The organism is Glycomyces sp. NPDC021274 (genome assembly GCF_040641195.1).
Classification (GTDB): Bacteria; Actinomycetota; Actinomycetes; order Mycobacteriales; family Micromonosporaceae; genus Glycomyces.
In genome coordinates, this window is record NZ_JBFADC010000017.1 from 1 (window position 1) to 55,887 (window position 55,887).

Below are 55,887 nucleotides of genomic sequence, written 5' to 3' on the forward strand. Positions count from 1 at the left end.
CCGGGGGCTGCGCCGCCAGCACCTCCAGCAGCTCCGCCCGGCTCGCCCGCCACCGCGCCAGCAGCTCGGCGGGGGCCAGCCGGGCCCCGCGCTCGGCCCCCTCGTCCACGAACGTCTCCGGCGAGGCGAGCGCCGCCGCCACCTCCCGCCCGAACCCCTCGGGATCGACCGCGGACTGCACGGCCCGCTCGTCCGTCCACAGCAGGTGTGCGATCTGGTGCGCGATGCTCCATCCGGCGGCCGGGGTCGCCCGCCCCCACTCCGCTTCCGGCAGCCCCGCCACCAGTCCGTCGACTTCCTCACCCTCGGCCCGTAGGTCCGCCAGGACCTCCCGAACCTCCCGCGGATTGGCCATCGCGCGCTCTCCTCATCCACGCCGGACGCCCATGTCCCTTACGGACAGGGCATGTTGACAGCTGCGGTGATGCGAGAACCGAGGGTGGCAGCGCGCCGAGAAACAATCAAGCACGCATGCATGATTTCTTGCCATGCCGCGCCCCCGCATACGCGAAGCGCGAGCACCCCGCGTTACGGCCGCACGGGCGCCGATGCGGCGTAACGCACGAAGGCGGCCCAGGCGGATGGGGTGAGGGTGAGGCGGGGGCCGGGCTTGTCTTTGGAGTCGCGTATGAGGACATGAGCGGTGGCCGGGCTGGTGGCAGCCTCGACACATTCGCCGCCGGCGGAGCCGCTGTAGCTCGACTTGCGCCAGACCAGTTCGCTGTTCATAGCTACCCCGCCAACTCCTCGATGAATTGCATGGATTCCCTGGTGGACAGGGCCTGCGAGCGGATCATTTCATAGCGCTTGACCAGCTCACCGACCTTCTTTCGGTCGGAGACGAGCTGACTCCTGGCGTGACCCTCCACGTAGCCCAGCGTGCGCAGGTCGGGCATCTCCAGCAAGACCAGTGCACCGTCGAGGCACGGATGCTCCTCGATGTTCGTCGGCATTACCTGAAGGGACACATTGCGCAGCTGTAGCCGCTCCAAGACCCTTACCAGCTGCTCACGGTGGACTTTCCGGCCCCCGATCGGGCGCTCCAGGGCACACTGCTCGACGACGAAATGCAGAGACGGCCGATCCACACGGGTGAGTAGCCCCTGCCGTTCGAGCCTGCCGGAAACCAGGCGCTCCACCTCGTCGTCGGCATGGACAGGGACGTGCGATTCGATCACCGCACGCGCATAGTCCTCCGTCTGGAACAGCCCGCATCCCCCGCCGCGGTCTACGCCGCCGCCGGGACCGGCGTCCGCCAAGGCTTCGTCGTCACCTGCAGTGCCGCCCCCAGCAGCAGGAGCGCCGCGATCGTCCACGCCGACAGCCGGTAGCCGTCCACGGCCGTCGCACCGAGCCCCCACGCCAGCGCCGCCAGCACCGGCCCCAGCGAAGACCCGATCGTCCGCGTCGTCGCGATGAACGCGCCCGCCGTACCCGACTGCTCCGCCGGCGCCGAAGCCAGCAGATAGGTGTTCATCGGGCTGTTGAACACCCCGAACGCCACGCCCAGCAACCCGATCCGCACCCCCAGCGCCACCAGCCCGGTCGCGGCGTCCACGAACAGCAGCGGCACCACGGCAACGATCACCAGGCCCGCACCGGCCAGCGAGACCCGCCCGGATCCGAACCGGTCCGCCAGCCAGCCCGCCACCGGGGTCATCACCGCGACCCCGCCGATGAACGCCAGCAGCACCATCGACACCAGCTCCGGCCTGGCCCCCTGCACGTCAGTGAGCAGGTACGGCAGGCTGAAGTTCAGCAGGCCCGTCACCGCCGACATCAGGGTGAGGCTCAACAGCGCCCCGCTCAGCAGGGGCGACCGCAGCAGGACCACGGTAGGTGCCGAAGTCTTCTGCCGCACCCACACCGCGCCCAGCACCACGCTCGACACCAACGCCCCCGACGCGATCAACGGGTCGGAGTCGACGTACTCGAACGCGAGCAGGAACGCCGCGATCGCCGAGCCCGAGGTCGCCACGTCGACCAGGAGCGCCCGGTCCGGCCGCGGCAGACCGGTCCCGTTGCTCGGCACCGTCACCGCCATCGCCACCAGCGCGACCGCCGACATGACCGCGAGCACCCAGAACAGCCCCCGCCAGTCGAACGCGGCCATGAGGAACCCGCCCACACCGACCATGCCCATCCCGCCCACGGTCATCAGCAGCGCGATCGCCGACATGGCCCGACCCCGCTGCGACGGCGCCGCCGAGGTGACGATGATGCGCCCGGTCATCCCGAACAGGAGCCCGCCGAGCAGGCCGGCGAACGCGCGGGCCGCCAAGAGCAGCCCGAACGAGGGCGCGAGCGCCGCGGCGACCGACCCGATCGTCAACGCCGCCATGGCGAACACGGCGACCGCCCGCAGGTCGGCGCGGTCGGCGAGCCGGCCGGCGGCGATCGCGACCGCGCCCACCGGGAGGGCGTAGGAGAGCAGGACCCAGGCGGTCGCGGCCTCGGTCACGGTGAAGTCGGTGCGGATCGCCGGGAGCGCCACCGCGAGGGTGGACATGCCGCCGGCGACGACGAGCTGCGCGAATCCGACGGCGAGGATCGCTCCCCATCGGGTGGTGGCGGCCTCCGGGGCCGCGACGTTTGCCGTAGTGGTCATGGCGGCCACGCTAAGCGGCGGCCGACCTGCCCCGCATCCGTCGCTCGACGGGCATCCTCGACCGGTCACTGTGCCGCGGGTCGCCGCACCCCGCCGGCGGCGACGTGCCCGGCCGTTCCAGTCGCCGCCCAGTCGGTCGACGGATGTGCCCCCGGTCGGTCCGTCCGTAGCTTCGTCTCCACAGCCCAGAGCTACGAAGGAGCGGAACACCATGAGCGACAGACTGCACCTCGGCGTCATCATCGGCTCGACCCGCGAGGGTCGCTGGGCCCCCGCCCCCGCCAAGTGGATCGCCGGCGTCGCCGAGCAGCACGGCGGCTTCGACGTCGACCTCATCGACCTGCTCGACGCCGACCTGCCCCAGCACCTGGTCGAGGACGACATGTGGTCCACCGAGGCCGACCCGTCCGCGCCCGTGGCGGCCCTCTCGGAGCGGCTCCACCGCGCGGACGCGTTCGTCGTCGTCTCCGGCGAGTACAACATGTCGATCCCCGCGTCCCTCAAGCACGCGATCGACTACTACATGAACGAGTGGGCCGCCAAGCCCGTCGGCATGGTCACCTACGGCGGCAAGATCACCGGCGGCCAGAACGCCGCCCAGCACCTGCGCCAGATCTTCCCCGAGCTGCGCACCATGACCATCCGCAACACCATCGCGTTCCCGCGCTTCTACCAGCACTTCGACGACCGCGGCGAGTTCACCAAGTTCGGCGAGACCGAGGCGGCGGCCAAGACCCTCCTGGACGAGCTGCACTGGTGGGCGCTGGCACTCGCCAACGCGCGCAAGGCGACCCCGCTGCCCAACCCCTATTAGCCCCAGCCGGACCGGGTCTGGGCGTTTCGTCCTAAGACCCGGTCCGGGGTCCTGACGGGGCGCGGAGGCGCAGGTACCGTTGCTGACGTGCTGTACGGACGCGATGCTGAGACCGCCGCCCTCGCCGACCGCCTCGCCGCCGCCCGCGAGGGCCGCGGTTCGGCGCTGGTGGTGCGCGGCGAAGCGGGCATCGGCAAGTCGAGCCTGGTGGCCGCGCTCGCCGAGAGCGCCGCCGACCTGACCGTGCTGCGCTGCACCGGCGTCGAATCCGAGCACGCCTGGTCCTTCGCGGGACTCCAGGCGCTCCTGCTGCCCCTGACCGGGCATCTCGAGGCGATCCCCGAGCACCACGCGTGCGTCCTCGCGCGCGTCCTCGGCCTCGCGGCCGAACCTGAGAAGGAGGCCCCGCCCGGCGACCTGCGGTTCACCGTCGGCCTCGCCGCCCTGAGCCTCCTCACCGAGGCGTCCGGGCAGCGGCCCGTGCTGTGCATCGTCGAGGACGCCCACTGGCTCGACCCCGACTCCGCGGACGTCCTGCTGTTCATCGCCAAGCGCCTCGCGGCCGAAGCGGCGCTGATGATCGTCACCGTCCGGGAGGGCTACGCCCCCGACTTCCCCGCGCCCGGCCTCGACGAGCTGCGCCTCGGCCCGCTCGACGACGACGCCGCCGCGGCGCTGCTCACCGACCGCATAGGCGCCCACGCCTCCGCTGACCGCGGCCGGCTCCTGCATGAGGCCGAAGGGAACCCGCTGGCCCTCCTGGAGCTGCCGCTGGTCGAGTCCGACGCGCGGCTCGCCGCGGACTGGACCGGCCGCCGCTCCACCACGAGCCGCCTCAAGCAGGTGTTCGGCGACCGCATCGACCGCCTTCCCGAGCCCACCCGCACGCTGCTGCTGGTGATCGCCGCCGACGACTCGGCCGACACCGGGCTCGTCTTCGACGTCGCCGGGAAGCTCGGCGCCCAGCTCACCGACCTCGAACCGGCCGAAGCGGACGAACTCGTGCACTTCCACGGCGACCGCTTCACCTTCGGCCACCCGCTCATCCGCTCCGCCGCCTACCAGGGCGCGCCGCTGTTCCGCCGCATCGAGGTCCACAACGTCTACGCCGAGGTCATGGATCCCGACGACCTGCGCCGCGTGTTCCACCTGGCCGCCGCGGCGACCGGCCCGGACGAGGAGATCGCCGCGGCCCTCGAGGCCTCCGCGGAGTGCGGCTCCTCGTGCGGCGGCCACGGCTTCGAGTACACGGTGTTCGAGCGCGCCGCCGCGTTCACCCCCGACCCGCACACGCGCGGCCGCAGGCTCCTGCGCGCGGCCGAGGCCGCCGTCGCGGCCGGCAACGGCCCCAAGGCCCGTACCCTGTCCGGACAGATCGGACGGTTCACTGAGGACCGCAAGATCCTTGCCCGCGCCACCCTGATGGCCGCGATGGTCGCTGCCTGGGACAACGACATCCGCGAGTCCTACCGGCTGTACATGGAGGCCGCCGACCACTACGTGGCCGCCGACATCACCTCGACCGGGTACCCGCTGTTCCGAGCGGTCGAACTCGCCTGGCAGTCAGGGGACTTCTCGCGCGCCGAGGTCGCGGCGGAGTACGCCGAGCGCCTCGGCATCGACCACGCGCCGTGGGTGCGCGACCTCGCGAACGCCTCGGCCGGGCTGAACCGCTCCTGCGAGGTCACCGTCGCCGAAGCGGTCGCCTCGCTGCGGCACCTCATCGACGTCCACACGAGCTTCGGCGAGGCCGTCACCCCCGAGAACCGGGGGATGGTCGCCTGGTGGCAGACGCTCATCGGCGACATCGACGCCGCCGAGCAGACCGCTTCCGGCACCGTCAGCGCCGCCCGCACCTCGGGCGCGGCCGGGGCCCTGCCGCGGGCGCTCACGCTCAACGCCCTCACCGAGTTCCACAGGGGCCGTTGGAAGGACGCCGAAGCCCTCGCTTGGAACGGGGTCGAGCTCTCGGTCGAGCTCGGCCAGCGGATCGGGCCCGTCAAGGCCCGCGCGCACGTGCTCGCCCCGATCGCGGCACTGCGCGGCGACGAGGAGCGGGTGCGCGACCTCGTGGAGGCCGCGTACGCCGGCTCCCCGGGCGACACGGTCGTCGCCATCGACAACGCGCTCGCGCTGCTCGACTTCTCCTTGGGCCGCAACGAGGAAGCCCTCGACCGACTCATGGGCCACCTCGACGGGAACGCCCCGGGGGAGGTGCTCGCGCTCGTCCCGGTCGCCGTCGAGGCGGCGGTGCGCACTGGCGAGCCGGAGCGGGTGGCGGGCGCGTTCGACTGGTTCACGCAGTGGGCCGAGGCGAGCGGGCAACCGCACCTGATGGCGCAGGTCGAACGGTGCCTAGGTCTCCTCGCAGGAGAATCGGAGGCCGGCGTGCACTACGAGCGCGCCGCCGAACTGCACAAAATGGACGACGCGTTCCCGTTCGAGAACGCCCGCACCGACCTCATCCTCGGCGAGTGGCTGCGCCGGGCCCGGCGCGTCAACGAGGCGAAGACCCGGTTGCGCACCGCCGCAGCGGTGTTCGAGCGCCTCGGCGCGGAGCCGTGGAGCGAGCGCGTGCGCCGCGAACTGCGCGCCGCCGGGGACGCGGGCCCGATCGAGGCCGCCCCCGACCTCGCCACCAAGCTCACTCCCCAAGAGCTGCAAGTAGTCCGCCTCGCCGCCGCCGGACTCAGCAACCGCGAGATCGGCGAGCAGCTCTTCCTCAGCCCGCGCACGGCCGGATACCACCTGTACAAGGCCTACCCGAAGCTCGGCGTGGCGTCCCGCAACGACCTGTCCCGCCTGGGCCTCTGAAAGCGCATAAGGTGAAGTGCGAGCGTCGGACCAACCAGGGGAGTCAGTCCTCTTAGGTGGGAGCCGGGGCGTCGTAGCGGACGGTTCCCTCTTCGGCGCCCGGACCGGACGGGGTGAAGCCGGATTTCTCCAGCACCCGGACCGAAGCGAGGTTCAACGGCTCCACGTGCGCGAAGACCGCTTGCACCGCAGGCGAGGTGAAGGCGTGCGCGGTGAGGGCCCGGACCGCTTCGGTGGCGTAGCCGCGACCGCCCCGCGATGACGCGACGCCGTAACCGAGCTCCACCGCGCCGTCCGACGGCGGCCAGAACAGGCCGAGCGAGCCGACGACCAGGCCGCTCTCGCGTTCGACGATCAACCGGTGCCCGAACGGCCCCAGCCACTGCGGTTCGGCCGCGATCAGCGGCGCGATCACCTTGTCGCCCTCGTCGGGGAACCCCTCGGCCCAGTCGTCCAGACGCCCGCCTTCGGTCACGGTCGCCGCCTCGGCGGCCGTCCACGTCCGCAGGAGCAGACGCTCGGTTCGCAGCTCGGGCACGGCCGCAGCGGAATCAGAAGATGCTGTCACAGGCCCCACCGTAGGCCGGGCGTGTCGCGACGGGCAAGTCCGTTGCGCGCGGCCGACGGCACTCTGATGACGCCGATGTGCAAGGGCGACAGGCGAGTGCGACCCGTTTCACGCCGCCGTGCCACGCGCCGAGGCCGGCCCGCCGCCTGCCTCGGACGATCCGATCCGCTCAGTGACGGTCAGCCGCGGCGGGCCCACGTGCGCGCCGCCGCCTGCTTCGCGTCGTTGATCGTCTCGACCTCCACGACCTCGATCCCGCGGTGCCGCTCGGCGACCGATCCCTTCGGGACGATCGCCGTCTTGAAGCCGAGCCGCGCCGCCTCGCCGATGCGCCGGTCCGCGTTCACCGTGCGCCGCACTTGCCCCGTGAGGCTCACCTCGCCGATCGCCACGAGGTCCGCGCTCACCGCGATCTCCTGCTCGGCGCTCACCAGCGCCAGCGCCAGCGCGAGGTCCGACGCCGGCTCGCGTACCCGGATGCCGCCGATCGTCGTCGCGTACACCTCGCGGTCGAGCAGCCGCATCCCGCCGCGGCGGGTGAGCACCGCCAGCACCATGTTCAACCGGGCCTGGTCGAGCCCCGACACCGTGTGCCGCGGGACCGCCCCGTCCTTCACCGATTTGCCCAGCAGCGCCTGCACTTCGACCGGGACCGCGCGGCGGCCTTCCATCGTCACGGTCACGCAGGTGCCGGGCGTGGGCTCGGTCGGCGCGTCGTCGAGGAACAGGCCCGAGGGGTCGGCGAGCGAGACGATGCCGTCCTCGGTCATCTCGAAGCAGCCGACCTCGTCGGCGGGGCCGAAGCGGTTCTTGACGCCGCGCAGCAGCCGCAGCATCGAGTGCTTGTCGCCCTCGAAGTGGACGACCGTGTCGACCAGGTGCTCGAGCGCGCGCGGGCCGGCGATGCCGCCGTCCTTCGTGACGTGCCCGACGAGGATCACGGCCATGTTGCGGGACTTGGCCTCCGCGGTGACGGCGGTGGCGACGGCCTTGACCTGGGTGACGCCGCCGGGGACGCCGTCCGTGTCGGGGGCGATGACGGTCTGGACCGAGTCGAGGATGAGCAGCGAGGGCTTGACGTCCTCGACGTGGCCGAGGACGGCGCTTAGGTCGGTCTCGGCGGCGAGGTAGAGCTCTTCGGAGAGGCAGCCGGTGCGGTCGGCGCGGCGGCGGACCTGCGCGGTCGACTCCTCGCCGGTGGCGACGAGCGCCTTGCCGTACCCGGCCTCACCGAAGCGGTGGGCGACCTCGAGGAGCAGTGTGGACTTGCCGACGCCGGGCTCGCCGGAGATGAGGGTGACGCCGCCGGGGACGAGGCCGCCGCCCATGACGCGGTCGAACTCGCCGATGCCGGTGGGCAGGCTCGCGGCCTGCGCGGCCGAGACGGCGCCGATGCGCATCGCGGGCTTGGCGGGCCGGCGCGCGGCCGGCAGGGTCGAGGAGCCGGTGCCGAGGCTCTGGCGGGGCGGGGCCGCGGTCTCCTCCATCGAGCCCCATTCGCCGCAGTCGGGGCACTGCCCGACCCATTTCGGGACGCGGACTCCGCACGCGCCGCACGCGTAGGCGATTCGCTGGCTCTTCGACATGGCGCCAGCCTACGTTCCGGTGCTGACACGGCCCTGTTCGAACATGCCGCCCGCCCTGAGCACCCGGTCCGGCGGTCGGCCCGGGGCCGCGACACTCGCAGGGCAGGGGGACAAGTGATCGAAACCGGGTTGTACGGCTGTTTAGACTTGCGGCATGAACGAAGCGGAGCCGAGCAACGGCTCACCGGCACTCTCGCTCGAACCGGTCGCGGCACCGGGCCGCACGCGCCCCGGCGCGGCCTTCTTCGACCTCGACAAGACGGTGATCGCCAAGGCGAGCAGCCTCGCCTTCTCACGGCCGCTCTACCAGGGCGGGCTCCTCGCCCGCCGGGACGTCCTCAAGGTCGCGTACTCGCACCTCCTCTTCCGGCTCGGCGGCTCGGCCGACGAAGTGCAGATGGCGCGCACCCGCGACCAGATCGCGGCGCTCTCGCGCGGCTGGCCCGCCGAGGAGGTCCGGTCGATCGTGAACGAGACCCTCGAAGAGCTCATCGCCCCCTCCGTGTACGCCGAGGCGGCCGCGCTCATCGAAGCGCACCGGTCCGCGGGCCGCGCCGTGGTCCTCGTGAGCGCGTCCGGCGAGGAGATGGTCGCCCCGATTGGACGGATGCTCGGTGCCACCGATGTCATCGCGTCCCGCATGAAGATCGGTGATGACGGCCGGTACACCGGCGAGATCGACTTCTACGCCGCCGGGCCTGCGAAGGCCGAGGCCGTCAAGGAGTTCGCCTCCGCGCGCGGGGTCGACCTCGACGCGTCCTTCGCCTACTCCGACTCGATCACCGACGAGCCGATGCTGCGCACCGTCGGCTTCCCGCGCGCGGTCAACCCCGACCGCGGCCTGCGCCGCCTCGCCCAGGAGGAGGGCTGGCCGCAGCTGACGTTCCGCCGCCCCGTGGCCCTGCGCCAGCCCCTGTCGGGGCCGGATCCGCTCAAGGCCGCGGCCGTCGGCGTCGGCGTTGCGGCTGTTGCGTATGTGGTCTGGCGAGTGTGGAGAGAACGGCGTTCGAGGACCGCTTGAGCAGCGCTTTCCGCAGATGGGTAGCCTCAGCGAGATGGAACGCAAACAACCGGCCCGACTGGCCGATGTCGCCCGAGCCGCCGGCGTCTCGGTGGCCACCGCCTCTCGCGTGCTCAACGGCTCGCCCCACCGGGTGAGCGATCAGCTGAGCGAGCGGGTGCGCGAGGCGGCACGCCGGTTGCGATACGCCCCCAACGTCGGCGCGCAGGTCCTCGCCCGCGCGACCTCGCAGACCGTGGCCCTGCTCCTGCACGACGTGACCGACCCGTACTTCGGGCAGATCGCCGGCGGCGTGCTCGCCGAGGCCGCCCGCCGGAACGTGCGCGTGCTCATCGCCGACACCGGCATCGACCCCGACTCCGAGGTGCAGCACCTCGACTCGCTGCGGGGCTACCGCCCGCGCGCGGTGATCGTCGCCGGTTCGCGGACCACCGACAAGGCCGCGGAGCAGCGCCTCGCCGAGCACCTGTCGGACCTCTTGGAACTGGGCGCCACCGTGGTCAGCGTGGGCCAGCCGGGCCTGCCCGGGCGCGTGGTGCGCCCGGCGAACCGCGAGGGCGCGGCGTCCCTGGCGCGGTACCTCTCCGAGCAGGGCCACCGCCGCTTCGCGGTGGTCGCCGGCCCCGAGCAGCTGCAGGTCGTGCGCGAGCGCCGCGAAGGGTTCCTCTCGGCGCTGCCCGAGGACGCCGAGGTCGTGCACGTCTCCGCCGCGTTCAGCCGCGACGGCGGCTACCAGGCCGGGCGCGAGCTCCTGGACGGCGCCCCGCTGCCCACAGCCGTGTTCGTGACGAGCGATGTGCAGGCCACGGGCCTGTGCACGGCGCTGCGCGAGGGCGGCGTGAGCATCCCCGACCAGGTCTCGGTGGCCGGGTTCGACGACATCCCGATCGTGCGCGACCTCACCCCCTCGCTCACGACGGTGGCGCTCCCGCTGCACGACATGGGCGTGAAGGCCCTGGAAGCGGCCCTGGTCGAGGACGCCGACTACCCCGACGAGTTCTCGGTCGCCGCCGAGCTCATCGAGCGCGACTCGACGGCCCGGCCGCGCCCCTGAGGCATCGGAGCGAACGCGAATGCAGGGCGGGGCCGATCGGCCCCGCCCTTCGCTTTGCGCACAGATGTGCGCTTTCTCAAGTCCATGTAACGGGCCTGAAACATAAGCGGCCTGCGCGAGTGGCGGCGTCGCGCTACGCTCGGAATCAAGATGTTCTATATGTTGGGACGTCGATCTGAAAGAATCGCGTGAACCGGATCTCAATCACGAGACGGCAACCGCTTAAATATTGGTAGATTTAGATATAACTCCAGGTAGTGCGACATTAACTGAATAACCGTCGCTGTGGCCTGCAAACTGATCTTGTGTCAGCGGTAGATCCGCTGGCGAGGCAGGCGTAATCTCGGCGGTGGATCCGGTCAGGGACTTGGTGCGGCCCGAACGAGATCCGAAGGAACCGAAACCCTTTGCGAGCCGGAAGCGTCGTCGTTACCGCCCGGCCACACCGCAAGGGCATATTTAGGGTTGGAACTGGATTAATGGCAGTGCGGCTGTATCCGGTACCGACTGGGACCAATCCGGAAGGAACACGATCATGGTGCGAGTCACCGTCGAGGCTGAGACGCCCGTCTCGCCGGTTAGCGGCGAAACGCTTTCCAAATCCGACGCCGAACGAATCGCTGGTGTCCTCAAAGCACTTGCCGATCCGAACCGGCTCCAGCTCATCAGCCTGATCCAGGCCGCTCCCGAGCAAGAGGCCTGCGTGGCCGAGCTGACCGAGCCCCTCGGGCTCTCTCAGCCCACGGTCAGCCACCACCTGCGCATCCTGGCCGAGGCCGGGGTCGTGGAGCGCGACAAGCGCGGGGTGTGGGCGTACTTCCGCCTCGTCCCCGAGACGATGCGGATCGTCGCCGATCTGCTGACCCCGCCGAAGCGCCGTCCGCGGCGCCGCTGAGGGGCATGGGCGGGCACGGCCGGCCCGCCGCCGGCACCGACCGCCGGCGGACCGGGTCGGCCGCGAGCGCCCGACCTGAGGCTCGAGGCGCCGCCCGCGCGCAATGCGCGTGCGCGGCATTGACAGTCGACAGGGAATAACCGAAAAACGCGAGCTCGACTGCGTTCGCGTCAGGCCATACACTCGTCACATGACCGGTGTGCATCGCAGACGCGGGCGCCTCTCCAAGGAGGGCCGCCGCCTCCTGGGCGGCCTCGCGCTCCTCGCCGTCTTCGCCCCGGTCACCGCGTACACCCTCAACGCCGCCATCGCCCACGTCCAGTCCTGCGGGACGGAAGTGGACCTGCACGTGGCCGCCGCCCCCGAGATGGCCGCCGCGCTCGAGGACTTCGTCGCCGCCGGCGGCGGGGCCCCGTCCCGCGGCTCGGACGTGTGCGCCCGCATCACCGTCGAGGCCGTCACCGGCAACGCCGTCGGCGGGACCGATGCCGACGTGTGGATCCCCGAGACCGCGCTCTGGCGCCACCTCCCCGACCCTGAGGGAGCAGACCTCACCGGGCAGTGGGAGGTCCTCCAGGAGTCGACCGCCAGCGCCGCCGTCGGCCTGGCCCTGCCCGCGGGCGAGAGCACCGACGGGGTGCTCGCCGACGAGGCCGACGTCGCGCTCCAGGATCCGCGCGAGCACGCCGCGAGTCTCATGTGGATCATCCTGTTCGGGGTCGACGAGCACACCCGCGAAGGCGGTGACGGCGCGGCCGTGATGTCCGCGCCCGAAGTCATGGCTCTCGGCGACCTGGAGCTGCAGCCCCCTGCGGGCGCGGCGCAGGTCGGGCAGTACGAGTACCCGATGCTGGCCCGCACCGACCTGGGCGAGGACGAGCGCGAGGCCGCGCAGAACCTGCTGCGCTCCTACAAGAGCGAGTCGTACGGCCAGGTGCTGGTCGAGCACGCGCTCGGTCCGGCGGTCTCGCAGTCCGCGCCGTCGACGACGGAGGTCGTCGCGGCGGCGCTGCGCAGCTGGGACGAGCGCGAGGGCGCTTGACCGCTCCCGCTACTCGGCGGTCTTCGACAGTGCCTGGCTGAGGACGTCGTTGAAGACGTGCCAGCCCTCCTCTTCGCGCTCGGCGGCGATGTCGGCCGTGGCCCAGGCCTGGAAGGTGCCGTTGGCGCCGGTCACGAAGACGCTCAGCGAGCCGCGCCAGCGCCCGTAGACCTCGTCGCGCTCGGCGAAGGCGATCTCGCCGGCCATCTCCTCGAGCGGCTGGTAGGGCAGGGCGTCGCGCATCATCGTGCGTGCCGCCCGCGGGCACTCGCCTTCGCAGGGGAGCCAGCCGACGGTGATCTCCGACTCGCCCGCGGCGTCGGTGCAGACGGCGGAGGGGCCGTCCTCGGTGCAGCTGAAGTCGGCGGGGAGTTTGAAGGCGAAGGGCCAGTTCGCGGCGGCGAACGTGGCGGTGTCGGCGTCCTCGGCGTAGGCACTGCCGCCCACGCGTTCGGCGGGGGCCTCCGGGTCCCATTGGGGCACTTCGTTGCCGGCGCTGCCTTCGGTGGGTTCGGCGGCGGGGGCCTGGGAGACGCCGTCGACGGCGGCGGTCGTGGGGGCTTCGGCGGTGCCGTCGGCGCCGTCGTCGCCGGGGCCGGAGAGGACGGCCCAGACGCCGATGACGAGTGCCAGGACGACCACCACGGAGCCGATGCCGATGAGGATCGGTTTGACCTGCGAGGGCTTCTTGGGGGCGGCGATCATGACGACGGGCGGCGACCAGACGGCGTTCTCCGCTCCGCGGGCGTTGGCCGGGGGCGGCGAGGACGGCGGCCCCGAGACTCCTGCGGGCGAGGCGGGGGCGGCCGAGCGCTGGGCGGCGGCCATCTGGTGGGCGGCGCGCTGGGCCGCGGCGGCGGGGCCCACGGGCAGTGGGCCGGTGGCGGGGCCGAGGGCCAGGAGCCGGTCCATGATGCGGTCGGCGCCGCGCAGGCGGGCGTCGCGCAGGACGACCACGTACGGCTGCTCGGCTTCCAGGTCGGCGACGAGGATCGGGGCGTCTTCGGGTCCGGCGGTGGCGTAGGCCCAGGCGACGGTGTCGGAGAGGAGGCCGCGGCGGGCGGGGTCCTTGGAGGAGGTGGCGCCGAGGGTGAGGATCTGCACGGGCCGCGCGTTCTCGTCGAGGCCTTCGCAGAGCTCGTAGGCGCCTTCGACGCGCGCGGTCGTGACATCGGTGTACGGCCCGACCGTGCGACTCATCGACGCCCCCCTCAACTGCGATCCGCGTGCGCTGAACGGGCCGTCACCGGGCGTGCGAGCCGTAAGAAGCGCGGAATTACCACTAAGTATGGCCCGGCTCCGCACGCCCCGCGACACCTGGCCGCGCGGAGTCCGCCGAACGGCCGTCCGGCGCGGGGAATCTCGGTCAGACGACCGAGGCGGGGCCGAAAGTGAGCCGGTTACGCTGGCGGCGTGACCAACTTCCTCAGCCAGGGCCTGGCGATGGCCACCGCTTCCAGCGAGATCCCCTCAGCCGAAGGGCAGGGGGACTTCATCAAGTGGGTGCTCGGCCTCATGACCGACCTCGGCGAGGTCGGGGTGGGCCTGGCCCTCGCGATCGAGTCGGTGTTCCCTCCGATCCCGTCCGAGCTGATCCTGCCGGTGGCGGGGTACCTCGCGTTCGACGGCAAGCTGAACTTCTGGCTGGTGATGCTCTGCGCCGCGATCGGTTCGATGCTCGGCGCGTACATCCTCTACTACGTCGGGTACGCGTTCGGGCGCGAGCGCACGCGGTGGATCTTCGAGAAGTTCCCGCTGCTGGAGCTCAAGGACTTCGAGCGCTCGGAGAAGGTGTTCGCGCGGTGGGGCGGCATCGCGGTCCTGGCGGGGCGGTGCCTGCCGCTGGTGCGCAGTGCGATCTCGGTGCCGGCGGGGATCGAGAAGATGCCGTTCTGGAAGTTCACGGGCTACACGCTCGTGGGCTCGGTGATCTGGAACTCGATCTGGATCGGGCTGGGGTTCGCGTTCGGTCCGACGATCCAGCCGATCATCGAGGAGTACTCGGGTCTGCTCAGCAAGATCGTGCTGGGCGTCATCGGGCTGCTGTTCCTGTGGTTCGTGGTGGCCCGGGTCATCAAACTCATCCGCAGGAAGCGCAGCGGGGACGGCGAGAACGGGAACGCGGGGCACTCGGACACGATGATCCTGCGCCGCGTGCAGTAGTCGGTCTTCACGCTTTCGGGTTGCGGCCCTTCACCTTTGGCAATGCCTTCGGTGGAGGGCCGTTCGCGTGCCGAGGCAGACATATGAGTCATGCACGCATTCGCGGTGCGCAACTGGCGCAATGTTTTCGAATTTCTTCGCGTCTGGGCGTAACCGCACCCGAGCCTCTCCAGTTAGTCAGTGTGGCCGCGTCACAGCGGCCGGGCCGCAGTGTCACCGGCCCAATGACAGCGAGCGCGGTCCTCGACCCGCCGGCGAACCAGCCGGCCTGGTCGCGGCTGAGGTCCGCAATCGGCAGCAGCGACGCCTCCACGGCGACCGCACTGCCTCGAGCCGCTGGTCAACCACTGACAATTCAGCGATCTTGCATCGCGCGGCGGTCGATTCGCGCTGCTTCCCCAGCCGACGACCAGTGTCCGTGCGGTACGGAGAAAGGCAACGAAGCAGATGAAAATGCGCACTGTGCGTACGGCGGGCCTCGTCGGAGGACTCGCTACGGGGGCTCTGCTGCTCGCCGGAACGGCGGCGCAGGCCGCCGACACCGAGGTTCCGGAATCGACCGGCGACCTCGTCACCGCGACTCCGGAAGCCCTCGGGGGGCTCCCGGTGTCTCCCGACGCCGTGACCGGCCTGGCCGGCGGTGTCACCAGCAATGTCACCGACAAGGTCCCGGGCCTGGGCGCGGTGGACTCGATCCCCGGCGTCAACGCCCTGCTGCCTTCCGGTCCCGACGCGGAAGCCAAGGGCGGCGACATCGCCGACCAGGTCAAAGACCAGGTGAAGGACAAGACCGACAAGGACAAGACCGACCAGGACGAGCCCGCGGGCAACCCGGTCAGCGACCTGCTCTCCAACCTCGGCGGCGGCCTTCCGGTCCCGCTGCCCTTCCCGTAAGGGTCGAGCACACCGAACACCCGCGGCGCGCGCTTTCGCCAGGTGCGCTGCGGACCACGGTTGAAAAGACACGGTCGAAGGGCCCGCCCGGGTCCGGAAGCGAACGGTTCGGCGAGTCCCGCGGCGGTGCACAGCCGCGGCTCGCGAGCGGTCCGCGCGGCACGTCACGTGCCGACCGGCCCGGGCGGCCCTACCGGCCGAGCAAGGCAGCACCACGAAGAGCAGTACCACTCAAAACCAGTAGCAAGACGACAACTCTCCCGGTCTCCGAGCACCGCGCCCCACCGCAGGACCCAGCCTGCCGGACGCGAACAAGCTCTCGAGACCACGGAGCTTCACGGGGGATACGTGATGGAACAGCAAGAACCATTTCCCTGAAAGGTGAGACTTCGTGAACAACTCATGGGCACGCAAGACCGCGCAGACCGGCCTCGTCGCAACGGGGGTCGTCCTCGTCGCCGGCGTCGGCACCGCCCAGGCCTCGGGCCCTGACGTCACCACGCAGGACCAGGTCGGCGCCGTGTCGGGCAACCAGGTCGTCGCGCCGATCCAGGCGCCCATCAACATCTGCGGCGTCGCCGCGGCCGTCCTCGGCACCGCTTCGGCGGGCTGCGAAGGCGGCGCCACCGCCGACTACGACGGTGCGGGCGACCTGACCACGCAGAACAACACCGGCCTCGGCAACGGCAACCAGGCGTTCGCCCCGGTGCAGGCCCCCACCGACATCAGCGGCATCGCCGCCGCCGTCGGCGGTGTCGCCGGCGGCTGGTCCACCGGCGGCTCGCACGCCGACGTCGAATCCGGCACCGCCGAGTCCGGCAAGGCCGAGTCCGACACGCTGACCCAGGGCAACTACGGCGCCCTGTCCGGCAACCAGCTGCTCGCGCCGATCCAGGCGCCGATCAACGCCTGCGGCAACGCCGTCGCCGTCGGCGGTGCGTCCGACGCCGGCTGCGAGGGCGGCGCCGACGCCGACTACTCCGGCGCGGGCAACCTGACCACCCAGGACAACGTGGGCCTCGGCAACGGCAACCAGCTGTTCGCCCCGATCCAGGCCCCGATCAACGTGTGCGGCAACGCCATCGCGATCCTCGGCCACGCCTCCGCCTCGTGCGAGGGCGGCTCTGACGCCGAGATCCCCGGCGGGCACGACCACCACAACAGCCACAAGGAGCTCTCGACCACCGAGTCCTCCAACGTGGACCTCAACGAAGAGGCCCTCCCGGCTGTCCCCGGTCTCGACGCGGTGAGCGGCGCGACCGGCGGTCTCCCCGTGGTCGGCGGCCTGGTCGGCAACACCACCTCCGAAGGTGTTGCGGACACGGTCGCCGGCGTCTCCGAGCTCGCCGGTGCCGGCGTTCTCTAAAGCACGACGAGCGGCCCGCTCCATGACGGCGCGGGCACGCTGAAGACATCGATCATGAACGGCGGTCCGCGTCAAGCGGGCCGCCGTTCAGGCGTCGAGCGCCTTGAGGCGCGCTTCGAGCGCGGTGTTCATCGCGTTGAAGCCCTGCTCGGTGTCGGCCAGGAGCGATTTCATGAGCGGCACGAGCACGCCGGTGAAGCGCTCGCCGTGGGTGAGGCGCGTGGTGCCGTCGGTCTGCGGTTCGAGCACGAAGTAGTGCTCGCCGTCGAAGAGCCCGCCGGGGCCGAGCTTGCCGAGCCAGCGGATCTGCCGGGCCGGCGAGACGCGCAGGACGCGCGGCCGGAACCGGTTGGCCTTGCCGTGCTGCTGCTGGAGGGTCACCTGGAGGCGGTCGTCCTCGGCGAGGACCCCGGAGATCTCGGTGATGAACGGGTTCCACTCGCCGTACGCCGGGAAGTCGGTCAGGACCGCCCACACCTGGTTCGCGCGCGCGTCGAGGTGCACCGTGGTCTCGATCCGGTGCTCCTGGCCCAGCGCCCACAGGCTGTACGCGGTGGCGGCGGCGATGATCGCGGCCGCGATGATGAAGAAGATCAATTCCCCAGACTCCAGAATCGGATGCTGCCCTGATCGTCGCCGGTGACCGCGAACTCGCGGTCGCCGTCGACGATGATGTTCTCCATCTTCGTGATCCCCCCGCTGCCCTCGTCGCCCAGTTGGAACTGTTCCTGCGTATCGAGATGCACGACCCATGCGGCCCTGCCCTGGTCGAGGTGCAGCAGCGACGGTCCGGACTCGGTCCACACGATCTCATTGTGGTAGAGGTCCCCGAGGTCGGCGTAGGAGACCGGGGCGAACGCGGAGCTGCGGGCCTCGATGTCCCAGAAGTGCAGGTTCCCGTGGTCGGAGTAGAGCATCGCGTAGGGCGAGCCGTCGTCGTAGACGATGCCGAGCGCTTCGACGAGCTCCCCGCTCTCGAGTTCCCCCTGGTCGTCGATCACCTCGAGCGTGGTGCCCGTGTTTGCATCGTCCATGTCGTCGGCGACGGCGTTGACGATCTCGAGCTGCCGGTCGGCGTCGACCGCGATGATCTCGCTCTCGCCGGTCGACGCGCCGACGAAGAAGTTCGGGAAGGCCAGGCCGTCCGGGAGTGCGCCGACCGGGTCGACGTACTGGCCCTCGATCCAGTAGACCTGGAACTCGTCCCGGGTCAGGAGCATGAGCACGGGCTGACCCGCCGCCAGGCCCACCCGCGGCCGCTCGACCTCCCGGGACAGGCCGATCTCCGGCGTGCCGAACGAAACGAAATCGCCGCTCGACGGCGTCCACATATAGGTCGCGTAGTCGTGGTCGAGCGCGACCACGGCGGGTTCGCCGTCGGAGGTGGCGGTCGTCCAGAGCGAGGCCACTCCGGTCGGGATGCTGAAGTCGGCGACGATGCCGCCCGTCTCCATCGACCATTGGCGGACGACGCCGTCCTCGCCTGCCGAGAACAGCATTTCGCCGCCATCGGTGCCGATGCTGGAGAGCGACGTGATCGCCCCTTCGTGCGCCCCGGAGAGCTCGGCCACCAGGTCACCGGTGGAGCCGGTCTCCCACGTGGGCTCGAACCAGGGCGCCAGGTCGCTGCCGCCCACGTCGTCGTAGAACGGCTCGTCGTCCCCGCCGCGGTTCGGGTTGAAGAACCAGACGAGGCCGGCGATGATGAGGACGTCGACCAGGATGAACGCGACGATCCCGCGTCGGCCGATCTTCTTGGCGCGCTGGCGCTCCTCCTCGGTGCGCGGCGGCTCGTCCTCGTCGTCGCCGTCGACCGACGCCGGCGGCGTGAACTGCGGGGAGCCCGTCTGCGGCGGCAGGTTGCGGTGGACCGGGCTCGGCTCCGGTCCCGAGGTGGCGGGTGCGGTCAGGTCCTCGGGCGGGGACGTCGTGTACTGCAGCGCGGGCTGGTACGCGGGCGCGGTCTGCGGCGGCGCCTGCATGGCAGGCGCGGTCTGCGGTGAGGGCGGCGCGAGGTTCGCGGCGGCGGGAGTGAACGGGACGGGCCTGTAATCCTGCTGCGCGGGCCGCGTGAGCGGGAACGTGGTCGAGTGCCGGTCGGCCTGCGTCCACAGGACGCTGCCCTCGGCGACGACGACCTCGGGCTGGTCGAGCACCGTCGGAGCCAGGCCGAGCGAGCGGTGGAGCATGGTGCCCACCAAGGGCATCCGGCTCGCCCCGCCCACGAGGAACACGCCCGCGCTGGCCGCCACGTCGAGCCCGGCGGCGCGGATGACGGCCTGGGTGACGCGGATGGTCTGCTCGAGGTGCGGGTGGGCGATCTGCTCGAGCTCGGTGCGGGTCAGGTGCGCCTCGACGTCGAGCAGCGGGATCGCGATGTCCGACTGCTGGTGGCGCGAGAGGCGCTCCTTGGCGCCGCGCACCTCCTCCTGGAACTCCCGGAAGTGCCGCCGTTCCTCCACAGTGGTGGGGTTGACGAGGCGCTTCCAGCCGTCGCGGTCGCCGTAGGTCGTGCCGAGGTGCTCGATGAGCGCCGCGTCGATGTCCAGGCCGCCCAAGTCGTTCCGGCCGTCCAGGGCGACGGTCTCGAAACCGTGCTCGGTGCGGCGCACCACGCTCGCGTCGAAGGTGCCCGCGCCGAGGTCGTAGACCACAATGGAGGCACCGACGGCCATGCGGTGCTTGAGGGCCTCCGCGTAGTAGGTCGCGGCGGCGACCGGCTCGGGCACGAGCCGCACCTGGCCGAGGCCGGCGCGGGCGGCGGCGTCCTCGATCACCTGGCGGCGGGCCGGTCCCCACTCGGCGGGCACGGTGAGCGTGACCTCCGAGGGCTGGCCCACCACGCGGCGGCACTCGGCGGCGACGGCGTCCAGGACCGCCGCGACGAGCGCAGCGATCGGGTACTCGCGCGCGCCCAGCAGGGTCGAGGGGCGGTCGATGAGGCGCTTGGGGTTGGGCTCGAACCGCTCGGGGTGGCGGCGGCCCGCGTGGACGGCGTCGCGGCCCACGAGGATGCCGCCGTCGGCGTCGGCGCACACCGCCGAGGGCATCAGCGGCGCGCCGTCGAACAGCAGGGGCCGGAGGCTCCCGTCGGCGCGGCGGACGACCGCAATGGTGTGCGAGGTGCCGAAATCGACGCCGAGCGAAGTTCCTTGGGGGCCGGGGCTCATGAGAGGAATCGTAACGAACGGGAGCGTGGGCGATCGGCCAGCAAGGTTTCGGGCACGGAACGGGATACCGACTTGAATTTGTCTGGTCGTCCGTCGTAATGTCGTGGGTACCGACTCCGACCGATAGGACGAGCATGACCGCTCCCGTGTACCTCGACCCGACCAGGCCTGTCGCCGAACGCGTGGAGGCGATCCTCGCCCTCATGACGGACGAGCAGAAGCTCGCGTGCCTCAACGGCGTGCCCGAGACCGTCCTCGCCGACGGCTACACCCTCCCGGCCCACCGCAACGAGTTCAACGAGGTCCTGCACTCCTCCGGCAAGAAGCCCGACGCGACGTTCTTCCCGCAGGCCATCGGCCTCGGCGCGACCTGGGACACCGAGCTCATGGAGGCCGTCGGCGCGGCCGTCGCCCACGAGGTGCGCGCCCGCGACACCGACGTGCACGCCTCGTTCGGGCCCGTGGCCGACATCCGCTCCAACCCGCTCGCCGGGCGCTTCGAAGAGGGCTTCGGCGAGGACCCGCTCCACGTCGGCGCGATGACCACCGCGTACGCGTGGGGCCTGCGCGGGCGCCACCCCGAGTACGTCAAGACCTTCCCGCAGATGAAGCACTTCCTCGGCTACAGCCACGAGTGGCACCGCGCGCAGGGCTCCTCGTCGATGAGCGTGCGGGCCCTCCACGAGTACCAGGTCGTGCCGTACCGGATGCCCGTCGAAGCGGGCGCGGTGATGGGCGCGATGACCGCGTACAACAACGTCAACGGCGTGCCCTCGATCGTCTCGCCGCTCCTGGAGACCCTGCGCTCCGAATGGACCGGGGACGGCGTGTTCTTCTTCCTGCCCGACGGCTGGGACGGCGTCAACCTGCACACCACCAAGGGCGAGCCGTGGGACACCTGGCAGGTCGACCCGCGCGGCGACGTGCCCTACCCGCAGGGCCTCGCCGCCGAAGCGGGCCACGCGATCGAGGGCATCGACGAGATCGGCGTCTACGCCTCGGCGCTCATGCTCCACGCCGGCGTCTCCCACTTCCACGACGGCTCCGAACTGCCGTTCGTGCCCAACGCGGGCGAGGCCGTGCGCCGCGGGCTCCTCGGCGTCACGATGTCCCATGTGGAGCGATCGGTCCGAGACTGGCTCCACTTCCTCGTCCGCACCGGCAAACTCGACGGCGATGCCTGCGAGTACAACCTGATCCCGGCCGACCCGCACCCGCAGGACCGGCCCGAGCACATCGCGCTGGCCCACCGCGCGGCCCAGGAGCAGCTGGTGCTCCTCAAGAACACCGATGCGGCCCTGCCGCTTCCGGAGACCGCGAGCATCGCCGTCGTCGGCCCGCTCGCCGACCTCAACCTCCGCGACTTCTACAGCCCCACCGTCCCCGCCGAGCGCCGCCCCAGCCCGCTCCAGGCCCTGCGCGAGCGGTTCGGTCAGGTGACCCACCACAGCGGCAACGACACCGTCGCGTGGCAGGCAGGCGGCCGGTACGTCAACGTCCACGAGAACGGGGCGCTCGTCGCCCGCGCCGAGGGCCTCGGCGACACCGAGACCTTCGAGGTCTGGGACTGGGCGCACGAGCAGCACATGTTCCGACACCACGCCACCGGCAAGTTCGTCCAGGCGAACCTCCTGCAGCAGAACGACGGCCCCGCCTCGTTCGAGAACCAGGCCGGCGCCTCCGGCGGCGACGGGCCGCTGCTCCTCGCCCTCGAGACCGAGATGGAGGACGGCGACGCCTGGTTCACCCACCAGAACCTGCACTACGTCCGCACCGGCGAAGGCGCCGTCGAGCTGTTCGGCGTCAACCATGTTCCCGCCGAAGCAGACGGCCCGTTCCATGTGCGCCTCGCCGAGGACGGCTCGCTCCCGCTGGCCAAGGGCCCGGCCGAGCCGATCCTCACCGAAACACTGGTCGAGAACGGCCCCGAAGCCGCCGCAGCCGTTGCGGCCGAAGCGGACTGGGCCGTCGTGTTCGTCGGCAACCACCCGATGGTCAACGCCCGCGAATGCTTCGACCGCCCCGGCCTCGACCTCGCCCCGCGCCAGGCCGACCTCGTCCGCGAGGTCGCCGCGGCCAAGCCCGGCCGCACTGTCGTCGTCGTGGTCTCGGCCTACCCGTTGGCGATCGGCGACATCGCCGCCGACCCCAACGTGGCCGCGATCCTCTACACCTCCCACGCCGGCCAGGCCGTCGGCGCCGCCCTGGCCGAGGCCCTGGCAGGCGACTACTCGCCGGCCGGGCGGCTCACCTCGACCTGGCTGCCGGACACGTCCTCACTCCCGAAGGCGGGCCCGCGCGCCGAGGCGTACCGGGTCAGCGACGTCGACATGCTCGAATACGACGTGATCGCGGCGGAGCTGACCTACCGCTACTCCAAGGCCGAAGCGGTCTACGGGTTCGGACACGGCCTGAGCTACACCGACTTCGAGTACGGCGACCTCCAGGTTCCCTCCACTGCGGACGCGGCGGAGCGGTTCACCGCCACTGTGGACGTCACCAACGCGGGCGAGCGGACCTCCGACGAGGTCGTGCTCCTCTTCGCGAAGATCGCGGCCTCGGCGTACGGCGACCGGGCCCCGCAGCGGCAGCTCGCGGGCTTCACCCGCGCCCGCGACATCGCGCCCGGCGAGACCCGCCGGGTCGAAATCGAGGTCGACCCGCAGACCCTGTTCGTGTGGGACGTGGTGCGCGGCAAGCGGATCGTGGAGTCCGGCGACTACCAGTTCACGATCGGCGACGACGGCCCGCAGGCTCAGGTCGCCATCGCGGGCGAGACCATCGCCGCGCTCGACCTCTCCGAGACGGCCAACGTCTGGGAGAAGGCCACGATCGCCGAAGGCCTCACGTACTGGGAGGTCTCCAAGCTCCACACCCTCAAGCGCGAGGGCGGCTACCACTCGACCGGCTCGCGCCGGGCCGGCAGCCACGTGGGCTTCACAAGAGCGATGCTCAGCGGCGCCACCGGCATTGAGCTGCGCACCGCCACCACCACGGCGGACTGGGCCGACCTCGCCGACCCCGTGATCGAGGTCCGCGCCGCCGCCCCCGACGGCCCCCTCCTGGCCGAGGTCGAGGTCCCGAAGACGGCCGGATTCCAGTCCTTCACGGAGGTCACCGCGCCGCTCACGAACGCCGAAGGCACACAGGACCTCTACCTGGTCTTCCGCTCAGGAGGCATCTACATCGACACGATCCGCCTGACCCGCTAGGCAGAGCGAAGGGGGTGCCGGGCCTGTTGGCCCGGCGCCCCCTTCAAGCTTTGCGACTACTCCTCGAACAGGCCCGCGGCGGAACCGGAAGCGATGAACTTCGTGATCCAGGCTTCGAGCTCCTGTCGGTCGGTCGAGGCCTCGATGCGCTGGCGCTGCTCGGCCGTGATGCCCGTCTGGGTGGCTTCGAGCATGCTGACGAGGATGCGGCGGGTCTGTAGCAGAGCACCTTCCTCGCGGCCTGCCTCGCGGCCTTCAAAGCGCAGCCGGTCGCTGTACTCGGAGTGGTAAGGGCGGGTCTTCGTGCGCATGAGGTCCTCCAGCATCTGGGCGGGCTCGTCTTCCAAGATCGTGAGCAGTTGCATGATGTAGTCGGCGGCTCGCCCTGGTTCGATGGTACCGAGGCGGCGGTCGAGTGTCGAGATGAACAGTTCGGCCTTGCGTCCTTTCGGAGGCTTGCTGATGATGGCGGTCACCACTGCAGCAGCCGCCGTTGGCAGCCCCGAGGTGCTGACCATCTGGGGGAAGTACGCGGGGCCGAGCGCGCGGACCTTGATGTTGTTCTCCGGCCCGAGCTGGATGCCGTCCCAGAATCTGCTGGCCAGGGTGTCGGTCGAGCAGATGATCACCAGCTCGACCGGTAGCTGGTAATCCTCGAACGCGCGGGCCATGTAGCCCGGTAGCCGGTAGTACTTCTCGTTCTTCCATTCGTTCTGGACTTCGATGATGATGATCCGGTCGTCCTCTTTCTTGAACGACAATTTCACTACGGCGTCGGCACGGCGCTCGGTTCTTCCGGGCGACCCGAATGAGGTCGACCGGGTTTCGGCAGCCGTGCAGCGCTCGAATTGCTGACAGCCGACGGTATCCAGAAGCCAGGCCGCGGTGAGGGGTTCATCCTCAATGGCCTTAATGATGAGTTCGTGTGCATCTCCCGGCATCGGGGGGATTCCCTTCGTTTCGTGGTACTCCCGTGAAACGAGTGCGCTACCCCCGGAGACGCGCCTGTGTCGGAAAACCGACAGATTGTTCGAGTAACTCAGTTGTGGTGCTCGGTTGCCACCAGCTGGCCGTCGGCGGTATGGAAGACCACGAACGCGCCCTTCTCCAAGGGGTCCAACAGGGTCGGCGAGCCCAGGCGGCCGCTCACGTAGGTGATCATCTCGTCGATGTGCTCGCCGTGGCCGCAGACGACCGCGGGCTTCCCCGCGGCGATGATCTCGTCCAGGCGGGCGGCCACCTCGGCGGGTTTGCTCGTGCCCAACGTGAACTCGGGCAGGCCCGTCACCGGGACGGCCTCCGCGGCGCAGTACGGCAGCAGCGTCTCCAGGCACCGGGCGCTCGTGGAGCTGTAGGCGGCGCCCGTGGGGTACGCGGCCAGGAGCACTTCCAGCTGCTGAGCGCGTTCGCGGCCCCGCTGGTTCAAGGGCCGCAGCTCGTCCTGGTCGAACCAGTCCGCTTTGGACATCGCGATGGCGTGCCGCACGAACACGAGCGGCACGGTCTCGCGGGCGGCGAGGCGCGTGAAGTCCTCCAGCACCGGCTGGTCGCGCTCATAGGTGAGCCTGTCGGACACCTCCGCGAGCGGGACCCAGGCGAGGTCGTCGACCTCGCGCGGGTCCACCGCCTCGTCGACGGCGTCGCCCGCCGCCGGTGTGGCGCACCAGTAGTCGACGCGCTTGAGCTTGCCCTCCTTGTCGTAGAAGGAGGGCGCGAGCGGGCGGCCGAGCACCGGCCGGAGGCCCGTCTCCTCGAAGACCTCCCGCTGCGCGGCCGCGAGCAGGTGCTCGCCGCGCTTCAGCTTGCCCTTCGGGAAGGTCCAGTCGCCGTACTTGGGCCGGTGGATGAGGGCCAGCTCGGGCCCCGCTTCGCCCTGGCGCCACAGGACGGCGCCGGCGGCGAAGATCTCGGGTTGCATCAACGGTGCTCCTGCATGAGTTGTTCCTGGAGGTCGCCCCCGCTGCGCTGGCGGGTCCACAGCCCCAGCGGGCCGAGCCTCCAGGTCCGGATGTCGGCGTCCATACCGCGGTCGAGCAGCGAGGTCAGCTGCGCGCGGTGGGCGTCTCCCTCGACCCGGATGAGCACCTCGACGCGGCGGTCGAGATTGCGGTGCATGAGGTCCGCGCTGCCCAACCATACTTCCGGGTCGCCGCCGTTCTCGAACACGTACACCCGGGAGTGTTCCAGGAAGCGCCCCAGGACGCTCCGGACCCGGATGGTCTCCGAGAGGCCGGGCACGCCGGGCCGCAGCGCGCAGATGCCGCGGATGTACAGGTCGACGGGGACGCCGGCGCGCGAGGCCCGGTACAGGGCGTCGATGATGCCCTCGTCGGTGAGCGAGTTGCACTTGAACCGCAGCCGCGCGGGCAGGCCCTTGCGGTGGTTCTCGATCTCGCGGTCGATCCGCTCGATCAGGCCGGGCCGCAGCGAGTGCGGGGCGACGAGCAGCCGGTGGAAGTCCTCGTCGCGCGAGAAGCCCGTGAGGTGGTTGAAGACCGCGTTCACGTCCTCGCCGACCTCGGGGTCGGTGGTGAGGATGCCGACGTCCTCGTAGAGCCGGGCCGTGGTCGGGTGGTAGTTCCCGGTGCCGACGTGGCTGTAGCGCAGGAGGGTCCCGTCGGCCTCCTGCCGCACGACCAGCGCGAGCTTGCAGTGCGTCTTGAGGCCCACTATGCCGTACATGACGTGGCAGCCGGCCTGCTCGAGCTTCTGCGCCCAGTCGATGTTGGCCTGCTCGTCGAAGCGGGCCTTGATCTCCACGACGACGACGACCTGCTTGCCGGCGTCGGCGGCGCTGATGAGCGCGTCGACGATGGGGGACTTGCCGCTGGTGCGGTACAGGGTCTGCTTGATCGCCAGGACCTTCGGGTCCGCGGCGGCCTCCTCGATGAGCCGCTCGACCGAGGTGGTGAACGAGTCGTAGGGGTGGTGGACGAGCACGTCCCGGTCGCGCATGACGGCGAACAGGTCGGCGTCCGGCGGCAGCACCTTCTCCGAGGGCCGGAACCGCGGGTACTTGAGCTCGGTCCGGTCGAGGTCGGCGATCGCGTCGAGCCCGGCGAGGTCGAGCGGGCCCGGCAGCTTGTAGACGACCTGCTCGTCGACCCCGAGCTCGGCGATGAGCCGGTCGAGGACCTTCTCGTCGATGGTGTCCTCCACTTCGAGGCGCACGACGGGCCCGAAGCGGCGGCGCAGGAGCTCGCGCTCGAGGGTCTGGAGGAGGTTCTCGGTGATGTCCTCGTCGATCTCGAGGTCCTGGTTGCGGGTGACGCGGAACGTGTGGTGCCCGAGCACGTCCATGCCGGGGAACAGCTGCGCGAGGTGCGCGGCGATGACGTCCTCGAGCGGCGTGAACCGGCCGGGCGCGACGGCCATGAACCGCGAGAGCAGCGGCGGGACCTTGACGCGCGCGAAGCGGGTGGTGCCGTTGCGGGGGTCGTGCACCTGGACGGCGAGGTTGAGGGACTTCCCGGAGATGTACGGGAAGGGGTGGGCGGGGTCGACGACGAGCGGGGTGAGCACCGGGTAGATGCGGGTGCGGAACAGCTCGTGCATGCGGGCCTGCTCGGTGTCCTCGAGGTCGGCCCAGCGCACGATCGCGATGTCCTCCTTGGCCAGGAGCGGCGCGATCTCGTCGCGGAAGTACTCGGCGTGCTCGATGCTCAGCTGGTGGGCGAGGCCGGCGATGCGGGTGAGGACGGCGTGGGGCGAGCGGCCCGAGGAGGTGCGCACGGGCAGGCCGGTGGCGAGGCGGCGGATGAGTCCGGAGACGCGGACCATGAAGAACTCGTCGAGGTTGTTGGAGAAGATCGAGAGGAACCTGACCCGTTCGAGCAGGGGCAGTTCAGGGGACTGGGCCAGTCGCAGCACCCGGCCGTTGAACCGCAGCCAGCTCTCCTCCCGGTCGAGATACCGGTCGGGCGGCAAACCGGTGTCAACGAGGGGAACAGGGTCACTATTCGTCATACATCACAAGGTTAACGAAGAAAATGAACCTACGGTGAACGCGCTCTGAAATCCGCTCACGATCAGAGGATCACTTCGCGCCTCCGCACGAACCGAAGCCCAGACAGGCCTGGGCGAGCAGGACCGGCCGACCGCCTTCCGTCCCAAGTGTCCACCAGGTGGCCGAGCGCCCGCGGCGCCGCGCCGATCGCCCCCATCAGACCTGCGCGCGCATGCGGCCACCGCGTTTACAGGGCAACGAAAAAGCCCGCCGACGAATCGGCGGGCTTTCCTCACTGCGGTCCCGACGGGATTTGAACCCGCGACCTCCACCTTGACAGGGTGGCGAGCACTCCTAGCTGCTCTACGGGACCTTGGTCGAACACTTTCGTGTCCTACAAGGTCGCAAGACCTCTTTATTTATACCAGGCGCGTTCCGTGTGACCGGTGTCGCGTCTGGGCCGTACCCCCAACGGGATTCGAACCCGTGTTACCGCCTTGAAAGGGCGGCGTCCTAGGCCCCTAGACGATGGGGGCGCTCAGTGATCCTGGCACACGACTGCAAGAGTCGCATTCCGATTTCTCCGGGCTTACCACCGCGGAATTCCGCTTGGGCTCGACAAGCATACGGGACAGCGGCAAGTCCGTCCACGGCGGGTCGCCGATGAGATCGCCGTCTCATCGCCTTCGGGACGCGCCGGAGCAGAAGCGCAGCTCGCGGCCCCTGCCCGGGCCGTCTTGCTAGCGTTGGCCCATGGAGTTCGCCTATCTGGGGCCGCGCGGGACCTTCACCGAGGCCGCGCTCCGCCGACTGCCCGCCGCCAAGACCGCCACCGCCACACCGATGTCCTCGATCTTCGAGATCCTCGACGCCGTGCGCCGCGGCGAGGTCGACGCGGGCTTCGTGCCGATCGAGAACTCCCAGGAGGGCACGGTCACCGTCACCGTGGACGAACTCGTAGGCGGCGACCCGCTCGTCATCGTCGGCGAAGTCGTCCTCCCGGTCACCTTCGTGCTCGCCTCCGCGAAGCCCGTCGGCGAGATCACCACCGTCGCCTCCATGCCCGTCGCCCTCGCCCAGGTCCGCAAGTACCTGCGCCGCGAACTGCCGAACGCCGTCGTCCACCAGGCCCTCTCGACCGCCCAGGCCGCCCAGCGCGCCGCCGACGGCGAGTTCGACGCCGCCGTGTGCCCGCCGTTCGCCGCCGAAGCCGTCGGACTCCCCGTGCAGGCCTTCGACATCGGCGACAACCCGAACGCCGCGACCCGCTTCGTCCACGTCGTGCGCCCCACCGCGCCGCCCGAGCCGAGCGGGAACGACATCACCTCCCTGGTCGTCTACATCGACTACGACCGGGTCGGCGCGCTCCTCGGCGTGCTCACCGAGTTCGCCATCCGCGGCATCAACCTCACCCGCATCGAGTCCCGCCCCACCGGCGAGGGCCTGGGCCGGTACGCGTTCTTCCTCGACTGCACCGGCCACCTCGCCGACGCCCGCATGGGCGAGGCGCTCATGGGCCTGCGCCGCATCTGCGCCGACGTCCGCTACCTCGGCTCCTACCCGCGGGACCACGCCGACAAGCCCGTCCCGCCGCCCGCCGGCCTGAGCGACGCCGACTTCGCCGACGCCGCCGCCTGGCTCGACCGCCTCCGCGCCGGGGGCGCATGAGTCGTGCCGCAGGCGCGACGACCGGCCTACGCCGTCGCGACGCGAGCGCACCGCGCCTACCCTGAAAGCATGTCGACACTGCTCGAAGAGCTGGCGCTGCTCTCGCACGAAGGCGCGAACGGCCGGTCCGGCTCGTATCTCGACCTCGGCCTCGGCGGCGCGGTCCTCTACGAGCTCGCGCTCGCCGGACGCATCGACTTGGACGGCAAGAAGGTCCGCGTCCTCGACCCGACCCCAACGGGCGACGCGGTCATCGACTCCCGCCTCGCCGCCATCGCCGCCGACAAGCCCCGCGCGCCCCACAGCGTGATCGAGCGGGCCGCCAAGGGCCTCCTTCCCGCGGTGCGTGACGGGCTCGTCGCCGCTGGGGCGCTGCGCCACGAACGCGGCAAGGCCCTCGGCATCTTCACCGTCAACCGGTACTTCCCGCGCGACCGAGGGACGACGGCCGACGCCCGCACCCGGCTCGCCTCCGCCGCTCGCACCGGCCGCGCCTTCGACGAACGCACGCAGGCGCTCCTGTCGCTTGTAGCCGCGATCCGGCTCGAGAAGACGATCTTCCCCGACCGCCAGACCCGGCCGTCCCGCAAGGAGCTCAAAGCCTTCGCCGAAGCCCACTGGGCGGGCGCGGCCACGCGCAAGGCGGTCGGCAACCGCGACGGTGCGAACGCCGCCGCGACCTCCGGCGGCTGAGACCTTCCCGAGCGGTCGTCGCCGCGGCCTGCGCCCGGCCGTGGTTAGCTTGAGCCATGTCTGAAACATCTGCTTCGCGTCCCGATGATGCGACGCCGGGGCACGAGGTGTCGGTCCCGCCCGCGCCGCCGGTACCCCCGGACCCGCCGGTGCCGCCCGTCCCGCCTGCGCCTCCGGCCGAGCGGCGGCCGAGGGGCAAGGGCCAGTACGTGAAGATCACCGACCCGGAGCGCATGAAGGCGCTGGCGCACCCGGCGCGGATGGCCGTGTTCGACTTCCTCGCCGGCCGCAAAGTGGAGGGCTTCGACGGCGCCACGGCCACCGAGATCGCCGAGGTCGCGGGCATGACGCCCAGCGCCATGAGCTACCACCTGCGCACGCTCGCCAAAGCCGGGTTCATCGAAGAGGCGCCGAGCCGCGGCGACGCGCGCGAACGCGTGTGGCGCATGAAGATCCACAGCTTCTCGATCGCCGCGGAACCCGATGCGCCCGAGAGCCATCAGGTCATCGAGCGCACCATGGGCGAGGTGTTCAGGGAGCAGCAGGAGCGGAACTTCTCGCGCTGGCTGGACCGCCGGGCGGACTTCCCCGAGCTGCGGGAGGTCGGGCTGACCCAGCAGGGGCATGTGCGCCTCACCACCGAGGAGGCGTCGGAGTTCGTGCGGCGCTACATGGAGCTCGAGCAGGAGTACGTGGACCTCTCGAACAAGCGCAGCGACCAGGGTGTCGACCCTGATGACGGCACGGTGGTTTGGAACGTGCTCCTGCGGTTCTTCCCCAAGGTCTGAGCGGTCGCCGGTTCGTCCGTCGGTGATCTGAAAGAAAAACTTCAGAAACTCTGAAAAACCTCTTTCGCATTCAGATGTGAAGGAGTATTTTCGAAATATGTCTTTCACATCCTTCCTGGACGGGACCCGCTGGTCCGACGTCTACACCGCCGCGACCTGCGCGTTCCTCGCCGGAACCGCGATGTTCACCGCCGACTTCGCCCTCACCCTCCACCTCCAGACGCAGGGCTACGGCGGCTTCGCCATCGCCGCGCTCATCATCTGCGCGACCCTGCCCCTGGTCCTCCTCGCGCCGTTCACCGGGCGCATGGCCGACCGCTTCGACAGCCGCGCGCTCATGGCCGTCTCCGGCCTCGTCCAGACCGCGGCGATCGTCGCGATGGCGTTCACCGACAACCTGTACGGCCTCTACGGCCTGGTCATCGTGAACGCCGCCGGGACGGCCGTCCTGCAACCGGTCGTGAGCGCGCTCGTCCCGTCCATGGCGAGCCGCGAGGACCTGCCGCGAGCGGTCGCCCTGGTCCAGACCGGCACGCTCGTCGGCCTCGCGGCCGGACCCGCCGTCGCCGGGTTCCTCATCGGCGCCAGCGGCATCGGTGCGGCCCTGGCCCTCGCGGCGGCCTGCGCGATGGCGCGCGTGCTGCTGTGCTGCGACATCCGCACGCGGCGAGGCGGGGTGCGCCGCCCTGCCGAAGTGCACCGGGCGACCGCCGGCGCGGGCTGGCGCCTGGGCGGCGACCGGCTCCTCACGGTGGTCGTCATCGCCTTCAGCGCGGTGATCGCGGCGCTGTGCGCGGTGAACGTGCTCAGCGTGTTCCTGGTGCGCGAGGTCTACGACGCGAGCGAGAGCATGTACGGGCTCATCAAGGCCTGCTGGACCGCGGGGATGGTCGTCGGCGCGTGGATCGCGGCCGCGGTCATCCGCCGCCTCGACCGGGACGTGCAGCTGGCGTGGATGGTCATGGCGTGCCTGGCAGGGGTCGGCCTGGTGTGCTTCGGGCAGGGGATGCCGCTGTTCACGGTGCTGCTCATGGTGCCGCTCAACCTCCTCGGCGGGATCTTCAACGCGGGGGAGAACTCGGCGCTGGGCATCGCGGTGGCGCGCAGGGTGCCCGAGGCGTTCCTGGGCCGCGCGAACGCCGCGGTCCACGGCCGCTTGAGCGCCGCTCAGCTCATCGGGTTCCTGCTCGGCGGGGCGATGTCGGTGGTGATGGATGTGCAGGCCGCTTTCGCGGCGGTCGGACTCGTGTCGATCGCGATCGTGCTCGCCTGCCTGCCGGCCATCCGCCGCGCGGCCCGCGACGACGAGGCCGGTACGCCGCCGGCTCCGGCGGCCAAGCGCGAACTCGCGGTGGCGGCGGCCTTAACGCCGATCGTTTCGCGGCCGCTGGTGTGAAAGCCGCTTAAAGGGTGGGTGGGTGGGTGGGTGGGTGGGGACTGCCATCCCGAACCCCCACCCACCCAGGGGAGATGAAGGTAGGCCGATCCTCCCTCGCGGGTCCGACAAAACCGCGGGCCCGCGGCGATGTTGTCGCCCGATCGAGTGAAGGGCCGGGTTCAGGCGGGGTAGGTGCGGATCTCGGAGGCCTTCACCGTCGCCCAGACGCGTCGGCCCGGCTCGAGGCGGAGTTGGGCCGCCGCTGCGGGCGTCACGTCTGCGGCGGCCTTGAGCGGGCCGTCGAGCTGGACGCGCAGGTTGTCGCCGTGGCGATGGACTCCCGAAACGGTCGCCCGCCAGGCGTTCCGCGGGCTGCCTTCGGGCCGTTCCGGATACAGCGCGACGGCACTCGGCGGGAACGCCGCGAACGCCGGTCCGCTGAGCGGATCGGCGGCGACGAGGACCATCGGGCCCTCGGACGGATCGGCCGCGGCAGGGCCCGAACCGATGCCGCCCGAGGAAGGGCCGGTCGCGGTGTCGACGGTCGAAGGCCCGGCCGGTGGGTCGTCGGTTGCAGTACCGCCACCGCTTCCCGAACGAGCACTGCTGGTGAGGACCACCTGGTGTCCTTCCGCCACGCCGCGATAGAGGTTCAGGCCGACGAGGCGCGCGATGTAGTCCGTGCGGGGGCGGGCGGTGACCGACTCGGCGTCGCCTTCCTGGACCGCGCGGCCGTCCTCGATCACGACGAGCCGGTCGGCGAGCATGAGCGCGTCTACCGGATCGTGCGTCACCACGATCGCCGGGCCCGTGTGGCCCGTCAGGTGCCGGTGAAGCTCCGCCCTGGTGTCGAGCCGGGTGCGGGCGTCCAAGGCCGCCAGCGGCTCGTCGAGGAGCAGCAGCGCCGGTTCGGTCGCCAGTGCCCGAGCCAGCGCGACACGCTGTGCCTGACCGCCCGAGAGCTGCTTCGGGCGGCGCTTCCCGAACTCCTGCAAGCCGACGCGTTCGAGCCATGCGGCCGCGATCGCACGGGACTCGGCCCGGCCGAGTCCGCGCCGGCGTGGTCCGAAAGCGACGTTGTCGATCGCGGTCAGATGCGGGAACAGCAGGTAGTCCTGGAAGACCACCCCGATCCGCCGCTCCTCCGGCGGCACCCAGCGGCTGCCGCTTCGGCGTTCGGCGAACGCTTCGACCTGCTGACGGGCTTGTTCGAAATCGCCCGCCCACGACTGTCGTACCCCTATGTCAGGGTTGTTGTCCGGGGGCCCATCGATCTGCGACCCGCTTCGCGCTGCCCGCATTCGGTCCGCCCGCGTTCCCGGCCGGTCCAGAATCTCACCGTTCAAGTTGATATGGCCGTCCGACAGCGACTCCAGCCCCGCGAGCGCGCGCAGGGCCGTGGTCTTGCCCGCACCATTGGGCCCCAACAGGGCCACAGTCTCGCCGGGGGCCACGTGCAGCCGCAGGTCGAGCCGGAACTCGCCGCGGTCCACGACCAGGTGCGCGTCAAGGCCCGCCGTCTCCGACCCGCCCGGTTCGGGGCGATCCGCGGCGCTCATGGGGCCGCCGTCCAGCGGTCGCGCAGGGACGCCAGCACGATGACCGACACGGCCAGCAGGATCAGGCTGAGCACGATCGCGGCCTCCAGATCCGTCTGCAGCGCAAGGTAGACCGCGAGCGGCATCGTCTGGGTGCGGCCCGGGAAGTTCCCGGCGAAGGTGATGGTCGCGCCGAACTCGCCGAGCGCTCGCGCCCAGCACAGGACCGCTCCGGCGAGCACGCCCGGCGCGACCATCGGCAGGGTCACGTGCGTGAACACGGTCCACCGGCCCGCGCCGAGGGTCGCGGCGGCCTCTTCGAAGCGGATGTCGGCCCCGCGCAGCGCGCCTTCGACCGAGACGATGAGGAACGGCATCGACACGAACGTCATGGCCAGCACGACCGCGGTGGTGGAGAACGGGATCGTCACGTCGAAGCGCTCGTAGAGCCAGGATCCGATGATGCCGTTCCGTCCGAACACGAGCAGCAGCGCCACGCCGCCGACCACCGGCGGGAGCACGAGCGGGACGGTCACCAGAGCGCGCAGGACGCTCCGGCCGGGGAACTCGCCGCGGGCGAGCAGCCACGCGATCGGGACGCCGAAACACAGGGAGAGCACGGTCGTCATGCTCGCGGTGAGCAGCGAGAGGCGCAGGGCCGCAAGCATCTCGGGTTCGGCGAGTCTGGCGGGCAGCTCGGTCCAGGGAGTGCGGGCGAGCAGGCCGAGGAGCGGGAGGACGAGGAACACCAGGCCGATCACGGCCGGGGCGAGCAGCGCGGCCGGGACCCGGCGTCGGCGGGCTCGCTTGGCGGGCATGGCGTTCCGGGTGTTCATGGTGCCTGGAACCCTGCGGCTCGCAGTATGGCCTGGGCGTCGTCGGCGAGGACGTACGCGGCGAACTCGGCGGCGAGGTCCGGGTTCGGGGCGTCTTCGAGTGCGGCGATCGGGTAGGCGTTCACCGTCGCGGCGGACTCGGGGAAGTCGACGGCGTCGACCTCGCCTTCGGCGGCGATCGCGTCGGTGCGGTAGACGAGCGCGGCGTCGACCTCGCCGAGGAGGAGCTTCTGGAGGGTGGACTTGACGTCGGCCTCGTAGGTGACCGGCGCGAGCCCGGCGTCCTGGAGCGCGGTCTGCGCGGCGGCACCGCAGGGCACTTCCTCGGCGCAGGCGGCGAAGTCGAGTCCGGCGAGGTCCGCGAGGCCGGTGACGCCTTCGGGGTTGCCTGCGGGGACGGCGATCACGAGCTGGTTGCGGGCGAACGTGTCCGGTGCGGCGGCGGCCCCGGCCGCGACCACTTTGTCCATGTTGGACTCATCGGCGGAGGCGAACACGTCCGCCGGCGCGCCCTCGGTGATCTGGGCGGCCAGATCGGAGGACGCGGCGAAGTTGAACTCCACGGTCACGCCCTCGTGCTCGGTCTCGAACTGCGAACCGATCTCGGTGAACGCCTCGGTGAGCGACGCGGCCGCCAACACGGTCACGGTGCCGTCCGATCCCGCCTCCGCCCCGCCGGTGCCGCACGCGGCGAGCGAGACGAACGCGGCGGCTGCGGCGAGGATGCCTTTGGCGCGCATGAAACTCCGATCGGGAAGGGTCAACGGTCCGCGCGTTCGACGACCACGTTCGTGGACTTGACGACGGCGGTCCCCAGCGAGCCGACTTCGAGCCCGAGCTCGTCAACGGCCTCGCGGCTCATCAGCGAGACCACCCGGAACGGCCCGACCTGCAGGTCGACCTGCGCCATCACCCGGTCCTTGGTGATCGCGGTGACGATGCCGCGCAGGCGGTTCCGGGCCGAGGACGACCCCGCCCCCGCGTCAGGGGCCATGGCCCGCTCGCGCGCGAACGCGGCGAGGTCCGCGCCCGAGATCGAGCGCTGCCCCTGGCCCTGCTCGTCGCGGGAGGCGGCGAGGCGCCCGGAGTCGATCCAGCGTCTGACCGTGTCGGCGGAGACCCCGAGCAGCTCGGCGGCCTCCCCGATGCGAAACGTCGTCACACGCTCAGCTTAACCTCGCGAATACGAGGAGCCACACCCTTCGGGGCTCGTATTTACCCGGCTGTTGCGAATGAAGCGGCGCAGATGCGGCCTCAGCCCCAGCCGAGCTGGTGGAGGCGGGCCTCCTCGATCCCGAAGTGGTGCGCGATCTCGTGCACCACCGTCACCGCGACCTCGTCGACCACTTCCTCCACCGTGGCGCACATCCGCAGCGTCGGCCCCCGGTAGATCGTGATCGTGTCGGGCAGGACCCCGCCGTACTCCCAGCCCCGGTCAGTCAGGGCCGTCCCCTGGTACAGCCCCAGCAGATCCTTCTCGGGCCCCTCGGGCTCCTCCTCGACCAGGATCACGACGTTGTCGAGCATCGCCATCAGCTCCTGCGGCACCGCGTCCAGCGCGTCGGACACCGCCGCCTCGAATTCCGCCTCGCCCATATCGACCGCCACACGCCCACAATATGCGCTCGGAGCCGGGGCGGCCCGGCCGGTAATCTGGACCGGTGATTGATCTGCGTGCACTGCGAGACAACCCGGACGCCTACCGCGACAGCCAGCGCAAGAGGGGTGCCTCCGTCGAGGCCGTCGACGCCCTCCTCTCCGCCGACGCCGACCACCGCAGTGCCCTCCAGTCCTTCGAGACGCTCCGCGCCGAGCAGAAGGGCCTGGGCAAGCGGATCGCCGGCGCCGACCCGGAGGAGCGGCAGGCGCTGCTCGACCGCACCAAGACCCTCTCGGAGGAGGTCAAGGCCGCCGAGCTCAAGGTGACCGCGACCGCCGCCGCGTTCGACGCGGCCGGGAAGGCCATCCCCAACCTGGTCGCCGAGGGCGCCCCCGCCGGCGGCGAGGACGACTACATCGTGCTGCGCGAGGTCGGCGAGAAGCCCGCCATCGAGGACCCGAAGGACCACCTCGAGATCGGCACGGCCCTCGGCCTGCTGGACACCGAGCGCGGCGCGAAGACCTCCGGCGCCCGCTTCTACTACCTCACCGGCGACGGCGCGCTGCTCCAGCTCGCCATGCTCAACCTCGCCATCCAGCAGGCGGTCGAGACCGGCTTCACGCCGATGATCCCGCCGGTGCTCGTGCGCCCGGAGGCCATGGAGGGCACGGGTTTCCTCGGCGAGCACGCCGACGAGATCTACTACCTCGAACGCGACGAGATGTACCTCGTGGGCACGTCAGAGGTGCCGCTCGCGGCCTACCACTCGGGCGAGAACCTGGGCGAGCTCACCGCGCCGCGCCGCTATGCGGGCTGGTCGTCGTGCTTCCGCCGGGAGGCCGGGTCGTACGGCAAGGACACCAAGGGCATCATCCGGGTGCACCAGTTCGACAAGGTCGAGATGTTCTCGTTCTGCAAGCCCGAGGACGCCGAGGCCGAGCACGAGAAGCTCCTGTCCTATGAGGAGCAGATGCTGCAGAAGATGGAGCTGCCCTACCGGGTCATCGACGTCGCCGCCGGCGACCTGGGCACTTCGGCTTCGCGCAAGTTCGACTGCGAGGCGTGGGTGCCCACGCAGGGCCGGTACCGGGAGCTGACCTCGACCTCGAACTGCACCACGTTCCAGGCGCGGCGCCTCAATGTGAAGTACCGCGACGAGCAGGGCCGGAACGCGGTGGCGGCGACCCTGAACGGGACGCTGGCGACCACGCGCTGGCTCGTGGCGATCCTCGAGAACCACCAGCGGCCGGACGGTTCGGTGGCGGTGCCGAAGGCACTGCAGCCGTTCCTCGGCAAGGACGTGCTCGAGCCGAAGTAGCACTCGAAACGTGAGCGGCCCACAGGTCTGGTGACCTGCGGGCCGTGCGTTTTCGGGCGTTTCCGGTTCTTTTGGCGACCCGACCAACCTCTGGGCCCCCGGTTCAATAACCGTGACACGGGGGTCCGACAGTCTCGGCGTGTCGACTTTTGCCGTGAGCCCCTACGAACTTGCGGGCCCCCGGTTCAACAAACCTGACAGGGGGGTCCGACGGGATCGAAGGCTATTCGGGTTCGGCCAGTTGCTCTTCGAGCCACGCCTTGAGGACCAGTGCGTGGTTCACTTCCGGGTCCTTGGCGGCGTAGAGGAGGGTCACCGGGCCCGATCTCGCCGCTTCCAGGAGCGGGTCGGCGCGCTCGGGGTGGCCGTCGAGCTCGCTGCGGTAGCGGCCGGTGAACTCCTCGAAGCGGTCGGCCATGTGGCCGAACCAGATCCGCAGGTTCGGCGACGGCGCGGCGTCCTGCGCCCAGGTGACCCCATCGAGGTCCTCTTTGCTGACGCCGCGCGGCCACAGCCGGTCGACCAGGAAGACCGCCCCGGCCCGCTGCGGGTCCTCGCGGTAGTCGTAGACGCGTTCGATCATGATCTCGCCCATAGACGAACCGTATGCCGCAAGCCGCCCCGGTGGGTGGGTTTGGTGTGATTGCAGCTTGTCATGAGGGCGGCGGCGTGAGTTCAAACGCTCGGTACCCTTCCGTTCACTCAAGCGGGGCTACGGTTGAGACGTGCCAGACACCGCCCTGACCCCCGCCCCGGCCGAGCCCCGCCAGACGCCCCCCGAGCTCGTGGCCGTCGACCTCGACGGCACGGTCGTGGACTACCACGAGACGAAGCCGTCCAAGCCCGGCGGCGGCCCGCCGTCGACCAGGCCCAGCCGAGCGGTGATCGACGCCCTCCAGGCCGTGCGCGACGCCGGCGTGCCCGTCGCCGTGGTCACCGGCCGCGCCATCTGGGGCGCCGTGCGCACCGCCGACGACCTGGGGCTCGACGAGGGCTTCGCCTCCGCTTCGCACGGCGCCGGCGAATACGACCTCGGCGCCCGCGCGATCTCGCACCAGGCCACCGTCGACGCCGCCATCGCGGTCGAGTCGCTCATCGGCTCCAACCCGTCCGTCGAGTTCGCGGTCGAATGGGACCTCGACGGCTGGTGGCACACCAAGGGCTTCCGCCGCGACTTCCCCGCCCGCTGGGCCGGGGAGATCACCATCGAGGAGCTCGTCTCGCGCCCGGCCCCGCGCCTGGTCGCCCGCGTCGAATCCACCAACGCCTACGGCGGGCCCGTGCGCTGCCCGCAGGCGATGCGCCTCGCCGCCGGCGCGGCCCTGGACGCCGCCGACTACCACGTCGAGGTCGGCTACAACGGCTGGGTCGACATCGGACCGCCCGGAATCAGCAAGGCCACCGGCATCGCCCGAATCGCGGCCCACTACGGCGTATCATCGTCCGACACCGTCGTCTTCGGCGACGCCCACAACGACCTCACCATGTTCGCGTGGGCGGGCTGGTCCGTGGCGATGGGCCAGGCGGCCCCTGACGTGCGGGCCGCAGCCGACGAGGTCGCCCCCTCGGTGTGGGAGGACGGGGTGGCGAAGGTGCTGTCGCGGTGGTTCTGAGGGCCGCCGCGCCGCGCGGGCCCGGGCGGGCCGCAGACGCCGCATCGACCGATGCGGCAGCGTCACCCCCGCAGGCGACGCCGATCGGCACGGCGGAACGCAGCGAGACGACCAATGGAGGACACATGATCCAGCTGGACCGGGCACCCCGGCTCGTGGCGACGGACCTCGACGGCACCGTCGTCCGCTCCGACGAGACCGTCTCCCCGCGCACCATGGCCGCGCTCAAGCGCCTCGCCGCCGCGGGCGTCATCCTCGTGGGCGCGACCGGCCGCGGACCGCGGCTGCTCGAGCTCTGCCGCAACGACATCCCCTCCGCCGACTTCCTCGTGCTCGGCCAGGGCGCGTTCGTCTACGAATGCCGGTACGACGACACCGTCGTCGAGCTCGCCGACCGCTCCGTCGAAGGCTCGGTCCTCCTCGAGGCGCTGCGCCTGATCGAGGCCGAGGTCGGCCCCGTGCGCGCCCTCGCCGAGCCCGCCGACCCCGCGAAGCACATCACCGGCGACCCCATGCCCGACTGGCCGTGGACGGCCGTCACCCTCGAGACCGCGCCGCGCGAGATCGCGTTCACCGGACCGATGGTCAAGGGCTACTTCGTGTCCGACGAGTACACCGGGCCCGAGCTGCTGGTCGCCGCGAAAGACGTCATCGACCCCTCGCTCGTCACCGTCACCGAGTCCGGCGTCGGCATGCTCGAGGTCTGCCCGGTCGGCGTCACCAAGGCCGCCGGCATCCAGGTCGTGCTCGACAAGTTCGGCATCGACTGGGCGGACGTGCTCGTCTTCGGCGACGCCACCAACGACCTGAGCATGATGGAGGCCGCCGGCCACTCCGTCGCGATGCCCAACGGCCACCCGTGGGTCCAGGCCGCCGCCTCCGAGATCGCCCCGGCGGGCAACAACGACGACGGCGTCGCCCAGTACATCGAGGCACTCCTCGAACTCCCGTAGGCCGCAGGCACACGCGTGCGCACGATCCGTGTCGGGTTACTGACAGGAACGCCCGGAGGCGTTGCGCGCCGGCGCCTCCGGCCCTAAGCTCCGATGTGGTGGGGACCACGAAGCCTTGATCGACCACGGCTTGCACGGAACGTGCTGCGCCGCAACCGGTTCGGGCTTCGGCGACCGTGCTGCCGCACTCCCGGGAGTTCCCCATGCCAGTGCAAGACCCGGCCGATGCCGACCTCCAAGACGTGCCCTACGGCATGCCGTACCGGCGTGAGACCCGCTACGACCCGCCCACCGGGCTCATGGCGATGCAGGCCGAGCCCCTGCGCCCCATGAAGTACTACCCCGACGGCGTCGAAGGCTGGCTCGTCACCGGGCACGCCGAGGCCCGCAAGGTCCTCGCCGACCCCCGCTTCGCCACCGGTGAGCGGTTCACCCGTTCCCCCACCGAGCTCCCGCACGTGTTCGTCTCGATCTCCGAGCAGGTCCCGCCCGGGTTCTTCCTCTTCTTCGACCCGCCCGAGCACACCCGCCTGCGCCGCAAGGTCACCGGGGTCTTCACCGTCAAGCGCATGAAGGACCTCGAGCCGCGCATCGCCGACATCGTCGATGCACGCATCGCCGCCCTGCGCGCGGCCGGACCCGGCGCCGACCTGGTACGCGAGTTCGCACTCCCCGTGCCCTCGCTCGTCATCTGCGAGATGCTCGGCGTCCCGTACGCCGACCGCGAAGCGTTCCAACGGAACTCGGCAGACATGCTCGACCTCTCCCGCTCGGTCGAGGAGCGCAACAAGTCGATGGCCGAGCTGTTCGGGTACCTCACGGCGCTCGTCCCGGCCAAGCGCGCCGAACCCGGCGACGACATGCTCAGCGCCCTGGCCGCCGACGCCGACATCCACGAGGTCGAGGCCGCCGGCATCGCCCTGATCCTGCTGGTCGCCGGGCACGAGACCACCGCGAACATGCTCGCCCTGGGCACGTTCGCGCTGCTCGAGCACCCGGCCCAGCTCGCCCGGCTGCGCGTCGACCCCGGACTCGTGCCCGGTGCGGTCGAGGAGCTGCTGCGGTACCTCACGGTGGCGCACAACGGGGTCATGCGCATCGCGAAAGAGGACGCGGAGATCGACGGCCGGCGCATCCGCGCGGGCCAGCACGTCACGGTGGTGCTCCAGACCGCCAACCGCGACCCGCGCCGGTACGAGGAGCCCGGCGTCCTCGATGTCGGCCGTGACGCCCAGGGGCACATGGCCTTCGGGCACGGCGTCCACCAGTGCGTGGGCCAGCAGCTCGCGCGCGTGGAGATGCGGATCGGCTTCGCGAAGCTCATCGAGGCCTTTCCCGAGCTGCGGCTGGCCGTGCCGTCCGAGGAGATCCCGATGCGCAGCGACATGGCCGTGTACGGGGTCCACACGCTGCCCGTCAACTGGTGAATCGCATCATTCGCGGGCACCCGTTGCGGCGCAATGACCTGCATCGCCCGAAGTCCCTTTAGGGGGCACTAGACGCGCGGCCGGGTCGCCGTTCCACCAGCGGCGTCCCGGTCGCGCTTTGCTACCGCACGTCCCAGACCGGCTCGTCCGACTCGATCACTTCACCGTCGCGCCGGAAGACCACGAAGCGGTCGAAGCCGCGCGTGAACCAGCGGTCGTGGGTGACGGCGAGGACGGTCCCGTCGAAGGCCTTCAGGCCCTGCTCGAGCGCTTCGGCCGACGCGAGGTCGAGGTTGTCCGTGGGTTCGTCCAGGAGCAGGCAGGTCGCGCCCGAGAGCTCCAGCATGAGCACCATGAACCGCGCCTGCTGGCCGCCCGACAGGGTCTTGAAGTCCTGTTCGGACTGTGCAGTGAGCTCGTAGCGGTTGAGGGCGCTCATGGCCTTCGACCGGTCGAGCGAGGGCCGGTCCTCATCGCCCTCCCACAGGATCTCGCGCAGCGTGCGGCCGTCGAACTCCGGATGCTCGTGCGTCTGCGAGAAGTGACCAGGGTAGACGCGCGCGCCGAGGCGCGCGACGCCGTTGTGCCGCACGGGGTCCAGGCTGCGCTTCGCGTTGAGCCCGGCCTCGGGGTCGGAGCCGCCCTGCGCGAGCAGCCGCAGGAAGTGGCTCTTCCCGGTTCCGTTGGCGCCCAGTACCGCGACGCGGTCGCCGTACCAGACCTCGAGGTCGAACGGGAACGTCAGGTCCTCCAGCTCGAGCTGCTCGCAGATGACGGCGCGCTTGCCGGTCCTCCCGCCCTCGAGCTTCACGCGGATGTCCTGCTCCCGCGGGGGCGACGGCGGCGGCCCGGCCTGCTCGAACTTCTGGAGGCGCGTCTGCGCGGCCCGGTACCGGGAGGCCATGTCGGAGTTGTACGCGGCCTTGTTCTTGTACATGAGCATGAGCTCGCGCAGCTTCTTGTGCTCCTCGTCCCAGCGGCGCCGCAGCTCCTCGAACCGCTCGTGGCGCGACGCGCGGGCCTCGTGCCAGGTCGCGAACCCGCCGCCGTGCGTCCAGGTCGTGCCGGCCTCGAGCGTCACGATCGAACTCGCGGCGTTCGCGAGCACCTCGCGGTCGTGCGAGACGAACAGGATCGACTTGTCCGAGTCGCGGATCGCCTGCTCCAGTTCGCGTTTCGCGGGCACGTCGAGGAAGTTGTCCGGCTCGTCGAGCACCAGCACCTCGTCGCGGCCCTGCAGGAGCAGCTGGAGCGCGAACCGCTTCTGCTCCCCGCCCGAGAGCGTCCTGAGGGGACGATCCTTGACCGCTTCCCAGGACTGGCCGAGGATCGCGACCGCGACCGTGTCGCACAGCACGTCGAACTCGTAGCCTCCTGCCTCGCCCCAGTCGGCGAGGGCCTGCGCGTACGCGAGCTGGTCCTTCTCCGTCCCGTACGAGGCGGCCATGCGGGCCTCGGCCTTCGCCAGCCGCGCGGCGACCGCCCGCACCGGCGGCGGGGCCAGGTCCACCGCGAGGTGCCGCAGGGGCCGCTCGCCTTCGCGCATGCCCACGAGCTGGCGCATGACGCCCAGCCCGCCCGCGTGCGCGACCGTGCCCGCCTGCGGCGCGAGCAGTCCGGTGACGATGTTCAGCAGGGTGGTCTTGCCCGCTCCGTTCGCGCCGATGAGCGCGACTTTCGCGCCTTCGCCGACACGGAACGACACCTCGTCGAACAATGTGGTGCCGTCGCTGAGGCCGAACCGCACGCCCGAGAGGTCTACGAATCCCATGGGTCGATTCTGTGCGGTTAACGGCACTGCGTCAAAGTCATTTGCGGTGTTGGATTCGGTGGGGTCCACTGCCTACCCTGGACGCATGAACGACACCCCTGACCGGAACGAACCCGGGCGGCAGCGCAGGCGCTTCTGGCGTCCGAGCTCGGCGAGCGAATGGGTCGAGCTGGCGATCTACGTCTTCTTCGCCCTCATCGCCCTGCTCGCCGGCATCGGCTGGCTCGTGGCACGGCTGTGACCGGCTTCGATGTCATCGCATCCGCTGTGAGCGGTAATCGCGGGGGCTCAGGCCCCGGTGGCGCTTGAACGCGGTGGAGAACGCGAACGGATCGCGGTAGCCGACCGCGGCGGCGGCCGCGGCCACCGGGACCCCCGGATCGGCGAGCAGGTCGGCGGCGAGCTCCATGCGGCGCTCGGCGACGTACCGCAGCGGCGGCTGCGCCATGACCTCGGTGAAGCGCTTGGCGAAGTGCGCGCGCGAGACGTTCGCGCGGGCGGCCAGCGACGCCACGGTCCAGGCCCGGTCGGGGTGGCGGTGGATCGCCTCGAGCGCGGGGCCGGTGACGGGGTCGAGCGCGCCCAGGTACCAGCCGGGGGCGGCCGCCTCCTGGCGCTCGAACCAGCAGCCGAGGGTGCACACGAGCCCCCAGTCGAGGATGCGGTCGAGCATGGCCTGCCCGCCGGGCGCCTTCGCCCGGGTGAGGGCGTCGCGCATGGAGTGGAGCCAGAGCACGTCCTCGACCTCCTCGTCCAAGACGAGCGCCGCGGGCAGTGCACGGAGGAGCCGCTGGTGCCGGGCGCTCGCGGGACGGTAGGCCCCGGCGATGAGCACGTCCCGTTCTCCTTGTGATGCTGCGCCTATGGACACGGCCGGAATCGGTCGGTCCAGTGTGGACAGAGCATCGACGAGGTCGAAGGGCTCGCGGACGATCGCGGTGGATCCCGTGGTGAGCGGGCGGGTCGTGCCGTCGCGCAGGACGAGCGCGGCGCTGCCGGCGACGAGGGTGACCATCGTCAGCGGCGCCTCCCCGTCGCCGTGCAGTCGCCAGGGCGGGTCGAGCGCGGCCTGGTGCACCGCGGCGCCCTCGGCGCGGATGTCGGCGAGCATGTCGCTGAGCGGATCCATGCCGCAACGGTAGACGATCGCGAAGGTTTCGCCATCTCTCGACCATGGTTCGTCCACGGCGTTCGGGTTGTACTGAAGGGGCGCCGCCGCAGTGGCGGCACCCGGAAGGAGACCCGCATGGACAAGCCCACGGCCCTCGTCGTTTTCGCCCACCACCGCGCCGATTCGCTCACCGCGGTCCTCGCGCGCCGCACGGCGGACCGCCTCGAGGCCGCCGGGTACCGCGTCGACCTGCTCGACCTGCACGCCGAGGGCTTCGACCCGCGCAACCGGGTCGAGGACGAGCCGGACTACGGCGACCGCGACAAGCGGTACTCGCCGGAGGTGCACGCCCACGCCGAGCGGCTCCTGGCCGCCGACCTCGTCGCCGCCGTGTTCCCGGTGTGGTGGTTCGGTCTGCCCGCCTTGCTGAAAGGCTGGATCGACCGGGTCTGGAACTACGGGTTGACCTACGGGCGGCGCGAGAAGCCCATGGCGGGCAAGCGGATGCTGTGGCTCGGGCTCGCCGGCCTCACCGAAGACGACCCGAATTCGGACCTCACCCGCGCGCTGCTCGACGGGGCGCTGCGGCGCGGGACCAGCGAGTTCTGCGACGTCACGGACGTGCACACCCGAGCCCTGTTCGACAGCGAGGCGAAGGGCCTCCACGGCGCGGAGCGCGAGCGCCACTACGCGGCCCTGCTCGCCCAGGCGGACGAGGCGGTCGACAAACTGCTCGCGGGGTGAGGGGCGGCTTGCACGATCCACGCATATACGTATAGCCTATATATACGTAGATCGTGCAAGCCGCGATCGCACACCACCGAGGAGGCAGCCATGTCAGCACCCGACAGCACGCCTGAAACCAGCGCCCCCGACACCGCAGAGGCAGTGCCCTACGGCATCCCGCTCGAACGCGACCACCCGTTCGACCCGCCCGCCGCCGTCATGGCCCTGCACCGCGGGTCCGAGATGCGGCGGATGCGCTACTACCCCGAAGGCCGCCTCGGCTGGCTCGTCACCAGCCACCGCCTCGCCCGCAAGGTCCTGGCCGACACCCGGTTCAGCTCCACGCTCGGCAGCCCGGCCCAGGTGCCCATCCCGATGCCCGGCCTCGAGGGCTACCTCGACTTCGAGGGCGACTTCCCGCTCACCCCCGGCATGTTCATCGAGATGGACCCGCCCGACCACACCCGACTGCGCCGCAAGCTCACCGGCGTGTTCACCGTCAAGCGCATGAAGCAGCTCGAACCGCGCATCGCCGCGCATGTGCAGGACCGCCTCGACGCCCTCGCGGCCGGGCCGAGACCCGCCGACCTCGTCGCCGACTTCGCGGTCCCCGTGCCCGCCATGATGATCTGCGAACTGCTCGGCGTCCCCTACGACCAGCGCGAGCGCTTCGAGGCGGACAGCCGGGCGATCTTCACCAACGACGAGACCGGCGGGGGCAAAGAGGCCGCCATCCTGAACCTGTTCGCATTTCTCGGCGAACTGATCGCGGCCAAGCGGGCCGAGCCCACCGACGACGTGCTCTCCGACCTCGCCGCCGACCCGGAGCTCGACGACAATGAGGTCGCGGGCATGGCGATCCTGCTGCTCGTCGCGGGGCACGAGACGACCGCGAAGATGCTGGCCCTGGGCACCATGGCGCTCTTGGAGAACCGCGACCAGTGGGAGCTGCTGCGGGCGCGGCCCGAGCTGATGGCCGGCGGGGTCGAGGAGCTGCTGCGGTACCTCACGATCATCCACACCGGACTCATCCGGCAGGTGAAGGAGGACATGGAGTTCGAAGGGCACCAGATCAAGGCGCGCGAGTACGTCACGGTCTCGGTGCAGACCGCGAACCGCGACGAGGCGCACTTCATCGAGCCCGACAAGCTGGACGTGACCGGTGACGCCAAGGGACACTTGACGTTCGGGCACGGCGTGCACCAGTGCCTGGGGCAGCAGCTGGCGCGCATGGAGATGCGCATCGCGTTCGCCGGGCTCATCGAGCGGTTCCCGGGCCTGCGGCTCGCCGTCCCGGCCGCGGAGGTGCCGCTGGTGACCGGGCAGAGCTTCTATGGTGTCGCCGAACTGCCGGTGACCTGGTAGGGAGGGGCCATGGTGAGGATCATCGCCGACACGGAGGCGTGCGCGAGTTCGGGGATGTGCGCGCTGACTGCGCCCGAGTACTTCGACCAGGACGACGAGGACGGCCGGGTCGTGCTCCTGGCCGATGAGGCCGAAGACCGCGACGACGAGGTGGCCGACGCGGTGCGCCTGTGCCCCGCGGGGGCGCTGCGACTGGCGTGAATGCGGCCCGGTACCCGTTGCAGCGCAAGGGGTACCGGGCGCTCCTGCTATCCCAGGAACTTCTCGACGCGTTCGACGGCCCGCCGTTCGAGTGCCTCGTAGTGGGCGGTGCGCTGCTCGCCCGTGAGGGCCTCGCCCTTGGTGAAGTTGCCGGCGGCGTCCACGATCTGCGGCTCGCCTTCGGCGTCGGGCAGGATCTCGACGGCGGCCTCGGTGATCCCGTTGTAGTACGAGACGCCGTCGCGCAGGGTGAGGTCGAGGATGTTCTGGAGCGAGGCCCAGTAGTCGTCGCCCTCGGCGGCGCCGGCGGTGCCGATCCACAGCATCTGCTTCCCGGCGAGGCGGGGCTTGCTGCGGCCGTACGAGAAGCCGTAGTTCCAGACCCGGTCGATCCATCCCTTGAGGAGGGCGGGCGGGGCGTTCCAGTAGACCGGGAACACCGGGACGATCAGGTCGGCGGCGAGGATGCGCTCCATATGGGACTGCGCCTCGGGGGAGTAGGCCTTGTCGCGGTCGTCCCAGTCGGGCTGGTCCGCGACGGTCATGCGGGGGTCGAAGCCCTCGGCCTGCAGGTTGAGCAGGTCGATCGCGTATCCGGCCTCTTTGAGGCGGGCGGCGGCGACGTCGCCGATGCGGACGGTCAGGGAGTCGGCGCGGTGGTGTGCGACGACGACGAGTGCGGTTTTCGCGGTCATGGTGTGCTCCAGGTGGTTGCGGTGCCTGGTATCCAGTACAGCCTCGATCGCTTAGACGCGCGATGGCCGTGACGCTCCGATCCATGCGAGTTCGTCTACGATTGGCGTATGGACCCGCTCAGTGAACTCCTCGGTGGCATCCGCGCGGAAGGCGCGATCCTCAGCGACGCGATCCTCAAGGCGCCCTGGGTGGTCAGCTTCGACGACCGGGCGCCGCTGACCATGGTCACCGTGGCCCGCGGCGGCGGCGTCATCATGCTGGCCGACGGCACCCGGGTCGAGCTCAAGGCCGGGCAGACCGCGGTCGTGACCGGCGGCGAGCCGTTCCGCATGGCCGACGAGGCCGCGTCCGTCGACCGCCCGCACCTCGACTACTGGCTCACCTGCTTCGACCCCGAGGCCTGCGCCGAGCTCGACCCCCCGACTCCCGTTGCGGCCGACGGCAACCCGACCGCGCTGTTCGTGGGCGCCTACCGCGCTTCCGGACGCCGCCACGAACGCCTCATGCGCGCCCTCCCGCCGGTCCTGGTGATCGACGACGACTCCGACATCTGCGTCTGGCTCGACGCCTGCGTGATCGACATCGGCAGCCGCAAGCCCGGCACGCAGGCGTTCATCGACCGCCTCTTCGACTGGGGCCTCGTCTGCACCCTTCGCACCTGGTTCGACCAGCAGGGCCGGCAGGCCCCGGTCTGGTACCGCGGCTTCTCCGATCCAATCGCGGGCCCGGCGCTCGAAGCGATCCACACTCGACCCGAGAACCCCTGGACCGTGGCCGACCTGGCGGGCGAGGCGGGCGTCTCCCGTGCACTGCTCGCCAAGCGCTTCAACGAGATCATGGGCGAACCGCCGCTCACGTACCTCACCGAATGGCGCATGCAGCTCGCCGAAGAACTCCTCGCCGACCCCGATCTCACTGTCGCCCAAGTGGCCCGCAGGATCGGCTACGCCGACCAGTTCGGCTTCAGCAACGCGTTCAAGCGGCGAAAAGGGAAGAGCCCCAGCGAATACCGAAAGATCGAGAAGACCGCCGCCACGGTCTGAACCCCGGCGACCGGCGATCGCCAATGATTGTCATGACTGCTCGGCCGCTGCGGCTGGTGCGGCGCCGCCAGTGCGCCCCCGGGCCCGGGTCCGTGCGGCGCATTTCCGTGTTGCCCTTTCCCCGACCCACCGGCGTATACAGTGACAGAAGGGACCGAAGGGCAAGGCTGCAGCGCCCGGGACGCAGGGGTTGTCTGAAATGGCGGATCTGGACTACGTTGCACTGTTCGCGGCGATGCCGACCCCGTGCGTGGTCATCGACCGGACCTTCACGATCGTCGCCGCCAACACGGCCTACACGTCGGCCACCGGCAAGAGCCGCGACGAACTGGTCGGGCGCCCCCTCTTCGACGTCTTCCCCGATCCCGAAGCCAGCAACGAGCGGAGCGTCAGGACCTCGCTGAACTGGGTCCTGGAGACCGGGCGGCAGCACACCATGGCCCTGCAGAAGTACGACGTCCCCATCGACGGCACCTCCGCATTCGAGGAACGCTGGTGGTCGCTCATCAACTCGCCGATCGCCGGTCCGAACGGCCCGGTCGAGTGGATCCTCATCAGAGCGGAGGACGTGACGGCGTTCGTCCAGTCCCACGACTCCGGCCACCCCCTGCGGGCCGAGGTCCCCTCCGCGGCGATGGCGCGAGAGGCCGAGCTCTTCGAACGGGCCCGCGAGCTCCAGAACCACAATGTGGAGCTGAGCCAGGCCAACCTGCGCGACCACCAGGTCGCCGTCACACTCCAGAAGGCCATGCTGCTGACCCCGGACCTCGAGAAGCACACCGACATCGCGGTGCGGTACCTGCCCGCCACCGAGAGCCTGAACGTCTGCGGCGACTGGTACGACGTGGTCGACCTGTCAGGCGGCCGCTTCGCCGTAGGGGTCGGCGACGTCGTCGGCCACGGCCTGGAGGCCGCCGCGGTCATGGGCATGCTCCGCAGCGTGCTGAACGCCGCCATCCGCGCCCTGGAACGGCCCGCCCACGCCCTCGAAGTCCTCGCCCTGTACGCCCGCTCGATGGAGGGCGCACTGAACTCCACCTCCGTCGAGGCGCTGGTCGACCCCTCGAGCGGACTGATCATCTACAGCAACTCCGGGCACCCGCCGCCGGCGCTCGTGCACCCGGACGGCCGATGCGACCTGCTGAGCCAGGCCCTCGACCCTCCGCTCGGCGCCCGCCCGCAGCACGTCCCCTGCTCGCAGGCCGGGCAGCCCTACTCCGCGGGAGACACCCTCGTGCTCTACACGGACGGGCTGATCGAACGGCGGGACGAGGACATCGACGCAGGCCTGAACCGGCTCTGCGAGACCCTGACCCGCCACTGCGACCTCGCCCCGCGGCAGATGGCCGACGTGGTGCTCGACGAGCTCGGCGTGGCGGGCGGCGCGCCCGACGACATCTCCCTCATCATCGCCCGGCTCTGACCGGCCCGGCGCGGTGTCATCGCAGGTCCCGGTCGGTGCGGAGCCACCAGTGGGCCCCTAGGCCCTGCGGGTCCGTGAGGCGTGCCGCGGTGCCGGCCCTGGCCAGCGCCTCGGCGTATCCGACCGGGTCGTGGAAGGCCATCGGGAGTGGCGGCAGATCCGCGTCGAGGCCGAGGTTCAGCAGCGCCTCCCGCTGGGTTTCCAGGCGGTCGCATGCGATGGCGTCGACCGCGACGTGCGCGGTGATGTCCCTCGTGGCGTCAGGGATCGGCGGGGTTTCGCGGCCGTCCTTGAAGCCGGTCATGGTGCCGGCCTCGGGACGATTGGTCTTCAAGTGGCCGTAGTCGATCGCCAGTGCCGTGCCACGCGTCAGGCGCGCGGTCAGGTCGCGCCACAGTGCTTCACGGGGCGCGCCTATCTCGGCGCGCTCGCCTTCGGTGAAGATCGGCCACCATTCGGCCAGCCAGGCCGCGTCCGCGCCGGTGACGGGCTCGCCCAAGCGGGTCTCGCCCGACCCGTCGACCTCCTCGTACCGGACCCGGCCGCGCCCGTCGACCACCGCGACGTCGCACGGCGCGTTGTCGAGCAGCTCGCACGCGATGAGCAGTCCCTCGATCTCCTCGGGAGGCTCCACGCGCCATTCGACCCGCCCCGGCAGGTACGGGGGCCTCGGCCGCAGTTCCACCGCGACCAGGCGGACGCGCTCGTCCAGGAGCCCCGCGAGGCGTTCCAGCAGCTCGCCGCCGCCCGCGCCCACGTCGACCACAGTGAAGCCCGCGGGGCGGCCCAGGCGCGCGTCGACCTGGTCCGCGAGGGTCGCGATCGCCTCCGCGAACGCAGGAGTCTGCGCGCTGGTCGCGAAATGGCGTCCGGGCAGCTCGCGCCGGTAGAAGCCGCCCGGCCCGTACAGGGTCCGAGCCATCGCCGCGCCCCAGCGCTCGAACCCCGTCATGGCCCCGACCATAGTCCGCGAGTGAGAATTGCCACTCAGAGCCTCCCGGGCTGGCGTCAGCGATCCTGCGAAGCACAATTAACGCGTAAGCATTGACCGGTACCTCTATATGGACTGGATCAGCAACATGGATCAGCAGCGCAGCGCAGCCCCGCAGCGGCCCGCCTCACGGCTCGCCGTCGGGGTCGTCTCCGCAGGCAGGGTCGGCTCCGTCGTCGGAGCGGCCCTCACCCGCGCCGGCCACCGGGTCGTCGCCGCCTCCGCCGTATCCGACGCCTCCCGCGCCCGCGCCGCCCGCCACCTCCCCGGCGCCGAGATCCTCCCCGCCCCTGACGTCGCCGCCGCCGCTGAGCTCGTGCTCATCGCCGTCCCCGACGACGCCATCGCGCCGCTTGTCGCCTCACTGCCCGTACGGCCGGGCCAGATCTGGGTCCACACCTCCGGCGCGCTCGGCGCGGACGTGCTGCGGCCCGCCCGCGACGCCGGGGCGCTCACCGCGGCTTTGGCCCCCGCGATGACCTTCACCGGCCGCGACGAGGACCTGGAGCGCCTCGCGGGCATCTCCTGGGCGATCACCGGCGAGGCCGAGGCCCGGTTCGTCGGCGAAGCGCTCGTCCTGGAGATGGGCGGCGACCCCGAGCACGTGGACGAGGCCGACCGCGCCCGCTACCACGCCGCGCTCGTCTACGCCGCCAACCACCTCCAGACCCTGGTGAACGACGCGGCCGAGCAGCTGCGCGCCATCGGCGTCGCCAACCCGCAGCGGCTCCTGTCGCCGCTCGTGTCCGCCTCACTCGACAACGCGCTGCGCCACGGCGACGCCGGGCTCACCGGCCCGGTCTCGCGCGGCGACGCCGGCACCGTGGCGCGCCACCTGGACGCGCTGGCCGGGACCGGGATCGAGGACGTCTACCGGACGATGGCCCGCCGCACCGCCGAGCGCGCCCTCGCCTCCGGCCGCTTGAAGAGCGCCGACGCCGAAGGGCTGCTCGAGGTCCTGGCGCAGCCCGAGAAGGAGGAGACGCCGTGACGACCACGGTCCACACCAAGGCCGAGCTGGCGAAGGCCCGCGCGGCCCTGCCGGGGCGCGTCGCGGTCGTCCCCACGATGGGCGCGCTGCACGACGGCCACCGGGCGCTCATCAAGCGCGCCAGAGAGAACGCCGATTCGGTGATCGTGACGGTGTTCGTGAACCCGCTGCAGTTCAGGCCGAACGAGGACCTGGACACGTACCCGCGCACACTCGACGCCGACCTCGCCATGTGCGAGGCCGAGGGCGTGGACCTGGTGTTCGCGCCGAGCGTCAACGAGATGTACCCGGACGGCCGCGACGGCCTCACCACCGTCCACGCAGGACCGGACGGCGAGATCCTCGAGGGCGCCTCCCGACCGGGGTTCTTCACCGGCGTGCTCACCGTCGTGTCGAAGCTCTTCCACCTCACGCGGCCCGACGCGGCCTGCTTCGGGGAGAAGGACTTCCAGCAGCTCGCGATGGTCCGCCGCATGGTCCGCGACCTCGACATGGGGATAGCGATCTGGGCCGTGGCGACCGACCGCGAGCCCGACGGGCTCGCCCGTTCGAGCCGCAACGTGTTCCTCTCCGCTGCCGAACGCGCTGCCGCCCTTGCCATCCCGCGCGCCATCGAGGCCGCTCAAGCCTCGCCCGACCCGCTCGCCGCGGCAGAGAAGACCCTCGCCGCCGAGCCCGGCCTGGACGTCGACTACGTCGTCGTCCGCGCCACCGACCTCGGCGAGGCCCCCGCACAGGGGCCCGCGAGGCTGCTCATCGCCGCTAAGGCGGGCACGACCCGCCTGATCGACAACGCCCCCGTTGTCGTGGGACACACCGCTATTGGAGACGCCCGATGATCCGGACCATGTTCAAGTCCAAGATCCACCGTGCCACCGTGACCCAGGCCGACCTCCACTACGTCGGCTCGGTGACCGTGGACGCGGACCTGCTCGACGCCGCCGACATCCTCGACGGCGAACTCGTCGCCATCGTCGACATCACCAACGGCGCCCGCCTGGAGACCTACACGATCGCCGGCGAGCGCGGCTCGGGCGTCATCGGCATCAACGGCGCCGCCGCCCGCCTCGTCCAACCGGGCGACCTGGTGATCCTCATCTCCTATGCGCAGATGGAGGACGCCGAGGCGCGCGCGTTCACCCCCACCGTGGTCCACGTGAACGAGCGCAACGAGATCATCGAGGTCAACGCGGACAAGGCGCACCCCGCGCCCGGCACCGCGGGCAACCCTGTGGCGTCGCCACTAGCCGCGCGGTAAGTTCTGTTTTCATGACCGACGAACTCAAGAACGAGGCCGCCGACACCGGCGCCGCCGGCGACAAGAAGGCCGACAAGCCCGAACCCGCCGACGACCTCAAGACCACCCATCACACCCTGGGCGACCTCGCCTACACCGCCACGACCGGTCGGATCGTGCTCCGCGAGGAGATCACCGAGGACGACAAGTTCAACGGCCGCAAGCCCAAGGCCGAGGTCTCCATCACCTGGTACACCGTCGACGACGCGGACGTCACCGAACGCCCCGTCACCTTTGCGTTCAACGGCGGCCCCGGCTCCTCCTCGATCTGGCTGCACATGGGCCTCCTCGGCCCGCGCCGCGTCGACTCCGGCGACGCCGGGAACCTCACCCCGCCCCCGTACGGCCTCCTCGACAACGAGGAGTCCCTCCTGCGCCACACCGACCTGGTGTTCATCGACCCGGTCTCGACCGGCTTCTCGCGCGCCGTCGAAGGCGAGAAGGCCAAGGACTACCACGGGTTCACCCGCGACATCGAGTCCGTCGGCGAGATCATCCGCCTCTGGACCACCCGCCACAACCGCTGGCTCTCCCCGAAGTTCCTCATCGGCGAGTCCTACGGCGGCACCCGCGGCGGCGCCCTCGCCGACTACCTCCAGAGCCGCTTCGGGCTGTTCCTCAACGGCGTCATGTTCATCGCCCCCGCGTTCAACACCGAGACGCTGTACCACGCCAGCCGCTCCGAGCTGCCCGACCCGCTGTTCCTCCCCACGTACGCGGCCACCGCGCACTACCACGGGCTCCACCCGGACCGCAGCCTCGAATCGGTCGTCGACGAGGCCCGCGCCTACGCCGACGAGTTCCGCGGCATCCTCGCCAAGGGCCAGAACCTCACCCCCGAGGAGCGCGCCGCCGCCGTCACGAAGATCGCCTCCCTCGCCGGGGTGAGCGAGGACTACGTCGACCGCGCCAACCTGCGCCTGGAGCACACCCGGTACTACGCGGAGCTGCTGCGCCACAAGCGCCTGGTCACCGGCCGCCTCGACACCCGGTTCACCGGGCCCGCCGACCACTACACGCACGAGCGCATGCCGTACGACCCGTTCCTGGTCGGCACGGACGGCCCCTACACGGCAGCGCTCCAGTACTACCTGCGGTCCGAGCTCGAATACGAGAACGAGCACATCTACGAGCGGCTGTCCCGCGCCGTGCACCCCTGGTCGTACAAGGAGTTCGAGGGCGAGGCCGTCGACGTCATCGGCAAGCTCGGCAACGCCATGCGCCTCAATCCGTTCCTCCAGGTCCACATCGCGATGGGCCGCTATGACGGCGGCGTCCCGATCGAGGCCATCGAGTACACCCTCGACCACCTCGAGATCCCGCTCGCCGACCGCGAGCGGATCGAGACGAAGACCTACCCCGCCGGGCACATGATGTACGTCCACGAGGAGTCGCGCATCCAGCAGTCCGCCGACCTCGCCGACTTCGTCCGACGCGCAGCGAGGACGAACTGATGCACAGCGTCCGACCCGCAGCGAGGACGAACTGATGCACAGCGTCCGACGCGCCGCGAACCGGGGCTAGCACCGACATGTACGCGAACCCGGGCCCGGCAGGGGCCGCGACCAGCGGCCCAGGCCGGGGCCGGGCACGCACGGCGGCCATCGACCGGGCCCGCGAACCGGACGGCCGCACGGCTCCGGGTGCGCCCGCGAACACCCGCCCGCGCCGTCCCGGCCGGGTTCGCGGCCGGGACGGCCGCCGAACAACGGGACGCACGCCACACCCTGTTGGCACCCACCGTGCCCGCGGGGGCACAGTTGAGCCGACCGCCGCGCCCATCGGCGGCGCACCCATCGAACGGGCACCCGGGCTGCCGGGCGTCCACCGCTAGAAGGGCAACGGCACGTGCCACCCGCGACCATGCCTCACTCAGTGCCACTGCCGGACCTGCCGCGACTGCCGCGGCGGATGCGCGCCGCGGCCCCGTCATGGACCGAGACCACCGACGTGTGCGTCATCGGCTCCGGCGTCGCCGGCCTCACCTGCGCCCTCAACCTGCGCCGGGCCGGATTCCACGTCACCGTGGTCACCAAGGTCCGCATCGACGACGGCTCCACCCGCTGGGCCCAAGGCGGCGTGGCCGCCGTCCTCGACCCCCTCGACTCCCCTGAGGCCCACGCCCGCGACACCCAGATCGCCGGCGTCGGCCTCTGCGACCCGGCCGCGGTCGACGTCACCGTCACCGAAGGCCCCGCCCGCATCGCCGACCTCATCCACCTCGGCACCGAGTTCGACCGGCACCCGGACGGCTCGCTCCAGCTCACCCGCGAAGGCGGCCACCGCGCCCGCCGCATCGTGCACGCCGGCGGCGACGCCACCGGCGCCGAGATCCAGCGCGCCCTCCACGCCGCGGTCCTGCGCGACCCGTGGATCCGCATCATCGAGCACGCCATGGTCCTCGACCTGCTCACCGACGCCAAGGGCCACACGGCCGGCGTGAGCCTCCACGTCCTCGGCGAAGGCGTCGAGCACGGCGTGGGCGGCGTCGAGGCCCGCGCGGTCGTGCTCGCCACCGGCGGCCTCGGTCAGATCTTCCAGTCCACCACCAACCCTTCAGTGTCCATCGGCGACGGTGTGGCGCTGGCCCTCAGGGCCGGGGCAACTGTGACCGACCTCGAGTTCGTCCAGTTCCACCCGACGGCGTTGTTCCTCGAGGGTATCGGCGGGGACCGACAACCCTTGATCACCGAGGCCATCCGCGGCGAGGGCGCGCACCTGCGCGACTTCTCGGGCGACCGGTTCATGGTCGGCGCGCACGAGCTCGCCGAGCTCGCCCCGCGCGACGTCGTCGCCAAGGCCGCCACCGCCCGCATGCGGGCCGAGGGGCAGTCGCACGTGTGGCTGGACGCCCGGCACCTGGGCAAGGACATGCTGGAGACGCGCTTCCCCACGGTCACTTCGTCCTGCCGCGCGCTGGGGATCGACCCGGTCGTCGACATGATCCCGGTCGCGCCCGCCGCGCACTACTCCTCCGGGGGCGTGCGCACGGACCTGTTCGGCCGCACCAGCGTCCCCGGGCTCTACGCGGCCGGCGAGGCCGCCTGCACGGGCCTGCACGGCGCCAACCGCCTCGCCTCCAACTCGCTGCTCGAAGCGCTCGTGTTCGCGCAGCGGATCGCCGACGACCTCGCCGAGCACAAGCCGAGCCCCGGCGTCGCCGAGGCGCCCGAGGGCGAAGGCGACGTCTGCTCCACGACCTCCCGCGCGCCGATCCAGGAGGCGATGACCGCCGGTGCCGGCGTGCTCCGCTCCGCGTCGTCACTGGAGGCCACCGCCGAGTCGCTGACGGCTTTGGGGGACAATG

The 55,887-nt window shown here is 71.0% G+C and carries 51 protein-coding genes and 2 tRNA genes (1 of these 53 only partly in view); 29 read left to right on the forward strand and 24 right to left on the reverse strand.

Translation table 11 applies throughout. From position 1 onward, the window contains the following. The 4 genes from AB0I03_RS24575 to AB0I03_RS24590 all read right to left on the reverse strand — a co-directional run. On the reverse strand, positions 1 to 355 hold a 355-nt coding region (locus AB0I03_RS24575), incomplete at its 3' end, for a maleylpyruvate isomerase N-terminal domain-containing protein (RefSeq protein ID WP_360416694.1). A gap of 173 nt (positions 356 to 528) precedes the next feature. Continuing rightward, complete coding sequence (locus tag AB0I03_RS24580) at positions 529 to 729, reverse strand: DUF397 domain-containing protein (RefSeq protein WP_360416696.1); 201 nt, start codon at positions 727 to 729, stop codon at positions 529 to 531. Positions 730 to 731: 2 nt separating this feature from the next. Then, complete coding sequence (locus AB0I03_RS24585; protein ID WP_360416698.1) at positions 732 to 1,259, reverse strand: DUF5753 domain-containing protein; 528 nt, start codon at positions 1,257 to 1,259, stop codon at positions 732 to 734. Next, positions 1,229 to 2,608 (reverse strand): MFS transporter, encoded by a 1,380-nt coding sequence (locus AB0I03_RS24590; protein WP_360416700.1) that lies wholly within the window; start codon positions 2,606 to 2,608, stop codon positions 1,229 to 1,231. The genes AB0I03_RS24585 and AB0I03_RS24590 overlap by 31 nt, the downstream gene beginning before the upstream one ends. A 211-nt stretch (positions 2,609 to 2,819) precedes the next feature. Here AB0I03_RS24590 and AB0I03_RS24595 point away from each other — a divergent pair, with 211 nt between their 5' ends. Beyond that, positions 2,820 to 3,422 (forward strand): NAD(P)H-dependent oxidoreductase, encoded by a 603-nt coding sequence (locus AB0I03_RS24595; RefSeq protein WP_360416702.1) that lies wholly within the window; start codon positions 2,820 to 2,822, stop codon positions 3,420 to 3,422. Positions 3,423 to 3,509: 87 nt separating this feature from the next. Next, positions 3,510 to 6,236 (forward strand): AAA family ATPase, encoded by a 2,727-nt coding sequence (locus AB0I03_RS24600; protein ID WP_360416704.1) that lies wholly within the window; start codon positions 3,510 to 3,512, stop codon positions 6,234 to 6,236. Between the two features lie 52 nt (positions 6,237 to 6,288). Here the strand turns inward: AB0I03_RS24600 and AB0I03_RS24605 are convergent, their stop codons facing one another. Together AB0I03_RS24605 and radA are read right to left on the reverse strand one after the other, a co-directional pair. Then, positions 6,289 to 6,774 carry a GNAT family N-acetyltransferase gene (locus AB0I03_RS24605; protein ID WP_360416706.1) on the reverse strand — a complete coding sequence of 162 codons (486 nt, stop codon included), beginning with the start codon at positions 6,772 to 6,774 and terminating at the stop codon, positions 6,289 to 6,291. 209 nt (positions 6,775 to 6,983) lie between these two features. Continuing rightward, on the reverse strand, positions 6,984 to 8,390 hold the full coding sequence (radA, locus tag AB0I03_RS24610; protein ID WP_360416708.1) for a DNA repair protein RadA: 1,407 nt from the start codon (positions 8,388 to 8,390) through the stop codon (positions 6,984 to 6,986). 154 nt (positions 8,391 to 8,544) lie between these two features. Between radA and AB0I03_RS24615 the strand changes: the two genes are divergently transcribed. The 4 genes from AB0I03_RS24615 to AB0I03_RS24630 all read left to right on the forward strand — a co-directional run bounded on the left by AB0I03_RS24615 (position 8,545) and on the right by AB0I03_RS24630 (position 12,402). Then, positions 8,545 to 9,411: an HAD-IB family hydrolase gene (locus AB0I03_RS24615; protein WP_360416710.1), complete on the forward strand. Its 867-nt coding sequence runs from the start codon at positions 8,545 to 8,547 to the stop codon at positions 9,409 to 9,411. Positions 9,412 to 9,445: 34 nt separating this feature from the next. Then, positions 9,446 to 10,465: a LacI family DNA-binding transcriptional regulator gene (locus AB0I03_RS24620; RefSeq protein WP_360416712.1), complete on the forward strand. Its 1,020-nt coding sequence runs from the start codon at positions 9,446 to 9,448 to the stop codon at positions 10,463 to 10,465. Between the two features lie 535 nt (positions 10,466 to 11,000). Continuing rightward, entirely contained in the window at positions 11,001 to 11,360 is a 360-nt protein-coding gene (locus AB0I03_RS24625) for a metalloregulator ArsR/SmtB family transcription factor (protein ID WP_208497819.1), read from the forward strand. A gap of 190 nt (positions 11,361 to 11,550) precedes the next feature. Next, positions 11,551 to 12,402: a hypothetical protein gene (locus tag AB0I03_RS24630; protein WP_360416714.1), complete on the forward strand. Its 852-nt coding sequence runs from the start codon at positions 11,551 to 11,553 to the stop codon at positions 12,400 to 12,402. A gap of 9 nt (positions 12,403 to 12,411) precedes the next feature. On the opposite strand, the gene AB0I03_RS24635 is transcribed toward AB0I03_RS24630, so the two are convergent. Further along, on the reverse strand, positions 12,412 to 13,602 hold the full coding sequence (locus AB0I03_RS24635; RefSeq protein ID WP_360416716.1) for a hypothetical protein: 1,191 nt from the start codon (positions 13,600 to 13,602) through the stop codon (positions 12,412 to 12,414). Between the two features lie 243 nt (positions 13,603 to 13,845). On the opposite strand from AB0I03_RS24635, the gene AB0I03_RS24640 reads away from it, so the two are divergent. From AB0I03_RS24640 to AB0I03_RS24650, 3 genes are all read left to right on the forward strand, one after another. After that, positions 13,846 to 14,565, forward strand: a complete 720-nt coding sequence (locus tag AB0I03_RS24640; protein WP_360416810.1) for a DedA family protein — start codon at positions 13,846 to 13,848, stop codon at positions 14,563 to 14,565. Between the two features lie 453 nt (positions 14,566 to 15,018). Then, positions 15,019 to 15,459 (forward strand): hypothetical protein, encoded by a 441-nt coding sequence (locus AB0I03_RS24645; RefSeq protein ID WP_360416718.1) that lies wholly within the window; start codon positions 15,019 to 15,021, stop codon positions 15,457 to 15,459. A 391-nt stretch (positions 15,460 to 15,850) separates the two neighbouring features. After that, a complete protein-coding gene (locus AB0I03_RS24650) occupies positions 15,851 to 16,825 on the forward strand; it encodes a chaplin family protein (RefSeq protein WP_360416720.1) in 975 nt (324 codons plus the stop codon). 87 nt (positions 16,826 to 16,912) lie between these two features. Here the strand turns inward: AB0I03_RS24650 and AB0I03_RS24655 are convergent, their stop codons facing one another. Beyond that, positions 16,913 to 17,422: an SRPBCC domain-containing protein gene (locus tag AB0I03_RS24655; protein WP_360416722.1), complete on the reverse strand. Its 510-nt coding sequence runs from the start codon at positions 17,420 to 17,422 to the stop codon at positions 16,913 to 16,915. Then, positions 17,419 to 19,995 carry an Hsp70 family protein gene (locus tag AB0I03_RS24660; protein WP_360416724.1) on the reverse strand — a complete coding sequence of 859 codons (2,577 nt, stop codon included), beginning with the start codon at positions 19,993 to 19,995 and terminating at the stop codon, positions 17,419 to 17,421. Before AB0I03_RS24660 ends, AB0I03_RS24655 begins: the two co-directional genes overlap by 4 nt. Positions 19,996 to 20,129: 134 nt before the next feature. Here AB0I03_RS24660 and AB0I03_RS24665 point away from each other — a divergent pair, with 134 nt between their 5' ends. Further along, entirely contained in the window at positions 20,130 to 23,207 is a 3,078-nt protein-coding gene (locus AB0I03_RS24665; RefSeq protein ID WP_360416726.1) for a glycoside hydrolase family 3 C-terminal domain-containing protein, read from the forward strand. Between the two features lie 56 nt (positions 23,208 to 23,263). On the opposite strand, the gene AB0I03_RS24670 is transcribed toward AB0I03_RS24665, so the two are convergent. From AB0I03_RS24670 to AB0I03_RS24690, 5 genes are all read right to left on the reverse strand, one after another. Then, positions 23,264 to 24,148, reverse strand: coding sequence for a hypothetical protein (locus AB0I03_RS24670; protein ID WP_360416728.1), 885 nt, complete (start codon positions 24,146 to 24,148; stop codon positions 23,264 to 23,266). Between the two features lie 98 nt (positions 24,149 to 24,246). Further along, the gene (locus AB0I03_RS24675) at positions 24,247 to 25,125 is read right to left on the reverse strand and encodes an NUDIX hydrolase (RefSeq protein WP_360416730.1); all 879 of its coding nucleotides are present in this window, start codon (positions 25,123 to 25,125) and stop codon (positions 24,247 to 24,249) included. Continuing rightward, a complete protein-coding gene (locus AB0I03_RS24680; protein ID WP_360416732.1) occupies positions 25,125 to 27,173 on the reverse strand; it encodes an RNA degradosome polyphosphate kinase in 2,049 nt (682 codons plus the stop codon). The genes AB0I03_RS24675 and AB0I03_RS24680 overlap by 1 nt, the downstream gene beginning before the upstream one ends. A gap of 278 nt (positions 27,174 to 27,451) precedes the next feature. Beyond that, positions 27,452 to 27,526: transfer RNA gene (locus AB0I03_RS24685), tRNA-Asp, on the reverse strand. A gap of 90 nt (positions 27,527 to 27,616) precedes the next feature. Continuing rightward, positions 27,617 to 27,689, reverse strand: a tRNA-Glu gene (locus tag AB0I03_RS24690). A gap of 217 nt (positions 27,690 to 27,906) precedes the next feature. Between AB0I03_RS24690 and pheA the strand changes: the two genes are divergently transcribed. The 4 genes from pheA to AB0I03_RS24710 all read left to right on the forward strand — a co-directional run bounded on the left by pheA (position 27,907) and on the right by AB0I03_RS24710 (position 31,698). Then, positions 27,907 to 28,821: a prephenate dehydratase gene (pheA, locus tag AB0I03_RS24695; protein WP_360416734.1), complete on the forward strand. Its 915-nt coding sequence runs from the start codon at positions 27,907 to 27,909 to the stop codon at positions 28,819 to 28,821. Positions 28,822 to 28,890: 69 nt separating this feature from the next. After that, the gene (locus AB0I03_RS24700) at positions 28,891 to 29,514 is read left to right on the forward strand and encodes a GPP34 family phosphoprotein (protein ID WP_360416736.1); all 624 of its coding nucleotides are present in this window, start codon (positions 28,891 to 28,893) and stop codon (positions 29,512 to 29,514) included. Between the two features lie 56 nt (positions 29,515 to 29,570). Beyond that, the gene (locus AB0I03_RS24705) at positions 29,571 to 30,302 is read left to right on the forward strand and encodes a helix-turn-helix domain-containing protein (protein WP_360416738.1); all 732 of its coding nucleotides are present in this window, start codon (positions 29,571 to 29,573) and stop codon (positions 30,300 to 30,302) included. Positions 30,303 to 30,399: 97 nt separating this feature from the next. Continuing rightward, complete coding sequence (locus tag AB0I03_RS24710) at positions 30,400 to 31,698, forward strand: MFS transporter (protein ID WP_360416740.1); 1,299 nt, start codon at positions 30,400 to 30,402, stop codon at positions 31,696 to 31,698. A 161-nt stretch (positions 31,699 to 31,859) separates the two neighbouring features. On the opposite strand, the gene AB0I03_RS24715 is transcribed toward AB0I03_RS24710, so the two are convergent. From AB0I03_RS24715 to AB0I03_RS24735, 5 genes are all read right to left on the reverse strand, one after another. Beyond that, positions 31,860 to 33,239: an ABC transporter ATP-binding protein gene (locus AB0I03_RS24715; RefSeq protein ID WP_360416742.1), complete on the reverse strand. Its 1,380-nt coding sequence runs from the start codon at positions 33,237 to 33,239 to the stop codon at positions 31,860 to 31,862. Then, on the reverse strand, positions 33,236 to 34,054 hold the full coding sequence (locus tag AB0I03_RS24720; RefSeq protein WP_360416744.1) for an ABC transporter permease: 819 nt from the start codon (positions 34,052 to 34,054) through the stop codon (positions 33,236 to 33,238). Before AB0I03_RS24720 ends, AB0I03_RS24715 begins: the two co-directional genes overlap by 4 nt. Then, entirely contained in the window at positions 34,051 to 34,794 is a 744-nt protein-coding gene (gene modA, locus AB0I03_RS24725) for a molybdate ABC transporter substrate-binding protein (RefSeq protein WP_360416746.1), read from the reverse strand. The genes AB0I03_RS24720 and modA overlap by 4 nt, the downstream gene beginning before the upstream one ends. A 20-nt stretch (positions 34,795 to 34,814) precedes the next feature. Continuing rightward, the gene (locus tag AB0I03_RS24730; RefSeq protein ID WP_360416748.1) at positions 34,815 to 35,216 is read right to left on the reverse strand and encodes a helix-turn-helix domain-containing protein; all 402 of its coding nucleotides are present in this window, start codon (positions 35,214 to 35,216) and stop codon (positions 34,815 to 34,817) included. 92 nt (positions 35,217 to 35,308) lie between these two features. Next, positions 35,309 to 35,662, reverse strand: a complete 354-nt coding sequence (locus tag AB0I03_RS24735; RefSeq protein WP_360416750.1) for a metallopeptidase family protein — start codon at positions 35,660 to 35,662, stop codon at positions 35,309 to 35,311. Between the two features lie 53 nt (positions 35,663 to 35,715). Here AB0I03_RS24735 and serS point away from each other — a divergent pair, with 53 nt between their 5' ends. Further along, positions 35,716 to 36,972 (forward strand): serine--tRNA ligase, encoded by a 1,257-nt coding sequence (gene serS / locus AB0I03_RS24740; protein ID WP_360416752.1) that lies wholly within the window; start codon positions 35,716 to 35,718, stop codon positions 36,970 to 36,972. 223 nt (positions 36,973 to 37,195) lie between these two features. Here the strand turns inward: serS and AB0I03_RS24745 are convergent, their stop codons facing one another. Next, complete coding sequence (locus tag AB0I03_RS24745; RefSeq protein ID WP_360416754.1) at positions 37,196 to 37,567, reverse strand: DUF488 family protein; 372 nt, start codon at positions 37,565 to 37,567, stop codon at positions 37,196 to 37,198. Positions 37,568 to 37,697: 130 nt separating this feature from the next. Here AB0I03_RS24745 and AB0I03_RS24750 point away from each other — a divergent pair, with 130 nt between their 5' ends. The 3 genes from AB0I03_RS24750 (at position 37,698) to AB0I03_RS24760 (ending at position 40,965) form a co-directional block, all read left to right on the forward strand. After that, positions 37,698 to 38,585: an HAD family hydrolase gene (locus AB0I03_RS24750; RefSeq protein WP_360416756.1), complete on the forward strand. Its 888-nt coding sequence runs from the start codon at positions 37,698 to 37,700 to the stop codon at positions 38,583 to 38,585. 125 nt (positions 38,586 to 38,710) lie between these two features. Beyond that, a complete protein-coding gene (locus tag AB0I03_RS24755) occupies positions 38,711 to 39,538 on the forward strand; it encodes an HAD family hydrolase (protein WP_360416758.1) in 828 nt (275 codons plus the stop codon). A gap of 203 nt (positions 39,539 to 39,741) precedes the next feature. Continuing rightward, positions 39,742 to 40,965, forward strand: a complete 1,224-nt coding sequence (locus AB0I03_RS24760) for a cytochrome P450 (RefSeq protein ID WP_360416760.1) — start codon at positions 39,742 to 39,744, stop codon at positions 40,963 to 40,965. Between the two features lie 121 nt (positions 40,966 to 41,086). Here the strand turns inward: AB0I03_RS24760 and AB0I03_RS24765 are convergent, their stop codons facing one another. Then, positions 41,087 to 42,736: an ATP-binding cassette domain-containing protein gene (locus AB0I03_RS24765; protein ID WP_360416762.1), complete on the reverse strand. Its 1,650-nt coding sequence runs from the start codon at positions 42,734 to 42,736 to the stop codon at positions 41,087 to 41,089. Between the two features lie 85 nt (positions 42,737 to 42,821). Here AB0I03_RS24765 and AB0I03_RS24770 point away from each other — a divergent pair, with 85 nt between their 5' ends. Next, the gene (locus tag AB0I03_RS24770) at positions 42,822 to 42,977 is read left to right on the forward strand and encodes a hypothetical protein (RefSeq protein ID WP_360416764.1); all 156 of its coding nucleotides are present in this window, start codon (positions 42,822 to 42,824) and stop codon (positions 42,975 to 42,977) included. Positions 42,978 to 42,989: 12 nt separating this feature from the next. Here AB0I03_RS24770 and AB0I03_RS24775 read toward each other — a convergent pair whose 3' ends face one another. After that, positions 42,990 to 43,865, reverse strand: coding sequence for an AraC family transcriptional regulator (locus tag AB0I03_RS24775; RefSeq protein ID WP_360416766.1), 876 nt, complete (start codon positions 43,863 to 43,865; stop codon positions 42,990 to 42,992). Positions 43,866 to 43,982: 117 nt separating this feature from the next. Between AB0I03_RS24775 and AB0I03_RS24780 the strand changes: the two genes are divergently transcribed. The 3 genes from AB0I03_RS24780 to AB0I03_RS24790 all read left to right on the forward strand — a co-directional run bounded on the left by AB0I03_RS24780 (position 43,983) and on the right by AB0I03_RS24790 (position 46,139). Further along, the gene (locus tag AB0I03_RS24780; RefSeq protein ID WP_360416768.1) at positions 43,983 to 44,591 is read left to right on the forward strand and encodes an NAD(P)H oxidoreductase; all 609 of its coding nucleotides are present in this window, start codon (positions 43,983 to 43,985) and stop codon (positions 44,589 to 44,591) included. Between the two features lie 90 nt (positions 44,592 to 44,681). Then, entirely contained in the window at positions 44,682 to 45,938 is a 1,257-nt protein-coding gene (locus AB0I03_RS24785; protein ID WP_360416770.1) for a cytochrome P450, read from the forward strand. Between the two features lie 9 nt (positions 45,939 to 45,947). After that, the gene (locus AB0I03_RS24790; protein WP_360416772.1) at positions 45,948 to 46,139 is read left to right on the forward strand and encodes a ferredoxin; all 192 of its coding nucleotides are present in this window, start codon (positions 45,948 to 45,950) and stop codon (positions 46,137 to 46,139) included. A 47-nt stretch (positions 46,140 to 46,186) separates the two neighbouring features. Here AB0I03_RS24790 and AB0I03_RS24795 read toward each other — a convergent pair whose 3' ends face one another. Then, complete coding sequence (locus AB0I03_RS24795; RefSeq protein WP_360416774.1) at positions 46,187 to 46,834, reverse strand: NAD(P)H-dependent oxidoreductase; 648 nt, start codon at positions 46,832 to 46,834, stop codon at positions 46,187 to 46,189. A gap of 108 nt (positions 46,835 to 46,942) precedes the next feature. On the opposite strand from AB0I03_RS24795, the gene AB0I03_RS24800 reads away from it, so the two are divergent. Then, a complete protein-coding gene (locus AB0I03_RS24800; RefSeq protein ID WP_360416776.1) occupies positions 46,943 to 47,878 on the forward strand; it encodes an AraC family transcriptional regulator in 936 nt (311 codons plus the stop codon). 199 nt (positions 47,879 to 48,077) lie between these two features. Next, complete coding sequence (locus AB0I03_RS24805; protein WP_360416778.1) at positions 48,078 to 49,301, forward strand: SpoIIE family protein phosphatase; 1,224 nt, start codon at positions 48,078 to 48,080, stop codon at positions 49,299 to 49,301. 16 nt (positions 49,302 to 49,317) lie between these two features. Here the strand turns inward: AB0I03_RS24805 and AB0I03_RS24810 are convergent, their stop codons facing one another. Continuing rightward, on the reverse strand, positions 49,318 to 50,253 hold the full coding sequence (locus AB0I03_RS24810) for an SAM-dependent methyltransferase (RefSeq protein WP_360416780.1): 936 nt from the start codon (positions 50,251 to 50,253) through the stop codon (positions 49,318 to 49,320). Positions 50,254 to 50,380: 127 nt separating this feature from the next. On the opposite strand from AB0I03_RS24810, the gene AB0I03_RS24815 reads away from it, so the two are divergent. From AB0I03_RS24815 to AB0I03_RS24835, 5 genes are all read left to right on the forward strand, one after another. Next, positions 50,381 to 51,283 carry a DUF2520 domain-containing protein gene (locus AB0I03_RS24815; RefSeq protein WP_360416782.1) on the forward strand — a complete coding sequence of 301 codons (903 nt, stop codon included), beginning with the start codon at positions 50,381 to 50,383 and terminating at the stop codon, positions 51,281 to 51,283. Next, entirely contained in the window at positions 51,280 to 52,122 is an 843-nt protein-coding gene (panC, locus tag AB0I03_RS24820; protein WP_360416784.1) for a pantoate--beta-alanine ligase, read from the forward strand. Before AB0I03_RS24815 ends, panC begins: the two co-directional genes overlap by 4 nt. Then, complete coding sequence (gene panD / locus AB0I03_RS24825; RefSeq protein ID WP_360416786.1) at positions 52,119 to 52,541, forward strand: aspartate 1-decarboxylase; 423 nt, start codon at positions 52,119 to 52,121, stop codon at positions 52,539 to 52,541. Before panC ends, panD begins: the two co-directional genes overlap by 4 nt. A gap of 11 nt (positions 52,542 to 52,552) precedes the next feature. Next, entirely contained in the window at positions 52,553 to 54,034 is a 1,482-nt protein-coding gene (locus AB0I03_RS24830; protein WP_360416788.1) for a peptidase S10, read from the forward strand. A gap of 409 nt (positions 54,035 to 54,443) precedes the next feature. Next, a protein-coding gene (locus AB0I03_RS24835) for an L-aspartate oxidase (RefSeq protein WP_360416790.1) crosses the window boundary here: on the forward strand, positions 54,444 to 55,887 show its 5' portion. The gene runs 212 nt beyond the window's last position; the window shows 1,444 of its 1,656 coding nt (coding positions 1–1,444); its start codon is at positions 54,444 to 54,446; its stop codon lies off the right edge, out of view.

Excerpts from the sequence above, each read along its gene's own strand:
- panD (WP_360416786.1), top strand. The coding sequence starts at position 52,119 with ATGATCCGGACCATGTTCAAGTCCAAGATCCACCGTGCCACCGTGACC.
- AB0I03_RS24715 (WP_360416742.1), bottom strand. The coding sequence starts at position 33,239 with ATGAGCGCCGCGGATCGCCCCGAACCGGGCGGGTCGGAGACGGCGGGC.
- AB0I03_RS24620 (WP_360416712.1), top strand. The coding sequence starts at position 9,446 with ATGGAACGCAAACAACCGGCCCGACTGGCCGATGTCGCCCGAGCCGCC.
- AB0I03_RS24625 (WP_208497819.1), top strand. The coding sequence starts at position 11,001 with ATGGTGCGAGTCACCGTCGAGGCTGAGACGCCCGTCTCGCCGGTTAGC.
- pheA (WP_360416734.1), top strand. The coding sequence starts at position 27,907 with ATGGAGTTCGCCTATCTGGGGCCGCGCGGGACCTTCACCGAGGCCGCG.
- AB0I03_RS24670 (WP_360416728.1), bottom strand. The coding sequence starts at position 24,148 with ATGCCGGGAGATGCACACGAACTCATCATTAAGGCCATTGAGGATGAA.
- modA (WP_360416746.1), bottom strand. The coding sequence starts at position 34,794 with ATGCGCGCCAAAGGCATCCTCGCCGCAGCCGCCGCGTTCGTCTCGCTC.
- AB0I03_RS24700 (WP_360416736.1), top strand. The coding sequence starts at position 28,891 with ATGTCGACACTGCTCGAAGAGCTGGCGCTGCTCTCGCACGAAGGCGCG.
- AB0I03_RS24815 (WP_360416782.1), top strand. The coding sequence starts at position 50,381 with ATGGATCAGCAGCGCAGCGCAGCCCCGCAGCGGCCCGCCTCACGGCTC.
- AB0I03_RS24615 (WP_360416710.1), top strand. The coding sequence starts at position 8,545 with ATGAACGAAGCGGAGCCGAGCAACGGCTCACCGGCACTCTCGCTCGAA.
- AB0I03_RS24630 (WP_360416714.1), top strand. The coding sequence starts at position 11,551 with ATGACCGGTGTGCATCGCAGACGCGGGCGCCTCTCCAAGGAGGGCCGC.
- AB0I03_RS24745 (WP_360416754.1), bottom strand. The coding sequence starts at position 37,567 with ATGGGCGAGATCATGATCGAACGCGTCTACGACTACCGCGAGGACCCG.
- AB0I03_RS24680 (WP_360416732.1), bottom strand. The coding sequence starts at position 27,173 with ATGACGAATAGTGACCCTGTTCCCCTCGTTGACACCGGTTTGCCGCCC.
- AB0I03_RS24830 (WP_360416788.1), top strand. The coding sequence starts at position 52,553 with ATGACCGACGAACTCAAGAACGAGGCCGCCGACACCGGCGCCGCCGGC.
- AB0I03_RS24590 (WP_360416700.1), bottom strand. The coding sequence starts at position 2,608 with ATGACCACTACGGCAAACGTCGCGGCCCCGGAGGCCGCCACCACCCGA.
- AB0I03_RS24595 (WP_360416702.1), top strand. The coding sequence starts at position 2,820 with ATGAGCGACAGACTGCACCTCGGCGTCATCATCGGCTCGACCCGCGAG.
- AB0I03_RS24665 (WP_360416726.1), top strand. The coding sequence starts at position 20,130 with ATGACCGCTCCCGTGTACCTCGACCCGACCAGGCCTGTCGCCGAACGC.
- AB0I03_RS24640 (WP_360416810.1), top strand. The coding sequence starts at position 13,846 with ATGGCCACCGCTTCCAGCGAGATCCCCTCAGCCGAAGGGCAGGGGGAC.
- AB0I03_RS24660 (WP_360416724.1), bottom strand. The coding sequence starts at position 19,995 with ATGAGCCCCGGCCCCCAAGGAACTTCGCTCGGCGTCGATTTCGGCACC.
- AB0I03_RS24765 (WP_360416762.1), bottom strand. The coding sequence starts at position 42,736 with ATGGGATTCGTAGACCTCTCGGGCGTGCGGTTCGGCCTCAGCGACGGC.
- AB0I03_RS24675 (WP_360416730.1), bottom strand. The coding sequence starts at position 25,125 with ATGCAACCCGAGATCTTCGCCGCCGGCGCCGTCCTGTGGCGCCAGGGC.
- AB0I03_RS24800 (WP_360416776.1), top strand. The coding sequence starts at position 46,943 with ATGGACCCGCTCAGTGAACTCCTCGGTGGCATCCGCGCGGAAGGCGCG.
- AB0I03_RS24720 (WP_360416744.1), bottom strand. The coding sequence starts at position 34,054 with ATGAACACCCGGAACGCCATGCCCGCCAAGCGAGCCCGCCGACGCCGG.
- radA (WP_360416708.1), bottom strand. The coding sequence starts at position 8,390 with ATGTCGAAGAGCCAGCGAATCGCCTACGCGTGCGGCGCGTGCGGAGTC.
- AB0I03_RS24635 (WP_360416716.1), bottom strand. The coding sequence starts at position 13,602 with ATGAGTCGCACGGTCGGGCCGTACACCGATGTCACGACCGCGCGCGTC.
- AB0I03_RS24805 (WP_360416778.1), top strand. The coding sequence starts at position 48,078 with ATGGCGGATCTGGACTACGTTGCACTGTTCGCGGCGATGCCGACCCCG.
- AB0I03_RS24790 (WP_360416772.1), top strand. The coding sequence starts at position 45,948 with ATGGTGAGGATCATCGCCGACACGGAGGCGTGCGCGAGTTCGGGGATG.
- AB0I03_RS24705 (WP_360416738.1), top strand. The coding sequence starts at position 29,571 with ATGTCTGAAACATCTGCTTCGCGTCCCGATGATGCGACGCCGGGGCAC.
- AB0I03_RS24755 (WP_360416758.1), top strand. The coding sequence starts at position 38,711 with ATGATCCAGCTGGACCGGGCACCCCGGCTCGTGGCGACGGACCTCGAC.
- AB0I03_RS24795 (WP_360416774.1), bottom strand. The coding sequence starts at position 46,834 with ATGACCGCGAAAACCGCACTCGTCGTCGTCGCACACCACCGCGCCGAC.
- AB0I03_RS24645 (WP_360416718.1), top strand. The coding sequence starts at position 15,019 with ATGCGCACTGTGCGTACGGCGGGCCTCGTCGGAGGACTCGCTACGGGG.
- AB0I03_RS24810 (WP_360416780.1), bottom strand. The coding sequence starts at position 50,253 with ATGACGGGGTTCGAGCGCTGGGGCGCGGCGATGGCTCGGACCCTGTAC.
- AB0I03_RS24580 (WP_360416696.1), bottom strand. The coding sequence starts at position 729 with ATGAACAGCGAACTGGTCTGGCGCAAGTCGAGCTACAGCGGCTCCGCC.
- AB0I03_RS24770 (WP_360416764.1), top strand. The coding sequence starts at position 42,822 with ATGAACGACACCCCTGACCGGAACGAACCCGGGCGGCAGCGCAGGCGC.
- AB0I03_RS24775 (WP_360416766.1), bottom strand. The coding sequence starts at position 43,865 with ATGGATCCGCTCAGCGACATGCTCGCCGACATCCGCGCCGAGGGCGCC.
- AB0I03_RS24780 (WP_360416768.1), top strand. The coding sequence starts at position 43,983 with ATGGACAAGCCCACGGCCCTCGTCGTTTTCGCCCACCACCGCGCCGAT.
- AB0I03_RS24785 (WP_360416770.1), top strand. The coding sequence starts at position 44,682 with ATGTCAGCACCCGACAGCACGCCTGAAACCAGCGCCCCCGACACCGCA.
- AB0I03_RS24710 (WP_360416740.1), top strand. The coding sequence starts at position 30,400 with ATGTCTTTCACATCCTTCCTGGACGGGACCCGCTGGTCCGACGTCTAC.
- AB0I03_RS24760 (WP_360416760.1), top strand. The coding sequence starts at position 39,742 with ATGCCAGTGCAAGACCCGGCCGATGCCGACCTCCAAGACGTGCCCTAC.